The following is a 57671-nucleotide window of genomic DNA, read 5'->3' as shown; positions in this document are numbered from 1 at the left end:
CAAACAAATATTAGTGCCATCATAAAAAATCAAGTGATTGCCTTGTATTATCAAGGAGTTAGTATCGACGCTATTGCCAGACAATCGTCTCTGTCGACAAAACAGGTCCAACAACTACTGAAACCGTATATGAACCAAAAGGAGTGACGGCATGAATAAACAAACGACAAGAGCTTTCGCAGCGGGACTATTCACTGCTTCACTAGCATTATTGTTCTATTCCCAAACGACATCTCCTCTTGAAACAACAGATAAGGAGATTATTGACAAACTAGAAAAGAAAGATTATGTTGTTTTATCAAAAGAGGAATATAATCAACAGCAGAAAACCGTCGACCAACTTCAAAAAAAAGTTGATAATCTTTCTAAAGCTAAGGAAAACAGCGATCAACTTCAGAAAAAGCCGGATGACCTTTCTAAAACTAACGAAGCAAAAGAAAAAACAGTACCCAATGAAAAAAGCAACGAGCCCTATTATACGTTACAAATTACTCCTGGCATGCCCTCTTCAGACATTGGTGAGACCCTTGAAAAAGCAGGGATCATTAAAAGCGCAGAAGAGTTCAATAGCTTCCTCACTAAAAATGACTACGCTAGAAAAATTCAAGTCGGTGAATATAAACTTTACTCGTCCATGACAATGAAGCAAATAGCTATTGTCTTAACGACTAAATAAAGTAAAGCTTTAATAAAAAAGGTTAGCAGACCAATGACTGCTAACCTTTTTTCATGCTTATCCGAATCTTCCTGAAATATAATCTTCCGTACGAGCGTCTTGAGGACTATTAAAAATAATCTCTGTATCGCTAAACTCGATGACTTCACCACTTAAGAAGAATGCGGTTTTGTCAGAAATACGAGCAGCCTGTTGCATATTGTGCGTCACAATAATAATGGAGTATCGCTCTTTTAATTCTTGGATTAATTCCTCTACTTTTAATGTTGACACTGGGTCAAGAGCTGAAGTCGGCTCATCCATTAAAATAACATCTGGTTCTAGTGCTAAACAACGCGCGATACATAAACGTTGCTGCTGACCTCCAGATAACCCGTAAGCTGGATCATGAAGGCGATCTTTTACCTCATCCCATAAAGCAGCTCCACGTAAACTTTTCTCAACCGTTTCACTAACGATTTTCTTATCTGTGATACCATGAATACGCAAGCCGAAAGCGACATTTTCATAAATTGATTTCGGAAATGGGTTTGGTTTTTGGAATACCATTCCTACTCTCGTACGTAGCTCTTCTACAAGAAAATCTTTGTTAAAGATGTCACGTCCACGATATTCAATAACCCCAGTAGTTTTCACACCTGGCACAAGGTCAATCATTCGATTAAGCGTTTTAATATACGTTGATTTCCCACAACCAGAAGGTCCGATAATCGCTGTAACTTCTTTCTCATTAATGTCTAAATTAATATTTTTCAAGGCATGATGATCACCATACCAAAGATTACAATTTTTCGTACTGTACACAGCTTTGCTTTCGTTAGCTGCTTTCTGTTTACCTTTCACTACCTCTAGTGCCATTGATTTTCCCTCCAATTAGTTTTGCTTCAGTATGAGTTAATATCTTTGTTGATAACGATTTCGAATCCAAACAGCGACAGAATTCATCAAGATCAAAATGATAAGAAGAATGATAATACCAGCTGCAGCTAATAAATGGAATTCCTCTTGTGGTCTACTCGTCCAGTTATAAATTTGCATCGGTAAAGCTGTAAACTGGTCAAAAACAGACATAGGTAAAAAGGCAACAAATGTCGGAATCCCAATAACTACAAGCGGAGCTGTTTCTCCGATCGCTCTTGAAAAGGATAAGATACTTCCCGTTAAGATACCCGGAAGAGCTGATGGAAGAACCACTCGTAAAATCGTTTGCCACTTTGTAGCCCCAAGCCCAAAGGACGCTTCTTTCAACTCGTTTGGTACTGCCCGAATCGCCTCTTGTGAAGCAACAATAATTACTGGTAGAATCAACAAACTCATTGTGAATCCTGCGGCTAATATACTGTTGCCAAGGAAAAACATACGGACAAAAATCGTTAATCCTAATAAACCGAAAACAACAGATGGTACACCAGCAAGATTGGAAATGTTCATTTGAATCCATTTAGTCATTCGATTCTTCTTCGCATATTCCTCAAGATAAATAGCGGCACCTACACCTAACAAAGTAGAAACAGGAACAACGACCGCCATCATCCAAAGTGTTCCGACCAACGCTGCTTTAATTCCAGCTTGTTCTGGGCGCCTCGAAGCGAAATTCGTCATGAAATCCCATGATAGATGAGCAGCTCCTTGTGAGAAAATTCGAACAAGAAGAACGACTAAAATGATGGATGTAAAAACTGTTGCTGCAAAGAAAATTCCTTTATACAAGTTATTCTTCATAAGACGTGTAGGAATATTTCCTACCATTTCATCTGTATTAATCCCTTTTTGGACGTTTTGCATTTAATATTCCTCCCTAAAACGCTTAGAGATGCGCTGAGCTAAAACATTCATAGCCAATGTAAAAATAAATAAAGTAAAACCGACAGCATAAATACTGTAATAAATCGTTGTACCAAATCCTGCATCACCTGTGCTTACTTGAACAATGTAAGATGTCATTGTTTGTAAAGAAGCTGTCAAATCTAGTGAAGCAGTAGGAGTAGATCCTCCTGCGATGGTTACGATCATCGTTTCACCGATGGCACGAGAAATGGCTAATACAATGGAAGCAAGAATCCCTGATAAAGCAGCTGGCATTGCTACTCTCCAAGTTGTTTCCCACTTCGTTGCTCCAAGCGCTAAAGATCCTTGACGTACAGCTTGAGGAACAGATGAAAGGGCATCTTCTGAAAGAGATACAATCATCGGAATAATCATAATCCCTACAACAATCCCTGGACTAATTGCATTAAACATTTCCACTGAAGGGAAAATAGATCGCAATAAAGGAGTGACAAATGTTAGGGCAAAGAAACCATAAACAATGGTAGGTACACCTGCTAACACCTCTAAAACTGGCTTCATGATTTTTCTAACTGTGTCTGAAGCATACTCACTTAAATAAATAGCTACACCTAAACCAATCGGTACCGCTGTTAATGAAGCGATAGCTGTGATTTTTAGCGTTCCGATTACCAATGGCAAAATACCATATGTGGCTTCCGATTCAGAGAATGGATACCATTCTTTTGCAGTAAAGAACTCAACTAACGAAATGTCACGAAAAAAAGTAAATGTCTCAAAAATCAATGTAAATACAATACCAATAGTTGTTAATACAGATACAGCAGCCATAATAAATAGTACGACTGGAATAATCTTTTCACTTCTGTTCAAAAAACCGCTGTTATATTTTTTCTCAAGCAATTCTTGAACTGGGCTCATTTTCTTCTCGACTGTTTTCAAAATGAATACTCCCTTCAACCCCATAATAAGGTGGAAAGCGGAGTCGCTTTCCACCTTACGGAATAATAATCCTCTATCCGCTTAAAAAATTATTTCTTTAATCCTTCTAATGTTTCTAATGCTTTTGTATATTTTTCCTCTGGAAGCTTCACGTAACCAACTTCTTCTGATAATGCACCTGCATTTTCAAGAGTAAATTTCACGTAGTTATATACCGCTTCATCTTCCGCTACAGCTTTGTTAGATACATATGTGTATAGTGGACGAGATAATGGCGCATATTCTCCACTTTCAATTGTTTCGTTTGTCGGTTCAACCGCACCTTTACCGCCATCAACTGGAACCACTTTTAAGTTATCTTTATTTTCTAAGTAGTATGCATAACCGAAGTAACCAATCGCATTTTTATCGCCTGTTACACCTTGTACAAGTACGTTGTCATCTTCAGACAAAGTAGCTGCTTTATCGATTTGCTGTTCTTCTAAGATGACTTCATCAAAGTAATCAAATGTACCAGAATCTGTACCAGGAGAGTATAATTTGATTTCTTCTTCTGGCCATCCTTCACGGATATCAGACCATTTCTTCGCTTTGCCAGTATCTACCCACATTTTTTGTAATTCTTCGATTGTTAGGTGATCTACCCAGTCATTATCCTTGTTCACTACTATTGAAAGACCGTCAAACGCAAGCTCGAATTCAGTGAAATCAATTTTCTTCTCTTCTAAAGACGCTTTCTCTTCATCTTTAATTGGACGAGAAGCATTACTTAATTGAGTTTCTCCTGCGATAAATTTTTCAAATCCGCCGCCAGTTCCAGAGAAACCAACAGTTACTTTTACATCAGGTTGCTCCATCATAAACTCTTCAGATACAGCTTCCATGATTGGATAAACAGTAGAAGATCCGTCAACTTGAACGTTACCTTGTAGCTGCTTATCTGTTTCGCCCGCTTGCTCAGTGTTTTCTTTCTTTGGCTCTTCTCCACCTGTGCCGCCACTGTTACATGCACCTAATACTAAAGCAGATCCAAGCATAGCAGATACAGCAAGAACTTTTACTGGTTTCATTTCTAATTTCCCCCTAAAAAATGTTTGTTTTTGTTTTTTGCTACAGTACACAGATTAACGAAGGAGTATTAATTCCGTTTTAACGTAATGTTAAGCTTTTGTAAATGATCCGCTTTTCATACAAAAAAACACCCGATTTTTCCTAAAATCGGGTGTTTTTGCTATTCTTCTTCTGTATTTTTCTTATCATTTTTCAACTGTATATCTTGTTCAACGACCACATCAGCTGTTTCGTTCTTCATTCTTTCTGCTTTCAATTCGAAATATTTATCAAGAATTCTTCTACCAATCACATTATTGATCGAAGACTTTCCTTTCCCTTCATATACCCAAGGAACGACCACTGAAAAAGCGACTTCCGGGTTATCATAAGGGGCATAACCAGCAAGCGTTACATTCCATGTCATTGGCAGTTGTTGACCATTTTTTATAAATTGTTCACCTTTTGGACCATCATATACTCCTTCAGCTGTCCCTGTTTTTCCAGCAGGATTATATGGGGCAGAGGCAAAATACTTCTTCGCTGTTCCTTGTGATCCACTCATCACCATTCGAAAACCTTGTTGTACACGTTCGATCTCATTAGAAGTGACATCAAGTCGATTTAATACTTCCGGTTGAATTTCCTTCACAACTGAACCAATTTTATTTGTTTCCTTCGCTGGTTCACGAATTTCTTTCACAATATGCGACCGCATCCGGTAGCCACCATTCGCAATCGTAGCGGCATATTGCGCTAACTGTAGCGGTGTATACGTATCAAATTGTCCGATGGAGAAATCAAGTATTTTTCCAGGCTCAGAAAGGTTGATTTTCCCTTGAAATCCGACTTGCTCATTTGGTAAATCAATTCCCGTAGGCACACCGAGACCGAATTGACCAAAATGGCGTCGCATCGTTGTAAAGCCATCTTCTAAATTAAGTTTCAAACTCGAATTGGGAATATATTTACCTCCAGCAATTTCCATCGCTGTTTTAAACATGTAAACGTTAGAAGATTTCATTAATGCAGATTTTTCGTCCATCCATATTTTTCCGCCATTTCGGTTAAACCAGGAGCTTTTCTTAGGTGTAGATTTCATGATTAACGGTTCATCAGCAATAGGCTGACCTGGTTCGTTCACACCAGTCATAAACCCTGTTAACACCGTTGCCCCCTTCACAGCCGACCCCATCGCATAAGAAGTCGTCATATTACCAAGCGCAAAATCAAGCATTTCCGTCTTGCCATTATTCGTTTCAATTTTCTTTCCAGACATCGCAAGGATTTCTCCTGTATTAGGGTCCATCATCGTCACAAATGCGCGATCAAGAAAGTGGCGACCATAGCCCGCTTTCTCTCTTCTTAATTCTTCTTCAACAATTTGATCGACTGCTTGTTGCAGCTCCATATCGATCGTTAATATTAAGTCATTTCCACGTTGACCTTCACGAATAACTTCAGAATCCAATATATTTCCAGACTTATCGGTAATATTTTTCACTTTTGTTTTCTGACCGCGAAGCATATCCTCATATTGATATTCAATGTAACTTTTCCCTACACGATCATTTCGACTATAGCCTCTTGACGTATAATAGTCGACCATTTCTTTCGGCAATCCTTCCTTAGAAGAAGAAATATTACCAAGTACTGTCTTTAACGTATTATCATACACATAAGAACGTTCCCAATCTGTCGTTGTATTCACACCAGGCAAGGAGCCTAAATTCTCACTAACTACCGCATATTCCTCTTCCGTCACATCTTTATTTTTGACGATTTGTGGCGTCATTGCGTATCCAGTAGTAAACTCACGATAGATCGCCAATATTTCTAACTCTTCATCCGTCAATTCTTTTAAATCATCTTCCGTAATACGATCAATTTGCATTTGATAAATTTGCTTCTCATCAATTTCGCCTTCTTTAAGTTGGGCCCATTCCTTTTCTGTAATTTTCGCTTTTCCTTCTTCCGCATACTTCATTAACCAGAAATCTTTTTTATCACGCTCTGTCACTTGATCCGTTTCTTTCTCAATCAACTCGGCCAGTTTCATCGCTGTTTTGAGCATGTCTTCTTGCTTTGCGCCTTTCGCTCGCGTGTACGTAATCGCATTTTGTGGCACGTTATCGACAACCACTTTTCCATCTCGATCAAACATCTTCCCTCTTGGTACGCTTGCATTCACGGTTACGTCTTCTGTCCGTTCTATTTTCCTTTGATAATCTTCCCCCTGAACAATTTGTACAATTCCCAGTCTGAAAATTAATAGAGAAAAAAGCAAAAAGACAGCGAAGAACATCATGTTCATTCGCAAAGGGACATGCGTCTTCCTTTTTTTCTTTGTCTTTTTCAACTGTCACAACCCTCTCCAGATCATTCTTTTTTATACTCTTTATTTTAACGAAGTTTGTCCGTTTTTTCTACTGATAGCTACGGGAAACTTTCTTCCACATATTATGACAAGAATCAACAAAACCAAGCTGTAAAAATGCTCTCACTCATTTTTTTAATGAGTAGCGACTTTCGTTGAGTGAGAACGAACCTGTCGAATACAAAAATAGATCATGCTATGCCCTGCTCCTAAAACGACAAGGAGAATCGGAATACTTTTTTGTTGATCAAAAAAAAGAATAGCTGCAATAAAGGAGAGAATAGAGGTAATTCTGCCGGCATTAAGAAAGATTTCTCGCAAAACGATATATTCAACTCGTCGTTCAGCAGCCTTCTTCCCTTGACCGATGACATCATACGTCATTGATAAATACGGAACGAGCAGAAAAGGATATGCGATGGCGATCACAGCCGCATAAATCAACAATCTTGCATAAGTAGGCTCAGGCATGATAATAAACAAGGAAAAAAAGAGCAGCAGACCACCAGTCAAAATCACTCGCTTTCGATGCTCTTTTTTGATCACTTTTGAAGCTAATGTATAGCTGATAAACGAAATACCAGAGTACACGAGACCGTACATACCTAGAGCTAATTCACTATTGGTTGCCAAAAAGACAAACACAGAAATAATAAAAACGAATACCCCTTCTCGTAACCCTTGAAAAAAATGAGCGATAGTAATGCGACGCCAATCCGCATTCCACTTTCTTTCGTTCCAAACAGGTGAAAGGAGAAAACGTCCTTTGGCACATCTTCTTTTTAAGAAAAAACTAAAGATGACTGCGACAATAAAACCGCCTAGCGATAAACCAAATACAATGAAATATCCCGTCGTTGAAGCAAAACGACTAATAATAAAACCAGCTAGTATTGGACCAACCATTCCCCCAGCTGAAAATAATGTCCCAAAAAAGCCGTTAAAAAAATCTCTTGTCTCAGGTTCTGTAATTTCAAACGTTAATACATTAAAGGCTAACCAATAAAAGCCGTAGCCCGCACCAAGCAGAAGACCTAATAAGATCAGCCAATTAGATGCTTGTTCCCCAAACGAAAGCACCGCTAAATAAAAAAGACCAAGAATCGTAATACCAGCCCTTAACACAATAACACGGTCTACCTTTTTGGCACATTTCCCAGCAATAAAAAAGGCCACCGGCTGAATCGCTACCACTGATAAATTATAAATGGCAAGATCGATAAACCGGCCCGACTGCTTCCAAAGATATATATTAACAAACGTGTTTGATAAGGCAACGCTCAGGGAATACAAGCCACCAATAATAAGTAAAATAATTAAATCTTTCGTTACATCTAAATGACCGTACCACTTTTTGATCACCACAATATGTATCCCCCTTTCTCACTTATGTTTTGGAGAAAAGAGCTTAGTTATACAACAAAAAAAGACAAGCCATGATTACATGACTTGTCCCATTCATTTATAAAATGATTATTTTGCTTCGTTAAAACGCTTTGCTACTTCATCCCAGTTCACAACATTCCAGAACGCTTGAATGTAATCTGGACGGCGGTTTTGGTAGTTTAAGTAGTACGCATGCTCCCAAACATCAAGACCAAGAATTGGCGTTTTACCTTCCATTAATGGAGAGTCTTGATTTGGTGTGCTTGTTACTTCTAACTCGCCGTTATTTACAACAAGCCATGCCCAACCAGAACCGAAGCGACCTGCAGCTGCTGCTGCAAATTCATCTTTAAATTTATCTAAGCTACCGAATTTGCTGTTGATTGCATCAGCTAATTCAGCTGTTGGCTCACCGCCACCATTTGGAGATAAAAGCTGCCAGAATAAAGAGTGGTTTGCATGTCCACCACCATTATTGCGCACAGCTGTACGAACCGCTTCTGGAAGAGCATCAATGTCAGCAATTAGTTCTTCAACTGATTTGCTTGCAAGATCATCATGACCTTGAAGTGCTTCGTTTAATTTTGTTACATATGTGTTATGGTGCTTCGTATGATGGATATTCATTGTCTCCTTATCGATATGAGGTTCTAATGCGTCATATGCATAAGGTAATTCTGGTAATTGGAATGCCATAATAAATTCCTCCTATGTAGGTGATTTTTTTCTAGTCTTTCATTATTTAGATTACCAAAATAACGAGGCTCTTTCAATTATTAAACCCTATTGATTTAGTAAAAATCATCAAACTTTCTATAAAAAAGAGATCTAACCTTATCATCGTACGACAGATAAAGATTAGACCTCTTATTAAACAAGCTATGGATTAACCATTACAACCCTCTAATACCAAGAACTGCCTCAGCAACATTCACCGCATGATCGCCCATTCTCTCAAGGTTGCTAATAATATCAACAAACACAATGCCCGCTTGCGCCGTACAAGCGCCTTCTGTTAAGCGTAAAATGTGCTGCTTACGCAGTTTCCGCTCCATTTTATCGATTAGATCTTCATTGGCAGCAACTTCACGAGCTAGTTGTAAATTATTTTCATCAAGGGCTTGAATCGATTTGTTAACCGTATCGATCGTTAATTTAAACATTTCCTCAAGCTCAGACATTGCCTGATCAGTAATTTTCACTTTATTTGTTTGTTGATAATCAACAAGTTCTAAAATATTTTCGGAGTGGTCACCAATTCTCTCAATATCACGGACCGTGTCCATTAATAAAGAATGTCTCTCTGATTCAGCATCAGACAATGAAGCACCTGATAAATCAATTAAATAATCTGTAATTTTTTTATCTAAAGTATTTAATGAATCTTCAATTTGAGTCGCTCTGTCCGCATGCTTTTGCTGCTTTGTTTTTAAATATTCATGCGTCTCTTCCATCCCTTTAACAGCAATTTGCCCCATGTTAATCACTTCTTCCTTCGCTTGACCAAGAGCGATTGAAGGAGACTGCTCAATAAAAATAGGATCGAGATGTTTCGCCTTATATTCAAAAATAGCATCTTCACCAGGAATTAATTTCGTTACAATCATAGCTAACACGCCAACAAATGGCAATTGAATCATCGTATTCGTAACGTTAAATGTACCATGCGCAAAAGCAATCGTCATTTTCGGATCTAAATTAAGTGTAACACTTAAATACTCAATAAATTGTGTAAATAAAGGTAAAATAAGCAAGAAGATTGTCGCCCCGATTAAGTTAAATAGAACATGTGTAGCAGCTGCTCTTCTTGCCGCAACAGATGCCCCAATCGATGCTAATACAGCAGTAATCGTTGTTCCGATATTGTCCCCAAATAAAACTGGCATAGCTGCTTTTAAATCGAGCAAGTTTTCTGCAAATAAACTTTGTAAAATCCCAATCGTTGCACTAGAACTTTGGACAATAACTGTAAAGACTGTACCTACAACTACTCCTAAAACAGGATTTGTACTCATATTGACCGTCAATTCGTGGAAAGATTCCAATTCACGCAAAGGCTTCATTCCACTACTCATAAGCTCTAGTCCATAAAAGAGGGCTCCAAAGCCAAAGAAAATCATTCCAAGATTGTGGATTCGTTTACTTTTAAAGAAGAAAATAAAAATGGCTCCAAGTGCTAATATAGGTAAAGCGTATTCTCCTACGTCAATCCCGATAATGAAAGCAGTAACCGTTGTCCCGATGTTCGCTCCCATAATAACACCAATCGCTTGCTTTAACGTCATAAACCCAGCACTTACAAGTCCAACAGTAATTACGGTAGTAGCTGAACTACTTTGAATCAAAATCGTTACTAATACCCCCGCTAAAACTCCCATAAATGGGTTCGTAGTGAAACGATCCAGAATGTCTCGAAGTCGGTCTCCAGCTGATTGCTGCAGTCCGTCTCCCATTAACTTAATTCCGTACAAAAATATACCTAGTCCACCTAAAAACTGAAAGAGCATTTCCTGGACATTGATTTCCATTTCTCCAACTCCTAATTAATTTAATTCGACAAAACTTGCTAACCCTCTACAATTATTAATAAATTATAAGTGAAATGTAAATAACCTAAACTTAAAATTTACAATTCGTTAACATAAGTACAGTTTTATTACATTTATGTTACAAAAAATGAATAGTGGCTTTCTTCACTAAGTTTTCATACAATGGATTCATAAGGAGGCAACTATCTTGAATATTTTTCAACAATTCATCAAAAGCTTATATTCCCCTAAACATATTGGCTTTTTTCGTTTTCAAGGAATCGGGCAAACGATCAGCTATGTGTTTTTTGTCATGCTCATTTCTTGTTTACCCTTCATCGTTTATTTTACCCATATCGCAACAAGCGGATTAGGGGACTTGCAAATGGCTATTAAAAAGGATCTCCCTTCATTTCTCATTGAGGATGGTGTGTTAACTTCCTCTACTAAAACAAAAGTTGTTCAACGTGGCGAGACAGAAATCATTTTTGATCCTTTAAGTACTGTTTCAGCCATCGACATGCAAAACAAAGACCAAGCAGTAGGTCTTTTGAAAAATGAAATCGTCCTATCCGTTAATGGACAAACGCAATCTTTCCCTTACCTTTTCCCTACTGCTAAAAGTGTGACAAACGAGCAAATCGTTTCATACATCGACACATTGCAATCTTATTTAGTTATTTTTCTGCCGATACTATTTATTACTTATTATTTATTTGTTTCGGCTATTGGATTTATGAAAGTCTCGATCTTCGCTGCCGTAGGATCATGGATGAATAAAGGGCTGAAAAGAAAAATCGAGTATCGTCACAGCTTTCGGATAGCTTCCTATGCGATTACACCATCCATTGTCGTCATGACGATGATTGATTTCGCACACATCCAGTTTTCTTATAGCTTTTTACTAGACTGGCTACTAACGATCATCGTGATATATTTTGCGATTCGAACAATTCCGCTTCCAAAATCTAAAGCATAACGAACAATAGCTGAGGTGATTCCTAGAACAACATATGGGATCGCCTCAGTTTTTATTATGTTCATTTATTGTTAGGACAAGCATATATTGAGAATAAAGGAGGGAGAATGTGAAGAATTTTATCTTTTTTATCATTTTACTAATGGTATTAGCTGGCGCCTGGAATGATTTAACGCGAGGTTCCCTTCCGAAAAAAGACCAATCCGTTATTCATGAAAAAGAGCATTCTCCTGTAACTAACACCTCGATCCCTTCTCAAACGGTCAAAATGAAAAGCGGGGACACCGTTCTATCTATTTTAGAAGAAATACACGACGGAAAGTTGCCCGTTGACATTGCTCAAGCCGTCAACGATTTCAGTCGGTTAAACGAAGGAATCGCCCCTGAGAAAATCCAAATTGGCCAATCCTATCAATTTCCAGTTTATGAATAGACATTTTGACTAGCCATTTTCTTGTCATCTATGTTCAAGTACTGGTACAATTACTTATTGAAAAAGCTTTTTATTAGATCTTATAAAGGAGCGAATCACCCTTGAGTGAAATCACCCATCGTTCAAATACCCGTCCCGTTAAAGTTGGCGATTTAACTATTGGCGGAAGTAATGAACTATTTATTCAAAGTATGACGACAACAAAAACTCACGATGTCGAAGCCACAGTCAAAGAAATTCATCGCCTGGAAGAAGCAGGCTGTCAAATCGTTCGCGTCGCTTGCCCAGATGAACGTGCTGCTGATGCCATTGCTGATATAAAAAGACAAATTAACATTCCATTAGTGGCCGATATTCATTTTGATTATAAACTCGCCTTAAAAGCGATTGAAGGCGGCGTGGATAAAATCCGAATCAATCCGGGTAATATTGGGCGCCGAGAAAAAGTGGAAGCCGTTGTCAATGCGGCTAAAGCAAAAGGCATTCCGATTCGAATCGGTGTCAATGCCGGAAGCTTAGAGCGAAAAATTTTAGAAAAGTATGGTTACCCTACCGCAGATGGTATGGTGGAAAGCGCATTACACCATATTAAAATCTTAGAGGATCTAGACTTTCATGACATTATCGTTTCCATGAAAGCATCAGATGTAAATCTTGCCATTGAAGCGTATGAGAAAGCGGCTCGTGCATTCGATTACCCACTGCACCTCGGCATCACTGAATCCGGTACGCTATTTGCTGGTACGGTCAAAAGTGCGGCTGGTCTCGGAGCAATTTTAAGCAAAGGCATCGGAAATACATTACGTATTTCTTTAAGTGCCGACCCCGTTGAAGAAGTGAAAGTGGCAAGAGAGTTATTAAAATCGTTCGGACTATCCTCGAACGCAGCAACATTAATTTCATGTCCGACTTGTGGACGCATTGAAATTGATTTGATCAGTATTGCCAATGAAGTCGAAGAATATATCCAAAAAATTAAAGCACCGATTAAAGTAGCCGTTCTTGGATGTGCCGTAAACGGTCCAGGAGAAGCTCGTGAAGCCGATATTGGCATCGCTGGTGCAAGAGGCGAAGGATTATTATTCCGCAAAGGAAAAACAGTTCGAAAAGTACCAGAGGAAACGATGGTGGAAGAATTGAAAAAAGAAATTGACAAAATCGCCGAAGAATATTTACAAAATCAAGAAGTGAAATAAATTTCAGTGTAGAAAAGAAGCCGTCTCATAAGTAGTTGAGACGGCCCTTTTCTGCTCCTTTTTCAAACATCATCTTAGAAAAACGGAAGAACGAATAAACCAACTACAAGAGCGACAACACCGATTCCAATCGCCCATGCTCCAAGCCCTTCAGATCCCCTTCTTCTAGCCATGAAGCCTAACACGACACCGATGGCTCCAAATAAGACAGGAAGCATGAAGAGCGCAAGAATAGAGGAAATTAAGCCCGAATAACCAAGTCCGCGTCCTCCCTCCCCTTCCTGAACACCTCTGTCTACTTCTTCAGAAACGTCATTTCGTGGAAAAGGAATAGGCTCAGCCAGTTCTGCAGCAGTTTCTTCTCGCATAGGCCTCATATCTGTGTCATTCACAAAGCGATTCTTATCATTGGTTTCATCCATCACTGTTCATCCCCCACTTTCACAATTTGAAGGAGCACTGTTATTGTTTACGAGAAGTAAAAATTTATTCAAAGCTACCCGTTAATGCGGGATAACAATCCTCGTAAAAATATGTTACACTTTGAGGAACAGTGAACAAAGTAAGGAGCAAATGCAATGAAACAAAAACGTTTTGGTATCGATATTGACGGAACTGTTACGTGTCCCACTAGCTTAGTTCCATTTATTAATCAAGATTTTTCCATGAATATAACGTTAAACGATATAAAAAAATATGATTTATCAGAGGCTCTTAATATTCCTGCCGACCGCTTTCGTCACTGGTTTGACGAGCGTGAACCCGTCATTTATGAGAGCTCGCCCATTGCACCAGGCGCCAAGGAAGTACTAGATAGCTGGAAGCAACAATTTGAATTATTTTTTATTAGCGCTAGAAGAAACCATCTGCAATATATTACAGAAAAATGGTTTCAAGAACACAACCTTCAATATGATCATATCGAACTAACTGGTTCACATGACAAAATTAAAGCGGCTAAAAAATATCAAGTCGATATTTTCTTTGAAGACAAGCATGATAATGCGGTAAGTATTCATGAAGAGCTTAATATTCCCGTCATGTTATTTAACACACCTTATAATCAAGATCCTGTCCCAAAAGGAGTCATTCGGGTAGACAACTGGGCGCAGGCGCAACAATGGGTGCAAAACTGGTATAATCATTCTCTAACCTATTAAAAAAAGCTAAAAATCCTGATTCTTCCATTCAACAACGGAAGAATCAGGATTTTTGATTCTGAAGATTAGGATGCCTTGCAGTTCGGGCAAGTTCCATAAATTTCAAATTTATGTCCTGAGATATCATACTCATTCAATTCATCGATATGGTCCATCGGGCATAGATGAATCTCTTTCGTTTTCCCGCATACCATGCAGATGAAATGATGATGATGCTTCGCATGAGAGCAAGTAAAACGAAAATGACGCTCGCCAGATAGTTCCGTTTCCTCAAGAATCCCCATGCTCACAAACAAAGCCAAATTTCGATAAATTGTATCGAAGCTAAGACCTGGATAATCAACTTTCATATCCTCAAGCACATCTTTTGCGGTTAAATATTTATCTTCTCTAGCAAACAAAGAAAGCATCTCTTCTCTCTTTCCCGTCTGCTTATACCCCTTTGTCTTTAAAAGCTCCATTGCCTGAGTTAAATTCATTCTATTCACCCCATATTAAAATTGCTTGCTCAACTTTTTCAACGAAATGACTAGTAACAAAATCAATATTGAAGCGACAACAATTGTCCCTCCTGGTGCTAAATCTAAATAGTACGCACTAACAAGCCCTGACACAACCGCAATCTCTCCAAAGATAATTGAGAAGAAAATCGTCTGCTTAAACCCTCTAGCCACCCTCATACTTGCAGCTACAGGTAATGTCATTAAAGCAGATACTAATAACACTCCGACAATTCGCATCGAAGCAGCAATCACGAGCGCCACAAGCACAATAAAAACAAAATGGATCGATTTAGCAGCGATCCCCGATGCCTTGGCATGCTCTTCATCAAAGGAAAGCAAAAATAACTCCTTATACAATAAAAAGACCGTTGCAATGACAAACAGGCTAATCACAATAATAACGATTAAATCATTATGGCTAACGGCACTGACGCTTCCAAACAAATAACTGAATAAATCGGTATTAAAGCCTTCAGCAAGCGAAATGAAGATAACACCGATCCCAATTCCACCAGATAAAATAATCGGAATCGCTAATTCTTGATAATGCCTATATACTGTACGAAGTCGCTCAATTAACAAAGAACCGAATACCGAAAACACCATGCCAACATAAAGCGGATTTAACCACGTAAGAGCAAACTTTTGCCCAAAATATAAACCCGCTGCAATCCCAGCAAGCGTCACATGGCTAAGAGCATCGGCAATGAGCGACAGCCTTCTCACCACAATAAACGCGCCAAGCAAAGGAGCAATGATCCCGATAATGATTCCTGTAATAAAGGCATTTTGCAGAAATTCATATTGTAAAATAGCTTCAATCATTGACTGTCCTCCTTATGGTCATGGTCGTGATGATGCTCTAGCAAGTGAATCCCATGCCCATATAACTTAGACAGATCCGATTCATCTAAATGTTTAAATTGCGTCATGCTACCATGAAAATGAAGATATTTGTTTAAGCAAGCCACATGCGTCACTTGATCGCTAACAATCCCGATATCATGCGTCACCAGTAACAAAGTAATCCCCATCTCCTTATTTAAATACGACAGCATTTCATAGAAGGATTGAACATTTTTTGAATCAACCCCAACAGTCGGTTCATCAAGAATTAAAATTTCAGGCTTTGAGACAATCGCTCTGGCAATAAACACTCGCTGCTGCTGTCCACCGGAAAGTTCACCGATATTACGGTATAAAAACGGCTCCATTCCTACCGCTTTAACCGCTTCAAATACTTCTTGCTTTTCTTTACTACCTGCCTTACGAAACAAGCCAAGCTTTTTGGTTAAACCACTTGCTACTACTTCAAATACGGTCGCAGGAAATCCTGTGTTGAAAGAGTTCGCTTTTTGTGACACGAATCCGATCTTATCCCAGCTTTTAAACTGGCGTTGAGGCGTGCCGAAAAGAAAAATTTCCCCTTCTTTTACTTTTAACAGCCCTAAAATTAATTTTAAGAGCGTTGATTTCCCCGAACCGTTTGGACCTACTAAACCTAAAAATGCCCCTCTAGGGACAGATAATTGAATGTTTTCCAATACATTATCACGGTCATAGCTGTAGGATACGTCTTTTATTTCAATGATAGGTGATTGATTCATTGAAATTTCTCCTTTATAAGAATGATTACGATTTAAGAACAAATTGAAGTATACAGGATTTCAATGAAAAAGTAAACCGGAACCGCTTCGAAAAACGGTTCCGGCCTATTTTTAATGAATGGCTGACTTAAAACGAGCCCCATGCGTTTCTTGCGTATTCATAATCGTTAAAAAGGCATTGGGATCGATATCGGTAATGATATTTTTTAACTTCATCACTTCAAGCCTAGTGACAACGACATAAATCACATCTTTATCCGCATCCGTGAAGCCACCTTTTCCTTTCAGCTTTGTCGTTCCGCGTCCCAATCGATGCAAAATCGCATCAGACACTTCATCATAGTGGTCAGACACGATAATGCAGGCTTTCGTTTCTTCTAGCCCTTGCAACACCGTATCAATCGCTTTAAACGCAATATAATAGGTCATAACAGAATACATCGCATTTTCTGGTCCGAACACAAATGCAGCCCAAGTAAAGATGAAAATATTAATAAACATGACAAATTCACCAACCGAAAACGGCAACTTTTTCGTCATTAAAATCCCCAAAATTTCTGTTCCATCAAGCGTTCCGCCATGTCGGATGACAAGCCCTACTCCTACTCCTAAAATCAATCCACCAAATACAGAAGCTAACACCGGTTCTGTCGTAAATGGATCAAAATGATGCAACTGACTTTCGATCGCTGCAAGACAAACAATGCCAAATAGTGAAGAAAACATAAACGTTTTACCGATCTGTTTATAACCAAAATATAAGAACGGAATATTTAGTACGATAACAAATGTAGAGAAGGAAAATAAAGGATGATCAATTAAGTAACTTAAGATCAGTGAAACCCCGATAATTCCACCATCAATAATATTATTGGGGACAAGAAATAATTCGATAGAAATTGCTGCAAGTGCCGCTCCTAAAAAGACAAGTGCTAGGCGATAAATTAAATGAGTCGGTTTTTCTTTTTTGTGTTGTTTTGGCATATCATCATTCCTTTTATTATTATTTTTGTTACAAATTCACTCATCCCTTCTATTCCTCATACATTTATAAAGAAGAGAAAAGGAGTGACGGACAGTGAAACTTGTTCAGCATTTAATCAATCAAAGAGCTCAAACTATTACAGCAGATGAACTAATGAAATATGCAAGAGGGTTAAGTATTTCATTGAAGCAAGAGGAAGCAGAGAAAATTGCTGGCCAACTGCGCAGGAAAAAAATTGATTTATTTAATGATGGAGAAAGAATTCAATTATTGAAGGACATCGCTCGCATTACCAATGAACAAACAGCGCGAAAGATTAATAGACTATTTTCTATGTTTCAACCATGAGCACGACGATCCATCCGGCAGCGTCTATCGTTGATTAGGCACTGCCGGATGTTCATCGTTGTCTTACGGAGCAATGATTTTATCCCTTACTTCCGGATCGAATATTTTTGATCGTAGCATTTCAATTTCAAAGCGATAAGGTGGTTTACTCGTCTTCTTGTCTTCACCAACATAAGGTGTTTCTAATATTTTAGGAACCTCTGTTAATTGCGGATGGTGAACGATGTATTGAAGTGCATCAAATCCGATGTGCCCAAATCCAATGTTTTCATGGCGGTCTTTTCTTGCGCCTCGTTCATTTTTGCTATCGTTAATGTGAAGAACTTTTAATCGATCGAGCCCCACAGTGCGATCAAATTGATCCAACACACCATCGAAATCGTTCACGATATCATAACCAGCATCATGAGTATGGCATGTATCGAAACAAACGGACAACTTCTCATTTAAATGAACACCGTCTATGATCATCGCCAGTTCTTCAAAAGAAATCCCACACTCCGATCCTTTTCCAGCCATCGTCTCTAAAGCAATTTGTACATCGTCGTCTTTCGTTAATACTTCGTTTAATCCCTCAACAATTTTTTGAATACCAGCTTCTGTGCCAGCACCAACATGAGCGCCTGGGTGAAGAACAATTTGTTTGGCACCGAGCGCAGCCGTCCGATCGATTTCTGTGCGCAAAAAGTTGACTCCTAACTCAAATGTATCAGGATTTTTTGTATTAGCAATATTAATAATATAAGGGGCATGAACAACGATATCGACCATGCCATGCTCTTTCATATGGAACTGGCCTTTATCAATATTCAAGTCTTCTATCTTCTTTCTTCTCGTGTTTTGCGGTGCCCCCGTATAAATCATAAAAGTATTCGCTCCGTAAGAAGCTGCTTCCTCGCTGGCACCTAACAACATTTTCTTACCGCTCATCGACACATGAGAACCAATTTTCAACATACGTACCTCTCCTTTACCCTAACTTTATTGTACTAAAGATTGCATGATTTATCAGCAAAAAAGGTCTGCAAAAGCAGACCTTTCCTTTTTAAACTACTTTTTATTATTGCCTCGTTTTGATTCTAATCGGCGCTCACGCTTTTTAAATTGAGTCATTTCTCGTTGCATTTTCTTCTTATAGCCTGGCTTGACTTTCTTCGGTTTTCGAACGATCGATTTCGCTTTTTGATCAATGCTATCTTCCGTTTTTTCTCTTTTCTTTCGTTGGTTACGATCTTTCACTTCGATCCATTCGCCTTGACGAATATCAGCATGAGTAAATGTGATGCCGATTTTCTCTAGACGAACGAGCGCATCCTCATCACTCGGTGTGTAAATGGTCGCACAAATTCCTGAGAATCCTGCACGAGCTGTTCGACCAGCACGGTGAACGTAAAAGTCAAGATCGCGTGGAAGCTCGTAATTGATAACATGGCTCACGCCTTCAATATCAATTCCTCTAGCCGCTAGATCCGTCGCTACGATGTATTGATAGTCAAGCTCACGAATTTGCTTCATCACTCTTTTGCGATCTCTCGGTGACATACCGCCATGAATGCGCCCAACTTTCAAGCCTTTTTCTATGAGAGCATTCGCCACTTCATCCGCTTTTTGCTTCGTATTCGTAAATACAACAGCTAAATAAGGGTTATAAGCGGTTAACATCTCATGAAGAAGATCCATTTTTTCCCGACTTTTCTTGGATACTAATACATGATTAATATTTTCAGCTGAAATATGCTTCGGTTGAATATGAACATATTCAGGATTCTCCATGTATTTCTTTAAAAACGGCTTTAATTTCTCTGGAATCGTTGCTGAGAATACAAGTATTTGTAGCTGTTCAGGCATTCTACTTGCGACTTGGTCAACATCGACAATAAATCCCATATCGAGCATTAAATCCGCTTCATCAATCACAAGCATGGACGCACGATGGACAAATAATGCTTGCTCTTTGATCAGGTCATTAATTCGCCCTGGTGTACCAACGATAATTTGCGGTTGCGTCTTTAACTTATCAATATCGCGCTGCTTATCCGTTCCACCCATATAGCAACGAGCTGTGATCTCCTCTTCAGAAAAATTAATCATTTTCAGAATTTCTTTATAAATTTGATCAGCTAATTCTCTCGTTGGCGCTGTAATAACGGCTTGGACTTCTTTTTTTGCTGGATTGATCTTTTCAAGAATAGGCAGGATATAAGAATGCGTCTTCCCCGTTCCTGTTTGAGATTGTCCGATGGCACTTTCCCCTTTTAAAATAAGCGGGATCATTCTTTCTTGAATTTCAGTTGGCTCATAAAAACCTAATTCTTCAATTCCTTTATTTATAAACGGTCGAAAACCATATGATTCAAATCGTTGTTTTGTCAATATTGACACTCCTTTTGGCTCAAAACAAGCCTTTTTCTCCATTCTGTATCTTATACTAAAAGCGCTGATAAATCAAAGCTTTGTCAAATATTTTTTCTACCCTCTTGACTACTAAACCTTTTCTAGTTTGTCTGCATACAATATAAAAGAATAAATAATTGCAATGAAAGGACTGAAAACTATATGCCTCCGTTTCCACCTAGGCCACCACAACAGGCGCCTTTCTTTTATGGACCAATGATGAGGCCTTATCCAACTAATCGTGTTCCCCTCTCACCACAGAGAACGGGAGGAAGAGGAGGGCGAGGACTCGGGCTCCTTGGCCGCCTACTGAATCGACAAGGCCCATCTACTATGCCATTCACCGGCTTTGAACGACAGGGAATACTCAGAGCAGGATCTGCCACTGCTCAACAATTGGCGAACCCTATGAACTTTCAGCAAATGCTCTCCAATACTCAGCAAGTATTACAAACAATGCAACAGATGGGCCCGATTATCGAACAATATGGCCCATTCGTTAAAAATTTACCGACAATGTGGAAGTTATATCGCGGATTAAAATCACTTCCAGATGCTGAAGCTGAAGCTGAAAATATCGAAACAGCAAAAGAGGTCAATGAAGAGGCAATCGAGAACAAAGAAGTGGTCACTCCCGAAGATGGAGAAATACAAACAAGTGAGCAACCAAAAGATAGCACTTCGAAACCGAAACTTTACATCTAACATAGCCCTTTCCTTTTCATGATGGGCTCCCTCCTATATAATACAGTTGTAGTAGCTTTTACTCCGAAAAATATTATAGGAGGATTTTTTTCATGGATATTATTAAAATTGCCCCAAGAGGATATTGTTATGGTGTTGTCGATGCGATGGTCATCGCTCGCAACGCCGCTTTAGATAAAAGCTTGCCTCGCCCGATTTATATACTCGGAATGATCGTTCATAACCAGCATGTCACAGATGCATTTGAAGAAGAAGGAATCATCACGATCGACGGGAAGAACCGCAAAGAAATTTTAGAGAAAGTCGATAAAGGTACGGTCATCTTCACTGCACATGGCGTTTCTCCTGAAGTACGAGAACTGGCGAAGCAAAAAAACTTAGTGACCATTGACGCCACTTGCCCAGATGTCACGAAAACACATGACTTGATCCGTGACAAAAAAGCGGAAGGGTACGTCGTCATCTATATTGGGAAGAAAGGGCATCCCGAACCAGAAGGAGCCGTCGGTGTCGCTCCTGATATTGTACACTTAGTGGAAAAACCAGAAGATGTAGCAGAACTGACCATCACTAATGAAAAAATCATTGTCACTAATCAAACGACGATGAGTCAGTGGGATGTTGCAGATATTATGGACAAAATTAAAGAAAAATACCCACACGCTGAAATGCATAAAGAGATTTGTTTAGCTACTCAAGTTCGTCAAGAAGCGGTCGCCGAACAAGCGGGCGAAGCGGATTTATTACTCGTCGTGGGTGACCCTAAAAGCAATAACTCCAATCGCCTAGCCCAAGTATCAGAAGAAATCGCCGGAACGAAAGCCTTTCGGGTAGCGGATGTATCGGAAATCCAACTCGAATGGCTAAATGATGTCGAAAAAGTTGCCATCACAGCAGGCGCCTCGACACCAACACCGATCGTCAAAGAGGTCATTCAATTCCTTGAAGGCTTTGACCCAAACGACGAAAGCACATGGACACGAGAAAGAAAAGTACCTTTAAATAAAATTTTACCAAAAGTGAAACGCTCAACGTTAACTTCACGCTAACGAGTATTTGACGGCATAAAATTAAAGTCGTCCAGAAAGATATTTATCCCTCTTTCTGGACGACTTTTTTTAAACTTATAAAAATGTAAAAGGATCGGTATGAACCGAAGAAGCAATAAACTCGACGTTCAACCCTTTGCTATCCGCTAGCTCCTTCAGTTTTATCGCCGTCCCTTTCTTCATCACTTTCTCAACGTTATGCCCTGGGTCAACGACGTTCAATCCAGCTGCCATCGCATCATGAGCTGTATGATAGTAAAAGTCGCCTGTAACGTATACATCTGCGCCTTTAAATTTAGCTGATTGGAAATATTTATTCCCATCTCCACCTAGCACAGCGACTTTCTTCACTTGATCGGTTAACTCCCCGACGACACGTACCCCATTAACATCTAATTTTTCTTTGACGAATTCAGCAAATTGACGAAGAGACATTGCCTCCTTCAGCTTTCCTACTCTTCCAAGTCCTAACGTTTCGCCTTTATTTCCTAATGGATAAATGTCATAAGCGACTTCTTCATAAGGATGGGCTTTTAACATCGCTGAAAGCACCTTTTTCTCCATGCTTTCAGGATAAATCGTTTCAATCTTCACTTCGGCCACTTCTTCAAGTGTACCCGCTTGTCCGATATAAGGGGTAGCTTCAGCGCTTGGCTGAAAACGTCCCGTCCCTTGCGAGGAAAAGGAGCAATGACTATATTCACCGATAAAACCCGCTCCAGCGGCTCCTAGCGCTTCTCTCACAGCTGTTTCATGAGTTTCTGGTACAAACACCGCCAATTTCTTCAAACCGTCCTCAAACGTTGGCACAAGCACTTCTGTTCCCTCTAGCTCAAGCGCTTCCGCTAAAAGATCGTTCACTCCGCCTTTAGCAACATCTAGGTTCGTATGAGCGGCATACACAGCAATCTCGTGTTTGATTAGCTTTTCAATCATTCTTCCAGCGGGTTCACTCGTTACAATCGATTTCAACGGGCGAAAGATGATCGGGTGATGAGCAATGATTAATTGCACATCGTTAGCGATCGCTTCATCCACCACATCTTCTAACACATCAAGTGCCACAAGAACTCGTTCAACCGGTTTGTTTAATCGACCGATTTGCAAACCGATTTTATCGCCTTCCATTGCATACTTTTTCGGTGAAAATTGTTCAAATAGCTGAATGATTTCATGACCATTGGCCGTTTTCATTCAATCGCCTCCTTAATCAAATTCAATTCATGAAGAACTTGCTGCCTCTTGTTTGCAACCGCTTCTCCGTCTTCTGCCTTCTTTAAATTTTCTAAAACAAGCTCTAGCTGACTAGCTTCGCGCTGCCATTTCTTTAAAAACGCCTCATTTTTTTCTTCCATCAAAAATGGCCCTAACAATAGTTGCTGTGCTTGATTCGCTTCATAAGGCTTGAAGGGATCTCCTTTTTCTGCTGTTAACACCTCATATATCTTCCCGTCTTCTTCCATAATCATTTCAGCAATTAGTTCCCATTCATTCGCCAGTAACCATTGGCGAATATTGATCCCGCTAATATTCGGCTGAAGTACGAGACGCTTCACCCCTTCAAGCTTCGCCTTTCCCTCTTCCAAAATAGAGGCGATTAGGGTGCCTCCCATCCCGGCGATGGTGATACATTCCACTTCGCCAGGAACAATGACCTCAAGACCATTTCCTTTTCGAACATCGATCCATTGTTCTAGCCCTGCCTCCTGCACTTGCTGTTTCGCCGCCTGAAAAGGACCTTCTACGACTTCTCCCGCCACTGCTTTCGTGACAATTCCTGTTTTTACTGCATAACAAGGTAAGTACGCATGATCCGATCCAATATCCGCTAAAGTTGATTGATTTGGAATTTGATTCACTACAGTTGTTAATCGTTTCGATAGTTGATTGATATTCATTATGTCACCACTTTGCTTTTCTTTTCGTATCTAGTGTAAACAACTTCAGTTGATAAAAAAAGTTCTTTGCACTAGGCAAAGAACTTTCCTTAAATTATTTAATTTCGCTAAGCCAATCAGCCATTGCATCAGCATTTTCAGCCGGAACAAGTCCTGGTGGCATTGCACCACGGCCATTAACTAAAACATCTTTAAGTTCATCTTTTGATAGCTTTTCGCCAACACCTGTTAGTGCTGGACCAGCTCCACCTTCATAGTTGCCACCGTGACAGCCCACACATGATTGCTTGTAATGGCTTTCAGCATCGAACTCTCCACCAGCAGTTTCTTCGGTTTTCTCTCCGCCTTCTTTTTCTTTTGCCATCTCTTTAGAACTACTAAGTCCTTCTAGTGACAAGAAGAAAACTAGACCTAATCCAAATACCATAATTAATAAAAATGGAATAACCGGATTACGATTCATTTCTTACCCTCCCTTATGTATACGTATAACAAATAGAAAGTACAAACACCTTTTATTTTACTTTAAAAACAGAATGACGGAAAGCCCTTATCATCAAGTTTTTTCATTTTTGTCGTAATTTAGACACATTTTGTTCTTTAATGATTAGAACAAATAAAAACATCCCTTTACAGCTAAATTTCTATATTTTTTATATTATATAAATATAAAAATAATTAACACGACAAAACCTAACCAAGCAGAGATCGTAAAATAAATTAACTGTAACTTTCTCCCTGCTATCCACCATAATAAACAGTTGATAAAAAGAAGATAGTTAAGAGAAAAGAAACCTTTCCCTTTCATTATTTCATGAAGTTCGACTGAATATACAAGCAATAAAATGGCAGCCCCAACATAAAACATCGGAAATAGTAAACCTTTTTTAGAAAAATAAAAACCTAAACTTAAAAGCACTACGACAAAAAATACCAAAATCGCTGTTTGCAAAGGGAAAGACATTTCAGTAAAATATAGGACAAATAGCGAAATCATTAAAATGGATAAAGACACCAATATACTTTTAAGCGGGAAGTTTTTGCTTTGTTTTGTTTGGATTAAAGACTCATCCCACTCTTCCCCTTGACTGTATAAGGAAAGCAAATAATCACAATATTGTTCAGGAAGCATGTGATTTTCTTTCCACAATAATATTTCTTTCATAATGATCTTTTGTTTATCATCCAACTGTTGTCACATCCTGCTCGAGACTTAGTTTGTCACAAACACATCTTCTCAAAAAATAAAGTGCCAGACACCTCCAATAGTATTGATCATTTGAAAAATACTATATATTTGGAGAGACTAGGCACTTGTAGATCAGCTTGTTAACCTATTATTCAAGAAAATCCTTTAGGCGTTTACTTCTGCTTGGATGACGAAGCTTACGAAGTGCCTTCGCTTCAATTTGACGAATACGTTCACGAGTGACACCGAAAACCTTTCCTACTTCTTCAAGTGTGCGTGTACGACCATCATCTAAGCCGAAGCGAAGACGAAGCACATTTTCTTCACGATCTGTTAATGTGTCTAGTACATCTTCTAGCTGCTCTTTCAATAGCTCATACGCAGCATGTTCAGACGGTGAAGTAGCCTCTTGATCTTCAATGAAATCGCCTAAGTGAGAATCATCTTCTTCACCAATTGGTGTTTCAAGTGAGACCGGCTCCTGTGCGATTTTAAGGATCTCTCTTACTTTTTCAGGTGTTAAATCCATTTCTTCAGCAATTTCTTCCGGAGACGGTTCACGACCTAAATCTTGAAGTAGCTGTCTCTGAACACGAATCAGCTTATTGATCGTTTCTACCATATGAACAGGAATTCGAATCGTTCTTGCTTGGTCGGCAATCGCACGAGTAATCGCTTGACGAATCCACCATGTCGCATACGTACTGAATTTAAAGCCTTTACGATAATCAAATTTCTCAACCGCTTTAATGAGACCCATATTCCCTTCTTGAATTAAGTCAAGGAATAGCATTCCACGTCCGACATAGCGCTTGGCAATACTAACAACTAGTCGTAAGTTAGCTTCAGCTAGGCGACGTTTCGCCTCTTCGTCCCCTTCTTCAATGCGAGTAGCAAGTTGAATCTCTTCATCTGCTGAAAGAAGGTCGACACGACCAATTTCTTTTAAATACATACGCACTGGATCATTAATTTTCACACCAGGAGGAACACTTAAGTCATTTAAATCAAACTCTTCACTTTCTTTTTCAAGCTCATGAATGTTTGGATCTTCCTCTTCATCTTCATCATTGGTGATGTCGATCCCTTGCTCGCCAAGATGCTCATAGAATTCGTCCATTTGGTCAGATTCTACTTCAAATGGTGACAATTTATCAGCTACATAGTCATAGGATAGCTTTCCGCGCTTTTTCCCTATTTCTATAATTTGCTCTTTTGCTCTTTCTAATGTGACTTCAGTTTCTTTGGAACGTGTTGACTTTTCAGCCATGTGTCCCCCTCCTTCCAACATCCTTACCTCATACTACTTACACTTTTAACTCTTTTTTCAACTTTACTATTTCCATCGCAAGTTGAGCGGCTGTTTGATAATCATTTGCTTTTTCCGCTGCTATTTGCTGTTGTTTCTTTGCTTTGATGACTAGCTTTTTGCGGTACTTAAATACTTCTTTTATATAATCATGCACTTCCTCGTCATTTACATACTCACTGACCATCATCATTTCAATATCGGAAACGAGTCGGCGCAAGTTGGCATCTGGAAGAAAGTTAATAAAGATGCTGGAATCTGGTCCATGTCCTTCTTCGTAAAAGCCAAGTAAATACGTGAAAATAGCTTGATGTTCATCGATATTAAACGCTTCACTCCCCATTAACTCCTTCACTTTATAGGCGATATCCGCGTCTTTCAACATATGAGCGATTAGCCTTCGCTCAGCTGTTTGATAGGCTGGATAGAGCTTTTGGGTCGTCTGAGGGATCACCGGTAACGTCAACGTCTGTTGATGAGCCGGTTGTTTTTTCCTCTCTTTAAAAAACACCTGTTTCTCTTGCTGTTTTAATGCATCTAGAGAAAGAGAAAACTGATCAGCTATTTGGCGCAAATAATAATCACGCTCAACCGCTTTTTGCAGTTTCGCAATTTCTTTTAACACTTCTTCGATATAGGTAAGCTTTTGTCCTTCATCTTGAAGGTTTTTTCCTTGCTTAAAATATTCCATTTTAAACGCCATTAGCGTCAAGGCAGTCCCTATTATATTGTCACGGAACTTCTCAGCTCCATGTTTCTTAATATAGTCATCAGGATCCATCTTGTCAGGAATCATCGCCACTTTCACCTGACAGCCGCTTTCATTTAGCATTTCTGATGCGCGATAGGCCGCTTGAATACCAGCTGAATCGCCGTCATAGCAAATGACCACTTGATCAGTGATCCGTTTCATCTGTTGGATATGAGCATCGGTCAATGACGTACCCATTGTGGCAATACCAGCTTCTACCCCTGCTGATGCTGCCGCAATGACATCAGCAAACCCTTCAAAAAGAACGGCACCATGCTGTTTACGAATGGCTGATCTTGCTCGGTGAAAATTGTATAACAGGCGACTTTTATTGAAAATAGCGGTTTCTGGACTGTTTAAATACTTCGGCTTCTCTTCATATAGCGCTCGACCTGAAAAAGCAACAACCTTCCCCTTGTCATCATGAAGTGGAAACATAATCCTTCCCCGAAACCGATCAAAGTAAGAACCATCTTCTTTTTGAATAATCAGCCCTGCTCTTTCTAATTCCTCGACCGAAAAACCACGCTTTTGCAAAAAAGTGGTCGTGAAATCCCACTGAGGGAGTGACCAACCGATTTGAAAAGCCTCTATTTCATTTTTAGTAAAGCCGCGTTCTTGCAAATACTCTAACGCTTCCTGACCTTCCTTTGTATTTACCAGCAAATGGTGGTAAAATTTCGTTAGGAGTTCATGAGCTTCAAGCATCCGATCCTCTTCTTTTGAAACAGCTCGATCAGGATGTTCACCCGGAATTTGAATGTCAACAGCCACACCCGCACGATCGGCAAGCTTACTGACAGCTTCTCGAAAAGAAACATTCTCTATTTCCGTGATAAAGGTAAACATGTTTCCCCCGGCTCCGCATCCAAAACAATGATAGATCTGTTTATCAGGTGAGACGGAAAATGAAGGAGAATTCTCTCCGTGAAAAGGACATAGCCCAAAGTAATTTCGACCTTGCTTTTTCAACTGAACGTAATCGCCTATGATCTCAGTAATATCAAGCGATTGCTTAATCTGTTGAATCGTTTCTTCAGGAATCTTTCCTGCCACTTAAACATCACCAGCTATGCTATTAATCGATAACCACCTATTATTTTCTGCAACAGATAGAATAGTTATCGACAAATACCTTCATTTTTTTCTTTCTTTCCTATGCTTTATTATTCTACAAGCTTGTTTAGAATCCTTCTTATATACGAAATAACATAAAAAATTTACGAACATTCCTCACTCTAAACTTCCCTTGGAGGATGGCTAAAGCACATAAATAGTTTATTCCTTTATTCAGACCTCTAAACCTGTTTTAAATACATTTTTATCACAATTTTTTATTATAGTATATGTTCTGCAAAAAGACTATTGTTTTTTTCTAACTTTCAAAAGAAAGTGAAAGAGGCTGCCCTCTTATCACGAAGCTTCTCTTTTAACGGCAAAATATAGTATGTTCACACTATAAATGGCGCGAAAGAAGCCGTAGCTTTAGGACACCCTCTATGTTCTGTTTCTAAATTTACTCATAATAATATTGGCCGTTTCTTCTACTGCTTTATTAGTGACATCGATGATTTCACAACCAATTTTGCTCGTGATCTTTTCAAAGTAAGCCATTTCTGTTTTAATCCGCTCAACATCCGCATAGCTAGCCTGGTCGTTTAGTCCAAGTGAAATCAATCGTTCCCGTCTAATTTGGTTCAGTTTTTCTGGACTTATTTTCAAACCGTAACATTTTTCTGGTGGAATCGTGAATAATTCTTCTGGAGGATCCACCTCAGGTACAAGTGGTACATTCGCCACTTTTAGTCGCTTATGCGCCAAATACTGAGATAAAGGTGTTTTAGATGTTCTAGACACACCAATTAATACAATATCTGCTTTAAGTAGCCCTCTAGGGTCTCGACCATCATCGTACTTGACTGCGAATTCAATAGCTTCTACCTTCTTAAAGTATTCCTCATCTAATTTACGAACAAGCCCCGGTTCAAGAAGTGGTGCCTTTCCATACATTGATTGCAATTGATCCATTAATGGGCCTATCAAATCAAAAATAACAATGTTTTCTTCAAGCGCTCTCTCTTGCATATATTTTCTAATTTCAGGCTTCACTAACGTATAAACGATAATGCCGCGCTCTCCTTTGGCCAAATCGATGACTTCATCAATATGAAACGGATCTTCCACATAAGGGAAGCGTTTAATTATCGCGTGAGATCCGTTAAACTGGCTGACTGCAGCTTTCGTTACTAGTTCAGCCGTTTCTCCTACCGAATCGGAAACAATATAAATAATTGGGTCGTTTACCAACAATCAGCAACCTCCTTTTATTTCAGCACTCAATCGTCATCAGCGAGTGATACGAAGGCTTTCGCAATGTTTGTCTTTGTAATTCGTCCGGTCACTTCATAGCCTAAGTCTGTCTTTTTGACAACAGGAACGGAATCGATTTGTTTATCGATCAGATTCTTTGCCACATCAAGCAGTAAATCATCCTTCTGACAAACCGCAATATTAGGCATTCTCGTCATAATAATATTCACGGGAATCGCACTTAAATCCTGTTTTCCAATACTTGCTCGCAACAAATCCTTTCTTGATAGCACACCCGCTAAACAAGAATGTTCATCCACAACAAACAACGTGCCAACATCTTCTAAAAACATAGTGACGACTGCATCATACACAGATACATTTTCTCTGACCACAACTGGGATTGCTTGATAATCGCGCACATAAATTTTCATTAAATTTTCCGTAAGTAGCTGTGTACCAGTTTTCCCCGTATAAAAATAGCCAACTCTTGGTCTTGCATCTAAAAAGCCCGCCATCGTTAAGATCGCTAAGTCAGGCCTTAAAGTCGCTCTCGTTAAATTTAAGCGCTCAGCAATACTTTCACCAGTAATAGGGCCATTCTCTTTCACAATTTGCAATATTTGATCTTGCCGCTTATTTAGTTCCAATGTCTTCACCACCTAACACGCATTAAAGGCACCACATGTTTAGTTGCAAGAACTTATGCTCCCATCGTAAAGGAGATCAATATTGTTCGAACAACTAAACACGGATGCTTGAATGAACTAAAAGTGTTATACCATATAAGAAATATTATATACTATTTAACAAAAATGAACAGCATAGTTTATCCTTGTTTTTGTTTAAGACGGTCCTTTCAGTCGTCATTCATGAGGGGTGTCACTGAATAATCGATCATCAATAGAGCAAATCCATACGCATATTACACTAGTACTCACTTGACTAAAATCGCGTTGAAATCAGCAAATTCCGTAATTATATGAGCAAGTGTTTTCATTTGTTGTAATCGGTTTGCTTTAATATTAGCCTCTTGTGCCATGACCATCGTATGTTCAAAATAGCTTTCAATCACTGGTTGAAGACTAGCAAGTAACTGATACTTTTCTTCTGAAGATTCCGTTGTTTGCAATGCTTCTTGTATGCGAGTTGTAGCTTGATACAATGCTTTCTCTTCATCATTAGCGAACAAGCTTGGGTCGACAACACTTGTTCCTTCCGCTTTTTTCGCTATATTTAACACGCGGCTAAGTGCTTCCATCACTTCTTTAAAGTTGGCATCCTCTTTATGAGTCATTAGTATGCTAGCTTTTTCAAATAGCGCTGGTAATACGCCAACGTGACCTGCAAGAACGGCATCGATGATATCATGACGCACCCTTTGTTCTTGGAGATTATATTTAACCCGCATCTTAAAGAAGGTCATTAGCTCTTCTAATAAAGTGTCCGCGTCTTTCTCGCCGATCTGATCCGCTTTTACAATCGCGATCGCTGCTTCTACTACTTGTTCTAACGAAACATTCCATTTTTTATCCGCTAAAATATGGACGATGCCCGCCGCTTGTCTTCTTAACGCATAAGGATCTTGAGAGCCTGTCGGAATAATATCGACAGCAAAGCAAGAAACGATCGTATCTAACTTATCCGCCAAGCTTACGAGTGCCCCTGTTAGTGTAGCTGGTGTATCATCTTCTGCATGGCGCGGCTGATAATGTTCATTGATTGCTCGAGCGACTTCTTGATCTTCCCCTTTTTGCAACGCATATTTCTCTCCCATGATTCCTTGAAGCTCAGGAAATTCATATACCATTTGCGTCACTAGGTCAAATTTGCAAATTTGTGCCGCACGATCTGCCTTGCTCTTCGTTTCATTGTTGGCACCTGTTAATTCAGCCAATGTCACCGCTGCTTTACGAATGCGTGCCACTTTTTCTGCCAACGTGCCGATTTTTTCATGATAAACAATCGTTGTTAGCTTATTTAAAAACGTATCGATCGCTGTTTTTTGGTCTTCTTTATAGAAGAAGTCTGCATCCGCTAGACGAGCACGAAGAACTTTTTCATTTCCATGAGCCACTTTATCTAAAGCACGGCTGTCTCCATTACGAACGGTAATAAAGTAAGGAAGAAGTGTCCCATCTTGATCTTTTACTGGGAAATAACGTTGATGCTCTTTCATCGAAGTGATTAACACTTCTTCTGGTAATTCAAGAAACTCTTGATTAAATGAGCCGTAAAGCGCGGTTGGGAACTCGACTAGATTGTTGACTTCTTCTAACAGCGCTTCATCTACAGGGATCATCCATGATTGACCCTTTTCAATCGCTGTTAATTGCTCACGAATCATCGCTTTTCTTTTTTCCGGTTCAGCGATCACATATTGTCCCTCTAAACGTTGGACATAAGTCGAAGCGTCTGTTATTTCTACTTGTTCTCCAAGGAAACGGTGTCCCATTGTTTGATTGCTTGTAGACACATTCGTGATGCTAAACGGAATCACGTCTTGACCAAATAAAGCGATGATCCACTTAATTGGACGTATATAACGCAAGTCATTATCAGCCCAGCGCATATTTTTGCCGAAGTGTAAGCTCGTGATCACTTCGCGAAGTGCTGGTAGTAATTCTATCGCTGGTTGACCTTTCACAAACTTATTGACGTGGGCATATTCAATCCCTTTGATTTCTTTAAAATAAATATCCTCTACCGTCATTCCTTGACCGCGAGTAAATCCGATCGCTGCTTTCGACCACTCTCCATCTTCTGAAAGAGCAATTTTCTTCGCTGGTCCTTTCGCCTCTTCTTCCACATCTTGTTGAGCTTCCGCTACATCTTTAACGATGACCGCTAGACGGCGAGGAGTCGAAAATACTTGAACCTCTCCATGCGCAATGTTTTGTTCTGTTAGAAATGCTTCTACTTTTTGACCGAGCTGATTCATCGATTCAGTGACGAAACGAGCAGGCATTTCTTCTAAACCAATCTCTAGTAGTAAATCTTTTTTATTCATGTTCTGGCTCCCCTTTCCCCTTTAAAATTGGGAATCCTAATTTTTCACGTTCCTCATAAAATGTCTTCGCAATTTGTCTCGCTAAACCGCGCATACGACCTAAATAAGCCGTTCTTTCCGTGACAGAAATTGCTCCCTTGGCATCTAACACGTTAAAAACGTGAGAGCATTTCAATACGTAATCATAGGCTGGATGAACAAGTCCCTCGTCCATTTGACGCTTTGCTTCTTTTTCATAAATCGTAAATAAATTAAATAGCATATCGGCATCACTAGTTTCAAACGTATATTTAGAGTGTTCAAACTCCGGTTGATAAAAAATATCTCTGACCGTAAATCCATCTGTCCATTCTAAGTCAAACACATTTTCTTTCTCTTGAATATACGAAGCAAGACGCTCGATTCCGTATGTAATTTCCACTGAAACAGGTTTACATTCTAAACCACCAACTTGTTGGAAGTACGTAAATTGCGTAATTTCCATACCATCAAGCCACACTTCCCAACCAAGACCTGCACAGCCGAGGGAAGGATTTTCCCAGTTATCCTCTACAAAGCGAATATCATGTTCTAACGGATCGATCCCAAGAGCCTTTAATGAATCTAAGTACATTTCTTGAATATTATCTGGAGATGGCTTCATAATTACTTGAAATTGATGATGCTGATACAAGCGATTTGGGTTTTCTCCATAGCGTCCATCTGCTGGACGACGGCTCGGTTCGACATAGGCTACATTCCAAGGCTCTGGACCAATCGCCCGTAAAAATGTATAAGGGCTCATCGTACCTGCTCCTTTTTCGACATCATAGGCTTGCATTAAAATACAGCCATGTTCAGACCAATGCTTTTGCAATGTTAAAATCATGTTTTGAATATTCATTGTTTAGCCTCTCTTTCTCCTTATGTTAAAAATAAAAAACTCTCGTCCCTATGCACAAAATTGTACATAGGGACGAGAGTTATACCCGCGGTTCCACCCTACTTGCTATAGAAGATCTATAGCCTCTTTTCAATTAGCTGCTCCAGACTGCCTTTCCTTGACGCTCTCTCCCCGGCTCGCACCATCCCGGGTTCGCTTAAAGTAGAGGGAAATCAAGTACTCTATTCCTTCACTGCAACTTTTTATTATCGATTAAGTATATAAAATTTAATCGATAATAGCCGTTTTGTCAATCCTCTTGCTTGCGTTCCGTAAAGATCGCTTCCATTTTTTCTAATTGATCAATGAATCTTCGCGATTTTAAAAACAAACCAGAATATTCATCGTAATACAGGGAAATCGCAGCTCTCAGCTCTTTTTTCGTCTCCACCTTCACGTTGATCGTCCCGAGACGCTCTAAATCAATGTAGTAAAATAATCGCAACAACCTGATCGCGGGTTGTGAAAGCGGCAATCGGTGAGGGTCTATATCAAAGCAGCGATGACAAAGCAACCCATTTTCACGAATCGAAAAAGCGAAGTGACCTTCACAGCTTTGACAATGGACACAGCTTGACAGTTCTAGACGCAAACCAATGACTTGCAACATTTTCATTTCAAAAATGTTTGTCAAAATTTCCGCGTCATACCCTTCATTTAAATAATACAGCGACTGCTTTAAAAATTCGTATAAGTACGGATTCACCTGCTGATCCTCCGTACTTTTGTCTAATAGCTCTACCATATAAGCAGCATAAGCTGTTATCATTAAATCTTCGCGAATATGCCGCATCGAGGTAAGAATTTCTCCTTGCTGTAGCGTCCCGAGACCGCTACCTAGCTGCACAAGAAATTGTCCATGCGTTAACAGCTGAGTAATGGCTGAAAGTCGACTATTTGGCTTCCTCGCCCCTCTAGCCATAAAAGCTATCTTGCCTTTTTCTCTAGAAAATATTGTTACAATTTTATTTGTTTCACCATAATTGGTGGTGCGAATAATGATTCCTTCAACTTTCTGAAGCATGAGAAGGCCATCCTTCCATCCTCCTCAAGTGGTCATCCCAGTCATCGGGAAATCTAATTCCGCCAGCCTGTGCTCTTGTTCAAACGGGGATCCTTCGTTGTCATTTTTAATTTCCTTATACAAAAGGTATGCATCTACACTTCCTGTCTCCGAAAAGACTTTCCAGGTAAAATCCAACATGTTTTTCCCGCCTTTCTTAAAATTGAAACTGGCATTTATTTATGGCTTCTTGTCTTAGCTTCACCGATTCCTTATTGATTATGAGGAGCAAAAATTTCTAGTGTTTTCATTAATAATCGTCTTCACGAAATCCGAAGTCGCGAAGATTGGATTGTTTGTTGCGCCAATCCTTTTGCACCTTTACCCATAGCTCTAAAAACACTTGAGACCCGAGCAGGTTTTCAATATCGATCCGTGAACGCTTTCCGACCTCTTTCAATAAACTTCCGCGTTTACCAATAACGATTCCTTTTTGCGAATCCCGTTCCACAACGATCGTAGCCATCACATTAATAATCTCTTTGTCTTCTCTGCGCTCCATCTTATCAATCACAACCGCAATTGAATGAGGGACCTCTTCTCTCGTTAAATGAAGGACCTTTTCACGAATAAGCTCAGACACAATAAATCGCTCTGGATGATCGGTCACTTGGTCCGCTGGGTAATATTGAGGACCTTCTGGCAAAATCCCCTCGATTTGAGTCAGCAACCGATCCACATTATTGCCTTCAAGAGCAGAAATCGGAACAATCTCTTTAAACGGATATAAATCCTTATACTGCTCAATCAGCTCCATTAACTGATCGGGGTGAATTCGATCGATTTTATTGAGAACAAGAAACACAGGCGTTTGGATGCCTTGCAGCTTGTCGATAATGAATTCATCTCCGCGTCCATAGCCTTCCTCCGCATTAATCATAAACAGCACAAGGTCTACTTCTTTCAATGTGTTGACGGCTACTTTCATCATAAAGTCCCCAAGCTTATGCTTCGGCTTATGAATCCCAGGTGTATCAATAAAGATCATTTGTGCGTCTTCTTTCGTATAGACACCTTGCACTTTATTTCTTGTCGTTTGCGGCTTGTCGCTCATAATGGCGATCTTTTGTCCGATCACTCGATTTAAAAACGTGGATTTGCCGACATTCGGGCGGCCAATGATCGAAATAAAACCTGATTTGTATCTTGTATTCGTTTGATTATTCATGTAAGTCCTCCGGTGAAAATGCTCCTGGTAATAATTGTTTAACTGTATGTTCTTCTATATCCCCTTGAAGGTTCGTTAAAATAACTTTCATGTCAGGTGGACAAAGCTCGGAAATCACTTGGCGACAGGCCCCACATGGAGGTACAGGACGCTTCGTATCCGCTACGACCGCTAAGGCCGCATACTTAGTTGCTCCTTCCGACCACGCTTTAAATAAAGCGGTCCTCTCTGCACAATTGCACATACTGTAGGCAGCATTTTCAATATTGCACCCTTGAAAGACCTTTCCATCCGTGGTCAAAAGCGCCGCTCCTACTTTAAATTGAGAATAAGGAACATAGGCACGTTCTCTCGCCGCTTTGGCTTCTTGAATTAATTGATGAATATCCACATTCATGCTCCTTTGCTTTCTATTTTAATACAAAATCACTTATTTGTAATCCTTTATCAGTAAAAAAACTGAAAAATCTAAATTTTCGAAAATAATTCTGTTAACTTAGGTACAAATAGGATCAACCCTACAATAACAGAAAGAACCGCATATAACAAAACAGCCCCCGCAGCTAGATCCTTCGCCTGTTTCGCTAACGGGTGATACTCTTCTGTCACTAAGTCAACTGTTTTTTCAATTGCTGTATTGATAATTTCTAACACAAACATGCCAAAGACTAAAAACAACACAACCACCCATTCCATTTTCGCAAGCGACAGCCACATACCCATGCCAATAGCTACAACCGCTGCCGCCATATGAAAGCGAAAATTCGGTTCATCCATCGCTAATCGAATGCCTTCTAATGCAAACCGATGAGAAGCGAGCAATCGTTTCCAATGAAAGGTTCGTTTATCTTTCGAGGCCATATTCGTCCAAAATCTCTCTTTGTTTTGCAAACATCACTTTCTCTTCTTCCTCTGTCATATGGTCATAGCCAAGCAAATGAAGCAGGCCATGTACGACAAGAAAGCCTAATTCTCGTTCAAAGCTATGACCATACTCCTCCGCTTGTTCCTTCGCCCGAGGAATGGAAATAATAATATCACCAAGAACGCGTGGAAGATCGTCTGCTCCAGTGATCGCAACCTCTTCCTCACCCATTTCTTCTAGTGCAAAGGAAATCACATCCGTCGGCTGATCTTTGTCACGATAGTCGCGGTTAATTTCTTGAATTCTTTCATTGTCCGTCAGTGTAATAGACACTTCACTCCCAGCATTGACTCCTTCTTTTTTTGCGGTGAAGTTCAATATGTCTATAATCAACTGATGTGTTTGTTCTTTCAATTCTTCTGTCTCATCGATAATATCGATTACTAAATCCATGTTATACCCTCCAATGATTCAACTTTGCTGAGTAGGAGCAACTTCCTCTGCTCCCGGATATTTAATTCGGGAATGAAAGATTCCACTTAACGATTCACATAATGTTTTTTTAACGATTTGTAATTCTTTTAACGAAATGTCACATTCATCAAATTGACCATCATTGAGCCGATCGGAAACGATTTGATCAACAAGCGCTCCAATTTGTTCCGCCGTCGGATGGTCCATCGATCGAACAGCCGCCTCGACACTATCAGCAATATTAATGACGGCTAACTCTTTCGTTTGCGGCTTGGGCCCTAAATAGCGAAAATCACTTTCTTTTATATCAGGATTGGTTTTCTTCGCTTGATAATAAAAATATTTAACGAGTGTTGTTCCATGATGCTGCTCAGCCACATCAATAATTTCTTGTGGGAGTTTATGCTCCTTTAACATCTTCACCCCATCTGTCACGTGAGCGATAATAATATCCTTACTAACTTCAGGTGGAAGCTGATCGTGAGGGTTTCCTAACCCCCCTTGATTTTCGATATAAAACTGTGGATGTTTCGTTTTTCCAATGTCATGATAATAACAACCAACTCTCGCTAACAACCCATTAGCTCCAATTGCTTCACAGGCCGCCTCTGATAAATTAGCGACCATGACACTGTGATGGTACGTACCAGGAGTTTCTGTTAATAGCTTTTTTAGTAACGGCTGATTAGGACTCGATAATTCAATCAGCTTCATTTTTGACAATATGCCAAATGCCGCTTCAAAAAACGGCAACGTCCCCATCGTCAAAACAGCTGATAACAAGCCCGATAAAAACGAAAATAACGTAAAATACAAAAACTCTGTCTGCGTATACTGACCGCTGACAAGTAATTTCAAAAATAAAATAACAAAGACATTTACAAGAGAAACGAGCATCCCGGCACGCAGTAAATTAATATTTTTACTGCCCATTAAAAATAAGATCCCTGCCAAGCCACTAAATAAAATATATAGCCCCATTTCAACATTTAATGCTCCATTTAAATGCTCATTAAAAATCATGGTGCCACAGGTAGATAAAGCAATGGTAACCATAATAGCAAGCCGCTCATTAACAAGAACAGTTAACAACATCGCCGCCAGTGCAGCTGGATAAGCATACGTAAGCTCATAAAAATCGCTATAAGTTAGTATATCGGCAAGCTTCATTAGAAATAAGGAAGACAGAAAGACAACACTTGATAGCACTAAAGCAGATGTTTTTTTCTCTTCCTCTAGAAGTGAATAGTGAAAATAATAGTAAAACAAAAATAAAATAACCGCAATAAAAATGAACAATCCGATCACAGGCTTATAAGACGGATCGTCCTTTAATAAACCTAATAGTTCTAACTGGCGATACGTCTCTCGATCAATTAAGTATCCTTCCTGCACAATGACTTGCCCTTGAAGAATACGAACCGGCTCTACATTGTCCATCGCCTGTTGTTTTCTTTTCTGCGTTAACTCCTTATCATACACGACCGTGGGTACGATGGCGTAGCGAGCAATAGCCGTTGACGCCGCTTGAAGTGGGTCTGGAATCGAAGACACTTGAATTTGATTCGCAACTTCCGCTTTCGTAGCAGCTATTTCTTCTGCGCGAATTCTATTTTCTAAAGAAGACTCGACGAAGTCTTTCGTCTTTTTTTTCACTGAGGCGAGCTCTTTTGGTTCAGCCGCAAGCAAAGAGGACAATTCCTCATCACTAATCACCTTCGCTACATCTTCCGCTTCATTAGTAAAGCTTTTCTTTAAAAATAATAACTGCTCTTTCTCATCGTCAGGATATTTCGTTTTCGCCTCAAGAACAAAATCAAATAACGAGCCGACTAGTAACAATCGATTATTGACGATGTCACTTTTATAAACATAAGCCTCGTCAACTTCCAGAGCCGCTCTATTTTTCTCTTCCTCCGTTTTCTGTTCATCTACTATTGTGACTTGCGATCGAATCGTCCGATCTGAAACCGAAAAGAGTTCAATTTGATACGTTTCCGGTTTCACGTGAGTATACAAGAGCACAAACATCAATATCGCCAATAAAAAAAACACAATCAACGCAAGCACCCGATCACTCACATAGGTACGAATCCGGCAAACCATAGATTGTATGTCCATTACACCCTCCTGCTTATACTCTAGTTTCACTTTTATGGCATATGTAAAATGATAACAGCTTTTTTAAAAAAATTCATGTATCGTCTTGCTCAGTATGTGATTCTCATATGATCATGTTCAATCTTGAACGAAAAAAGACGGCTCATCAGCCGCCTTTTATTCTTCCGCTTCCTCATATGCTTGAATAATTTTGGCAACAAGCGGGTGACGAACGACGTCACTTTGCTCTAAATAAATAAATGAAGCGGAAGCCACATTTTTTAATATATGCTCAGCCGAGACAAGTCCTGACTGCGCTCCTCTAGGCAAGTCAATTTGTGTTCTGTCGCCCGTAATGACCATTTTTGAGCCAAAGCCAAGACGAGTTAAAAACATTTTCATTTGTGCTTTCGTTGTATTTTGCGCTTCATCTAAAATAACGAACGCATCATCAAGTGTTCTCCCTCTCATATAAGCAAGCGGAGCGATCTCAATCGTCCCTCGTTCAATTAGCCTTTGCGTATGTTCTGTTCCTAACACATCATTTAAGGCATCATAAAGCGGACGTAAATAGGGATCTACTTTCTCTTTTAGATCACCAGGAAGAAAGCCCAAGCTCTCCCCTGCTTCCACCGCTGGACGCGTTAAAATAATTCGCTTGACTTGTCCTTTTTTCAGTGCATGAACAGCCATCACGACCGCTAAATATGTCTTACCTGTCCCCGCCGGACCGATCCCAAATACAAGATCTTTATGGCGAATCGCACTGACATACTGCTGCTGACCTAACGTTTTAATACGAATCGATTTCCCTTGGGCATTTTTCGTAATTTCCTGCTCATATAGTTCTTCAAGGTATTCAATCGTCCCACGCTTAGCCATTTGTACCGCATTAATGATATCACGCTCACTAATTTGAATCCCTTTGCGAATGACCATCAACAAACGGTAAATAATTTCTTTCACTAACACCGTTGTCTCTTCCACTCCAGCAATATGAATCGTCTCGCCTCTTGTAATGATCGAAACGTTAAATTCTTCTTCTAATATGGTTAAGTTTTTATCTGACACCCCTAATAAAGCTTGGGCTTCATTTGGGTTATCAAGTTGAAGGTTCATTATGTTTTTTTCTTCTGGCATTCTCTATATCTCCTTGAGTAATTGATTGACCTACTGCGATATTTTCTAGCACTTGGAAGTGAACAATTAACTTAACTTTACCATTCTTAATCTGATTGTGTAAAACCTTTTCTCCCGTAATTTTTGCTTTTTCAGATAATTTCTCTTGTAAATCTTTTCTAGCCGCTTGTAAAGCTTGTACCTTCCCTTGCTCTTCTGTGTACACTCGCTGAATTTTCTCACTTTCATAATAACTTTTCTCAATGTAATGAATCGGGAGCTCTACCCCTAAAAAAGAAATCGGGTGCTCCTTGTTCTCTAATTGAGCATTCGCAAACGCAGGATCTTTAAATCCCCACACTTGAAGTTTCATACGGTCCACCTGTATATAGTATTTTCTTACATTTCGCCCTGTTAACGTGTTGAAATTAGTCGTTAACGGTAGCTCTACCACTGTTTTATACCATGTTTCGCCATACACCTTGCCGGCTGCGGATACTTTTTTAGCATGTTCCTCATCCCCTATATACCCAGAAACTAATAGCTGCCCTTTTCGAACAAATTGATTTCTTTTCACAACAGCTTGTCCTTTCTCTACGAACATACGAACGATGACTGCATCTTTTTTTGCCACTAAGTGTTGCGATTCATTTGTTTGTTTTTCTTCTGGAGTAGTTTTTTCTACAACTCGAAAATGATAGGTACTTCCCCTCAATTCTACTCCAATCCATGTTAATCCATCCACCTCATGAAATAGTTTTTTCTGTACCGTCTCCGGATCATCTAATGAAAAGATTAACCGACCTTTCTGAATCCCTATTTGGTCTAGTTCTTTACGAATTTTATGCTCCATTTCGGGACTTGCTCCGTTAATATCAATCCGCCAGACGACATTTGATAATAACAGCACCAATACCAAAAACGCGACCATTCCCAGGATAAACCCAGAACTTTTGATCATCCTTTTCATCAAGAAAGGCAAGCCTTCTCCTTTTAAAAAAAAGACCTTTCCTTCAAAATCACGAGCGCACTTTCTTAAGTCTTGAACATGATGAAGAGAGAGCGCAAATGTAATCGTCCCCATTTCTTGCCGCTTCACTTGCCAAAGAGGGATACGGGAACGAATCAGCTGATTGAGAAATCGTTCAGCTCCTGGCCCTGTAATTTTGACATGGACCACTCCTCTAAAAAAAACAAGCCACTGATTGTTCAACCCTTCTCCCTCCTATCCTTCTAAATACATCAACTTGACGATTTTCCCTTCGAGCAAGATCTCCTCCGGTAAAATCGTTTTAATCGTAAAAGAATGTCCTTGGATTAATAACTGACCTTTTTTGAGTAACAACCGAACTTCCTTATCTGAAAAAGCAAGTAGACCTCTATGGTTTTCGATATAAATATGCAGCTGGCCGATGATTGTGATGCGCGGAAGGTCCATCATGACATCTTCGGGTAAGTTCATTGAATTTGCCAGCCAATTTTTCATTTGTTGGCCCCACTTTTTCGCCATAAAAAAGAACCCTCCTTTCCTTTCAAATGTATGAAAAGAAAAGAGGGTTCATGTCAGTTTATTTGTTGCGGCGTGCCTTAGGCGGACTAAGCACTTGTGAAAAAATAACTCCTCTTAATAGATCGTCTTCTTCTATTTGATGCGAAGAGGGCTTTTCTTCTTTCACTTTCAATCGTTCTTGTCTGACGCTGCCGATTCTTTGCTCTAACTGTCTTGGAGATGGAGTTATTTCTACTTTCACTTCCTCGACAGCTTGCTTTAACTCACTAACTGTTTTTTTCTTTTGCGTTTCAGGTAGACGAGCCACTGGTCCTGGTGATTTTTTGTCTTTTTCATTGTCGCTAAATCGGTTGAAAATGTTCACAATAATCCCAATCACAATCGCTACAATAATGGATTCAATCGCAAAGACCTCCCTTCAAGCCAAGACAGACGAGTTATTTCTCGTCGTCTTTTCTATCCTTTTTTCCACCAGCCATTTTGCCAATTGAACCACGCATATCTGTGTCAGCATCAATATTTTTATAATTCATATAATCCATTACACCAATGTTGCCACTGCGTAACGCCTCAGCCATCGCTAAAGGTACGTCAGCTTCTGCTTCTACCACTTTCGCATGCATCTCTTGTACGCGCGCTTTCATTTCCTGCTCCGTAGCCACAGCCATCGCACGACGCTCTTCCGCTTTCGCCTGTGCAATATTTTTATCCGCTTCTGCTTGCTCTGTTTGCAATTCAGCACCGATGTTTTTACCGATATCTACATCGGCAATATCAATCGATAAAATTTCAAACGCTGTTCCGGCATCTAATCCTTTAGACAGAACCGTTTGCGAAATCATATCTGGGTTTTCAAGTACTTTTTTGTGATTATCACTAGAACCGATTGTACTAACAATTCCCTCACCGACACGAGCAACGACGGTTTCTTCACCGGCACCCCCGACAAGGCGATCAATATTGGCACGTACCGTAATACGAGCTTTCGCTTTCACTTCAATTCCATCCATCGCGACCCCGGCAATAAACGGCGTTTCAATCACCTTTGGATTAACGCTCATTTGTACCGCTTCAAGCACGTCACGACCAGCAAGATCAATCGCTGCACAGCGCTCAAACGTTAATTCAATATTGGCACGATGCGCGGCAATCAAAGCATTGACGACACGGTCGACATTTCCTCCTGCTAAGTAATGACTCTCTAATTGGTTCGTTGATACGTTAATTCCTGCTTTTAACGCTTTAATCAGTGGGTTAATGACTCGACTCGGAATAACGCGACGAAGCCTCATCCCAATCAATGTCAAAATGCTCACCTTTACTCCAGCAGCTAACGCTGAAATCCATAGCATGACCGGTACAAACGTCAATAAAATTGATAACAAAATAATGCCGATGACAACGGCCACACCTACCATAATTAAACCAGTGTCCATTATATTTCCTCCTTTATTCTTCCAATTCTCTTACAACAATGCGTGAGCCCTCTACCTTGATGATTTTCACTGACTTTTCGGCATTAATAAAACCGCCTTCAGTGACCGCATCAACCCGCTCTCCATCAACCATCACTGTACCCGCTGGTCGAAATGGCGTTTTCGTGATCCCTATTTTTCCGATTAGTTCCGAACGATTGATGTTAGATACGTAGCCACTTTCTGTACTAGTCGAATCCTTTAAAATCATTTTCTTGAAAAATTTCATCTTTTTACCAAACACCTTTACCATTAAAGTCATGCCAAGGGTCGCAATAGCCATGGCAATTAATAACGAAATACCCATCCATTTGACATTATCACCAGCAAGTAAAATACTACCGGTGACGGCTGAGATTCCAAGAAAACCAGCAATACCACCCGGCAAAAACAACTCGGCTACAATTAATATGACACCGATGACAAACAACAATACCGACTCATATCCAGCTAAACCAGCAACAAGATGTCCATAGAAAAATAACAATAAAGAGGATAATCCGACCGAACCCGGCACACCAAACCCTGGAGAATACAACTCTAAAATGAGACCGAGGCTAGCAAGCGACAATAAAATAGGTACAACAATAGGGTTTGTCACAAATCGAGCGATTTTATCCGCCCAACTCTCTTCCACTTGTTTAACCGGCGATTGCTCAACCTTTTCTTCCTTTAATACATCCGCTAACTGATCTACTGTGGCCTTTGAATAACCAGTTTCTAGCGCTTGCTTAGAAGTGAATGTTAACAATTCTCCTTTAGGTGCATCGTATTGTGGCACGTCGATGTTAGGATCGGCCATAGCGATCGCATACTTAGGATCAAGCCCACGTTGTTCAGCCACACTTTTCATCGCTGAACGCCAATAGCTTTGCGCTTTTTTATCAGCCATATTCCCTTGCTGATCAATAACGGCTGCTGCTCCCATTTGCGCATTAGGCACCATATAGATCGCATCGGCATGAAGAGAAATATACGCTCCAGCTGACAATGCTTGATTGTTAATAAAGGCGACTGTCCGAATATCCGTTTCATCTAACAATTTTCCAATATCCCCTGCCGCGTTAACAAGTCCACCAGGAGTGTGAACTTCAAGCACAATTAACTGAGCCCCCTGCTCCTTTGCCTCCTCTATCCCACGCTTCATAAATCCATATAAGCCTTTCTCGACCTCATGATGGACCGGAATCACATAAACAGGCTTATCCTCAGCTTGCGAAACTGTCGGCAAACATATCCCCACAATCAATAATACCAAACTAAACAAAAAAAGCCTGTAACTTTTCACCAAACTCACCACCTCACCTTCCTACTATACGAACAACCCTACAAAAAAGTTTCAATTAAAACGAAATGCGGAAAGCGCTGCCCAGCGGCGGATGAACTGACAAGTATAAAAAAGAGATGGCAACAATCGCCATCTCTTTTTTATGATAATTTTGTCTGAACTAGCTTATTCACCGTTCCGCCGTCAGCTTTACCTTTTACTTTCGGCATGAGCGCACTCATTACTTTACCCATATCAGCTTTAGAGGAAGCATTTACTTCTACAATTGTTTCCTGAACAATCGCTTCTAATTCTTCTTCTGAAAGTTGCTCCGGCATGTATATGTTCACGTAAGTTAGTTCAGTTTGAATTTTTGAAACCAGATCTTCACGTCCTGCTTTCTCAAACTCATGGAGGGAGTCTTTGCGTTGTTTCACTTCGCGAGAAAGTACGGCTAATTCGTCATCTTCTGCCAACTCTTTGCCTGCTTTAATCGCTTCGTTTTGCAAGGAAGCTTTAAGCATGCGAATGACAGTCAATTTGTCTTTTTCTTTGTTTTTCATCGCTTGCTTCATATCATTATTTAAACGCTCGAGAAGACTCATTCTTACACCCTCTCTCTCTTTACCACTTACGTTTTCTAGCCGCTTCAGATTTCTTTTTACGCTTCACACTTGGCTTTTCGTAGAATTCACGCTTTCTAAATTCTTGTAAAGTTCCAGTTTTGGAAACAGAGCGTTTGAAACGACGTAGAGCCTCTTCAAGTGATTCGTTTTTACGAACAACTGTTCTTGACATTTCTCTTTCCCTCCCTCCGAACACTTACGATTACATGTTCCGTTATGGAAATTCCATGTACTAAATAATTATAATACAAGCAATTATAGCCGTCAAGAAATTTTCTTTACAAAACATCAGCTAATTAATAATCAGTGTCCGATTGAAGTCCTTGAACAATCTTTACACCAGAACTAGCCCCAATTCTTGTTGCACCGGCTTTGATCATATTTTCCGCATCTTCTTTACTACGAACGCCACCAGACGCTTTCACACCGATATCAGGCCCAACCGTTTGGCACATTAGCGTGATATCCGCAACCGTCGCACCACCTGTCGAAAAGCCTGTCGATGTTTTCACATAGTCTGTTCCTGCTTTGACAGCGAGCTCACAAGCTTTTTGTTTCTCTTCATCTGTTAATAGGCAAGTTTCAATGATCACCTTCGTTAACGCTTTACCTTTAGCCGCAGATGTAACCGCTTGAATGTCTTTCAATACCGTCTCGTAATCTCCGTCTTTTAAGGCACCGATATTGATCACCATGTCCACTTCTTCAGCACCGTTTTCAATGGCATTCTTCGTTTCAAATGCCTTCACTTCAGATGTCATGGCTCCTAGAGGAAAACCAATCACTGTGCATACTTTTACCGGCGTTCCTTTTAACTGCTCACTTGCATAAGACACCCATGTTGGATTAATACAAACAGAAGCAAATTCATATGTCTTTGCTTCTTCACAAAGTTTACTTACTTCCTCTTTTGTTGCATCTGCTTTTAATAATGTATGGTCAATCATTTTTGCCACTTGTTCAAATTGATTTGTCATAAACGATTATCTCCCTTCAGACAAGTTGTCCGTACATCTCTATCTTACCATCGTCACTATAAAATTGCGAGAATGCACGATATTGTTTTTTATTCTTCTAATAGAAAATAAAAGCCTTTCATGCAATTAGTTATTGCACAAAAGGCGATAGATTAATTCACTGTATTTAATTCTTCTTCTAACACTCGAACAAATTGACCTTTATTGTATGGGTAGCCAGCTTGCGTGATTTTCACTTTCACGATTTGACCGACCATTTCCTCCGTTGCTTCAAATACTACTTTTAAATAGTTATCTGTATAGCCGACATATAAATCTTCTTTGTCTCCTTCTTTAAAAGACTCTTCCGGAATCACTTCAAGCACTTCTCCTTCAAAACGAGAAGCATATTCCTTTGCTAATTGATCAGAAAGAGTGATTAATCGATGAACACGTTCGTTTTTCACTTCCTCATCCACTTGATCATCCATTCTGGCAGCTGGTGTACCTGTACGTTTGGAATAAGGGAAAACATGAAGTTCAGAAAACTTATGCTCTTTAATAAAATTATACGTTTCCATAAATTCTTCTTCTGTTTCACCAGGGAAACCGACAATCACATCAGAGGTTACAGCTAAGCCTGGTAACGCCTGCTTCAAACGGTTCAAACGATCAGCGAAATGCTCCATCGTGTATTTACGACGCATTCTTTTCAACACAGTGTTTGAGCCAGATTGCAACGGAATATGCAAATGTCTCACTACAATGTTCGAACGATCAATCACTTCAATCACTTCATCTGTCAATTGACTCGCTTCAATCGAAGAAATACGGATGCGCTTTAAGCCTTTTACCTTTTCTAAATCAGCCAAAAGCATCGCTAAGTTATAATCCTTCATGTCCGAACCGTATCCACCTGTATGAATGCCCGTTAACACGATTTCCTTATAACCTGCATCTACAAGCTGTTGTGCTTGACGAAGTACTTCTTGCGGATCACGAGAACGCATTAAGCCACGTGCCCATGGAATAATACAGAACGTACAAAAGTTATTACAGCCCTCTTGAATTTTTAAAGAAGCACGTGTACGATCCGTGAAAGCTGGTACGTCTAATTCTTCGTACACGCGGTTTTTCATAATGTTGCCGACGCCATTAATCGGTTGACGCTCTTGTTTAAACTGCTCAATATAGTCAAGCATTTTCGTTCGGTCTTGTGTTCCGACCACAACGTCGACTCCTGGAATCGCCATAATTTCAGCTGGTGATGTTTGTGCATAACAACCAGTGACGCAAATGACCGCGTCTGGATTTTTACGAACCGCTCGACGAATGACTTGACGACTTTTCTTGTCTCCAGTATTTGTCACGGTACATGTATTGATGACATACACATCTGCTGTTGCTTCAAAATCAACTCTCTCGTAATTCTGGCTTTTAAACAGCTGCCAGATCGCTTCTGTTTCATAATGGTTTACTTTACATCCAAGTGTTTGGAATGCCACTGTTGGCATTATCATCACCTCATTAGTTCAAAATGGTAGGAAATTGCAGATAAAGCATATAGCGGAGCAGTCTCGGTTCGTAAAATTCTCGGGCCTAATCCGCATGGAATATAGCCATGGCTCCGTAATTTTTCCGCTTCCTTCTCTGAAATTCCACCTTCAGGTCCAAAGACAATGAACAGTCGATCACCCGGCTGCATCTCGGCTAGCACTTGATGAAACGCCTGCTTCTCCCCTTGCTTCGCTTCTTCTTCATAAGCATATAATTTAAACGGATAGTCTTGTCCGATTTCAATCAATTGATTTATATTCACCGGCTTCATCACGTCTGGCACACGGTTACGATGAGATTGTTCAGCGGCTTCTTTGGCTATTTTCGACCAGCGTTCCGTCTTTTTCTCACCCTTTTTCTCATCCCATTTCACAATGGAGCGATCCGCATGAAAAGGGACAAACAAGCTAGCTCCTAGTTCTGTTCCCTTTTGAATGACGAGTTCCAATTTATCCCCTTTCGGCAGACCGCTCGCAATGGCGATATCAACCGGCAGCTCTTTCTTATCATGAATCCATTCCACGAGAAAGGCAAGTGCATAATCATTAGCAAGGTGCTCAATTTCTACCTCTGCTGTTTCTCCATTAGGAAATACAGCATAGACATGATCCCCGACTTCCATCCTCATCACTCGTGACAAATGATGAAAATCCTCTCCCTCGATTTTGATTGACTTGCCATCCTCTAATTGTTCATTTACAAAGTAGCGCTGCACGATTGTCACCCCGTCTATTTCATTTTCTTTGAAGCTGTCTCACAGACCTCTGAGACAGCTGTTAACTCATTATTTTTTCTTTGCAATAATAGCAACCCAGTCTTCCATTAACACCGTTTCTTCAATATCAAAGCCGGCCGCAATGACAGCCTCTTTCACGTCATCACGCTTTTGACTAATGATCCCTGAAGAAATAAAGTAGCCTCCTGGCTTCACGACTTGAGCTACTTCATCTGTGAAGGACATAATGACTTCCGCTAAAATATTAGCTACCACGACATCAACTTGTTCGTCAATGCCATCTAATAGATTATTTTTTGACACATTCACCGTTTCTTCGACATGATTAAGACAAACATTTTCTTTCGCTGACTCAACAGCAACTTCGTCTAAGTCTAGGGCGGTTACTTTTTTCGCACCAAGCAATGCTGCACCAATACTTAGCACTCCTGAACCTGTGCCAACATCCACGACATGATCGTCTGATTGGACGTATCGTTCTAACGCTTGCAAACACATGACCGTTGTCGGGTGTGTACCTGTTCCGAAAGCCATACCTGGGTCCAGTTCAATGATTAACTCATCTGTACTGACAGGTGTATAGTCTTCCCACGTAGGAACAATCGTAAATTTTTCAGAGATTTTCACCGGGTTATAATATTGCTTCCATGCTGTCGCCCAATCTTCCTCATTCACTTCCATCAATGTCATCACATTTTGACCGATGTCAATATTATATTCGACAAGATTCTTAATCGATTGTGCAATCCCTTCAGCGGTTTCAGCTAGAAAGCTGTTTACAGGTAAATATGCTTTAACGATTACACCCTCTTCAGGATAGTCATCGGGATTTAGCTGATAGATTTCACCAAATTGATCCTCACGCTCTCTCTTTAATTCAAAAGGATCTTCAATAACAACGCCACTTGCACCCGCTTCGTGCAAAATATTAGAAATAGCTTCTACTGCTTCATTTGTTGTTTGAATGCTAATCTCCGACCACTTCATCTGTTGCCAGCTCCATTCTTTATTAGTCACGCTTTAGCGCGCGTTTTACTTTATCAAAAAAGCCCGCTTGTTGTTCATCTAGCATTTCACCGCTTACTTCCGCAAATTCTCGAAGCAAGTTTTTCTGCTTTTCATTTAATTTCGTTGGAGTAACGACTTTCACTCGAATATGCTGATCTCCTGTACCATAACCACGAACATTTGGTACACCTTTTCCGCGCAGACGGAATTTCGTACCCGTTTGTGTTCCTGCTGGTACCTTCAATTTAATTTTTCCATGAATGGTCGGTACTTCGATTTCATCACCAAGTGAAGCTTGAACAAATGTGATAGGAATTTCACAATAAATATCGTCGCCATCTCGTTCAAATAATTCGTGTGGAAGAACGCGGAATACGATAAATAAATCGCCAGCAGGGCCGCCATTTACACCCGGCTCTCCTTGTCCAGATACGCGCAGCTGTTGACCATCATCAATTCCAGCTGGTATTTTCACATGAATTTTCTTCATTTTCGTTACCGTTCCATCGCCGCCGCACGTCGAGCATTTTTCTTTAATCATCTTACCTGTACCGCTACAATATGGGCAAGTACGACGATTCACAATTCGACCAAATGGCGTGTTTTGCTCGACATTTAACTGACCTGCACCGTGACAATGCGAACAAGTTTCTGGATCGGTACCAGGCTTTGCTCCCGTACCTGTACAAGTACCACAAGTTTCCTCTTTCGGAATTTCAATGTCTGTCTCTTTTCCAAACACCGCTTCTTCAAACTTGATCGTCATTGTATATTGTAAGTCGGCTCCTTGGCGCGGAGCATTTGGATCTCTTCTGCGACCGCCACCGCCACCAAAGAAGGTGCTAAAAATATCTTCAAATCCTCCGAACCCACCGAAATCAGCTCCACCAAACCCTTGATTTGGATCAGCATGACCAAATTGGTCATATTGTGCCCGTTTTTGCTCATCACTTAACACTTCATAAGCTTCTTTGACTTCTTTAAATTTCTCGTCGGCTCCCGCTTCTTTATTAATATCTGGGTGATATTTTTTTGAGAGCTTGCGATACGCTTTTTTGATTTCCTCTTTAGAAGCGCTTTTTTCGACACCAAGTACGTCATAATAATCTCGTTTACTCATCACGTTCCACTCCCCGATTCCTTTCACATAAGGGCTATTTTAACATAGTTGCTCCTTAATAGTGAATAGTTAATACTAATCGATTGTTTCAGCTCATCATGAAAAAAGTCAAAGTCAAGGAACCCCCTGACTTTGACTTTAGCTGCCTAGCGAAAAGGCTCAAGCTTGCGATTATTTATCGTCTTTTACTTCTTCAAATTCAGCATCGACGACGTCATCATCTTTTTGTCCACCTTGCGCCTGTCCTTCTTGTTGCTGAGCTTGCTTAGCTGCTTCTTCATACAGTTTCATGGACAAGTTTTGCACAATTTCAGATAGCTCATCTTTTTTCGCACGAATATCTTCAAGTTCATTTTTCTCAATCGCTGCTTTCAACGCTTCTTTCGCATCTTCTGCTTTTTTCACTTCTTCAGCGTCTACTTTGCCTTCAAGTTCTTTTAATGTTTTTTCTGTTGTGAAGACTAATTGATCGGCTTCATTACGAAGTTCTACTTCTTCTTTTAGCTTTTTATCTGCTTCAGCATTTTCTTCTGCTTCTTGCACCATACGATCAATCTCTTCATCAGAAAGACCTGAGGATGATTTAATCGTGATGTTTTGTTGTTTACCTGTACCCATATCTTTCGCACTAACATTCACGATACCATTTTTGTCGATATCAAATGTTACTTCGATTTGTGGAATTCCACGTGGTGCTGGTGGGATATCCGCTAATTGGAAGCGACCTAATGTTTTGTTGGCCGCCGCCATTGAGCGCTCCCCTTGAAGCACATGAATATCAACAGCTGTTTGACTGTCAGCCGCTGTTGAGAACACTTGTGACTTAGAAGTTGGAATCGTTGTGTTACGATCGATTAACTTCGTAAATACGCCACCCATCGTTTCGATACCTAAAGAAAGTGGAGTTACGTCTAAAAGAACAACGTCTTTCACGTCACCTGTTAATACTCCACCTTGAACAGCAGCTCCCATCGCTACTACTTCATCTGGATTTACTCCTTTATGAGGCTCTTTACCCGTTGCTTTGCGAATCGCTTCTTGAACAGCTGGAATACGAGTCGATCCACCAACTAAGATGACTTTATCAAGCTCAGAAGCAGACATGTCTGCATCTTGAAGTGCTTGACGTACTGGTCCCATTGTACGCTCAACAAGGTTCGCTGATAGCTCGTCAAACTTCGCACGGCTTAATGTTAATTCTAAGTGAAGCGGTCCAGCTTCTCCTGCTGTAATGAACGGTAAAGAAATTTGTGTAGAAGTCACACCTGAAAGATCTTTCTTCGCTTTTTCAGCTGCATCTTTTAAACGTTGCATCGCCATTTTATCTTGAGATAAATCGATGCCGTTTTCTTTTTTGAATTCTTGTACTAAATAATCGATGATCACTTGGTCAAAGTCGTCTCCACCTAAGCGATTATCACCAGCTGTAGAACGAACTTCGAATACACCATCGCCAAGTTCTAAGATCGATACGTCAAATGTACCACCGCCAAGGTCATATACAAGAATCGTTTGATCCTCATCCATTTTATCCATACCGTATGCAAGCGCTGCAGCTGTCGGTTCGTTAATGATACGCTCTACTTCAAGGCCAGCAATTTTACCAGCATCTTTAGTTGCTTGACGCTCAGCATCATTAAAGTAAGCAGGAACAGTAACAACTGCTTTCTCTACTTTTTCTCCTAAGTATTCTTCCGCATAAGATTTCAAATGTTGAAGAATCATCGCTGAAATTTCTTGAGGAGAATACTCTTTTCCTTCAATTGTTTCCTTATGTGCTGTACCCATATGACGCTTAACAGACATAATTGTGTTAGGGTTCGTGATCGCTTGACGTTTAGCCACTTCCCCTACTTGACGCTCACCATTTTTAAATGCAACTACAGATGGTGTTGTACGATTACCTTCTGGATTAGGAATAACTTTCGCTTCCCCACCTTCAAGAACTGCCACACATGAGTTCGTTGTACCTAAGTCGATACCGATAATTTTGCTCATTTGTCTTACCTCCCTGAAAAATATATGTAATAATTTATTGATTAACTTTGACCATTGATGGGCGAATGACACGGTCTTTTAGTTTATAACCCTTTTGAAATTCTTCCACCACGATATTTGATCCATAGCTCTCATCACTATCTGTCATAACCGCTTGATGAATGTGCGGATCAAACTCATTGCCAACAGCTTCGATCGCTTCAACACCTTCATTTTCTAGCGCTGTGAGCAATCCTTTATAAACCATCTCCATCCCTTGAAGAACGGATTCCGTTTGCTCGTTTGCTGCTTCGATTTTCAGTGCACGCTCGAAATTGTCTAGCAATGGAAGCAAGTCAGAAATTAAATTTTGTGCGCGATATTTATCTGCCGCTTCACGCTCGATTTGCGTGCGACGACGGAAGTTATCAAAGTCAGCTCGTAAACGCAAATAAGAACTTTCTGCTTCCTCTAATTTTTGCTCTAATTCATTTATTTTGTCAAAAGAAGCCTCTTCCTCAACAGTTTCTGTTTGTTCTGCTGCTTCTTCTGTTACTGGCTGTTCGTCAGTTTGTTCAAGTGGTTCTTCATGCAGTTGCTTCTCTTCTGCCATTGGTTTCACCTCCTTCAAATTTTCTCCTAATCATTCAACCTTTATATTATACACAGAAAGAGACGGAAGTCAGCAACAACTTCCACGCTCTTACCATACTGACTTTATCTAGCTTTCATACAGCTTCGTCAACGCTTTTGTCATATCGTGACTCAAAAAATCGACGAGGCTAATCACCCGCGAGTATTCCATTCGCGTCGGCCCAAGTATCGCAATTGTTCCCACTTGTTCTTCTCCAACCGAGTAGGAAGCTGTAATTAAGCTACAATGCTCCATCGCTTCATTATTGTTTTCTTTGCCGATCTTGACTTGAATACCAGTTGGGATGCCGCTAATTAATTTATAGATGCCTTCTTCCTGTTCAATCATATTCATCACTTGACGAATTTTCACAATATCATGGAACTCAGGCTGATTGAGCATATTCGTTTTTCCACCGAAAAACAACTTTTCTGTTGCTGGCACATCAACGGCATCAGCAAACATTGTTAACATCGCTTCGTAATTATGAATATGTTGACGCATAAGCACAACAATTTCTTTATACAACTTATCGTGTAGATTAGAAAGCGGAATGCCGACCAATCGTTCATTCAAAATGTTCACCATTTTTTCAATATCGGAAGCATCGACACTTTGAGGGAGTTTGAACGTTCGGTTCTCAACATGCCCCGTATCTGTCACGATAATAGCGATCGCTGTATCTTTACTTAGAGGAACAATTTGTAGCCTCTTTACTTTATTATCCTTAATTTCAGGTCCTAATACGATCGCTGTGTAATTCGTTAATTCTGATAAAATTTTTGCTGACTTTTGCACCACTTTTTCTAACTCATACATGCGGTCAGAAAAGATGGAATGAATCGTCTGCACTTCTTTTCGATTGAGCTGTTCAGGATGCAACAGATGGTCGACATAATAACGATATCCTTTTTCTGAAGGCACTCTACCTGAGGAGGTATGAGTTTTCTCTAAATAACCAAGTTCCTCAAGCTCAGCCATCTCATTGCGAATCGTCGCTGAACTGTAAGCAACTTTTTCTTTCTCAACCAAGCTTCGCGAGCCAACCGGCTGTGCAGATTGAATAAAGTCATCAATGATTACTTGTAAGATGAAAAGCTGACGATCTGTTAACAACGTTCATCACCTCTGTTAGCACTCTATCTTTATGAGTGCTAAATCTATAAATAAATTATCAAAATCAATGCTTATTGTCAACGGACATGCTCATGTTATTGCGGATCATTCGATCGATAATAAAAATGACTGGAATACTTCGTTGCCAAGCAATTTCCCTTCATCAGTCAAGCGAATCGTTTCATTGTTTTCAATCATTAGAAGCCCTCTTGCTGTCATATCTGCAAGCGGTTGTTTGAATAATTCAAGCGGGGAACACTGATATTTTTGATGAAATTGCGCAACAGATACTCCTGCCATTTTTCGAAGACCAAGAAACATTTCTTCTTCCATCTGTTCATTTTTCGATACTTGATGAGACGATAAAAGCGCGAGCTGTCCGTCCATTAACGGCTCGATATATTTTTTCAACGGGCCATGATTAGCTGTTCGCACACCATTTACATATCCATGCGCGCCAGCTCCTAGGCCATAATACTGCTCGTTATTCCAATATACAAGATTATGACGACTTTCAAATCCTGGCTTGGCAAAGTTGCTGATTTCATATTGCGTTAGTCCGCGGGCTGACATTTGTTCCATCAACTCTCGATACATAGCCGCCTCTGTTTCCACTTTTGGAAGTGGTAAGCGATCTTTTCTCATTAAATTATAAAAGACCGTCTTCGGTTCAATAATGAGCGAATAGCCTGAATAATGAGGAAGACCTAAGCTTAACGCAGTGTGCAATGTGTCGCGAAAATTCTCAAGCGTCTGATTAGGTAAGGCATAAATTAAATCGATGCTAATATTTTCAAACCCAATGGCTTGCGCACGTTCAATCGTTGTAAATACATCGCGACTTTTATGCGTGCGCCCGATGGATGCTAATAATTCGTCATCAAAGGATTGAACACCGATACTTAAACGATTAACTCCATACTCTTTTAACACTTTCAACTTTTCCTCTGTTAAATCTCCTGGATTGGCTTCAAAGGTGAACTCTCCCTCTGTAAATGGGAGAATTTCTCGAATCGATCGACAAAGTGTCGCTAGCTGCTCAGCACTTAGAGCAGTTGGGGTACCGCCACCAACAAAAATCGTATCTAAACAAGCGGTCGGGTTTGATTCCTGCATCAGTTTCATTTCAGTAGCAAGTGCAGCTAAATACTCCTCCACCGGCTGATTCTTCATAAACACTTTATTAAAGTCGCAATAATGACAAATTTGATGACAAAAAGGGATATGGATATAAGCGGAACGTATCATTCAAAAACTCCTCTAACATAACGAGAAAAAGGGTCAGCTGTTACGCTTTCCCTTTCCCGTTAAAAATTATTTAGTCGAATCGTCTATCTTCAGAACAGCCATAAACGCTTCTTGAGGGACTTCAACGGATCCAACTTGCTTCATCCGTTTCTTTCCTTCTTTCTGCTTTTCAAGCAACTTACGCTTACGAGAAATATCTCCACCGTAACATTTCGCCAATACATTTTTACCCATTGACTTGATCGTTGAGCGGGCGACAATTTTTTGACCGATCGCCGCTTGAACAGGTACTTCAAACTGCTGTCTAGGAATTAATTCTTTCAGCTTTTCTACGATGACTTTTCCGCGCTCATAAGCGAAGTCACGGTGAACGATAAAGCTTAACGCATCGACTTTTTCACTATTTAATAAAATGTCCATTTTCACAAGCTTCGACGGCTTATAGCCAATCAGCTCATAATCAAATGAAGCATAGCCTTTTGTATTAGACTTCAATTGATCAAAGAAATCATAGACAATTTCTGATAACGGAATTTCATAAATGACATTAACACGAATATCGTCCATGTATTGCATATCGATGAAGATTCCCCGTTTTCCTTGCGCTAACTCCATAACTGCTCCAACATAATCATTTGGCACCATAATGGACGCTTTAACATAAGGCTCTTCTACGCTATCAATTTTTTGTGGATCTGGCATATTCGACGGGTTATCGACACTCACTTCTTCACCATTTGTCATTCTCACGTTATAAATAACACTTGGCGCTGTCGTAATTAAATCAATTTTAAACTCACGCTCGATACGTTCTTGAATGATTTCCATATGAAGTAAGCCTAGGAAGCCACAACGGAAACCAAAACCTAAAGCTTGAGACGTTTCTGGCTCAAATTGTAGAGCAGAATCGTTTAACTCAAGTTTTTCAAGTGCTTCTCTCAAGTCGTTAAATTTTGATGAGTCGATTGGGTACAATCCACAGTATACCATCGGGTTGAGCTTTCGGTACCCAGGTAGTGCTTCATCAGCAGGATTTTTGGCTAAAGTGATCGTATCCCCGACACTTGTATCGCCGACATTTTTAATCGCCGCTGTTAAAAAGCCAACGTCGCCAACTGTTAGTTCATCACGAGGGGTTGTTTTCGGCGTAAACACTCCAACCTCTGTGACGTCAAATTCTTTTCCAGTTGACATCATTTTAATGCGATCGCCTACTTTGACCGTTCCATCGACAATACGAATGTAGGCAACGACTCCGCGATACGCATCAAACATTGAGTCAAAAATAAGCGCTTTTAATGGCGCAGATGGGTCACCTTGTGGCGCTGGAACTTTCTCCACAATTTGCTCCAAGATTTCTTCAATCCCGATACCTGCTTTCGCAGAAGCAAGCACAGCCTCTGAAGCATCTAGACCAATGACGTCCTCAACTTCTTGACGTACTCGCTCTGGCTCCGCTGCTGGCAAATCGATTTTATTAATGACTGGAAGGATCTCCAAATCATTATCTAAAGCAAGATACACATTCGCTAACGTTTGCGCTTCAATTCCTTGAGCAGCATCAACAACTAAAATCGCCCCTTCACAAGCGGCTAAGCTTCGAGATACTTCATACGTAAAGTCGACGTGTCCCGGTGTATCGATCAAATGAAAAATATACTCTTCTCCATCTTTCGCCTTATATGTTAACTGAACAGCATTTAATTTAATCGTAATGCCGCGCTCTCTCTCCAAATCCATCGAATCAAGCAGCTGGCTCTTCATTTCACGAGCAGTCAACGCCTGAGTTTTCTCTAAAATTCGGTCTGCTAACGTAGACTTCCCATGATCAATATGAGCAATAATCGAGAAATTTCGAATATGCTCCTGTCTCTTTACTCTCTCTTCATGATTCATACTTTCACCTTCTCCTGTTAATCGGCACAATTACACTAGCATTGATTATATCAGCCAAAAAAGCAAATGACAACGAAAAGCGGAAGGCGCTGGTCAGCGACGTATGGACTGGAGCGATCCGATCGAGATAAAGGAAACACGATGAACGCCAGTGAATCGATGTTGACTTATCGCAAGGAGGAGCGTGGAAGTCCACTAGTCGCTAGCGTCTGGAGCTAGACAATACGAAAAGCGGAGCCGACTGTTCAGACACGACAAGCA

Annotated in this window: 60 protein-coding genes and 1 other annotated feature (1 of these 61 running past the window's edge); of the genes, 10 read left to right on the top strand and 50 right to left on the bottom strand. The window is 40.1% G+C overall.

What is annotated here, in order from left to right; genetic code table 11:
• Together CEF22_RS07330 and CEF22_RS18830 are read left to right on the top strand one after the other, a co-directional pair.
• On the top strand, nt 1-147 hold the end of the coding sequence (locus tag CEF22_RS07330) for a hypothetical protein (protein WP_100402339.1). 219 nt of this gene lie to the left of the window's left edge; only the last 147 of its 366 coding nucleotides appear in the window; its start codon lies off the left edge, out of view; the stop codon is at nt 145-147.
• A 4-nt stretch (nt 148-151) separates the two neighbouring features.
• A complete protein-coding gene (locus CEF22_RS18830) occupies nt 152-676 on the top strand; it encodes an endolytic transglycosylase MltG (RefSeq protein ID WP_100402338.1) in 525 nt (174 codons plus the stop codon).
• Nucleotides 677-733: 57 nt separating this feature from the next.
• Here the strand turns inward: CEF22_RS18830 and pstB are convergent, their stop codons facing one another.
• From pstB to CEF22_RS07285, 8 genes are all read right to left on the bottom strand, one after another.
• Nucleotides 734-1534, bottom strand: a complete 801-nt coding sequence (gene pstB, locus CEF22_RS07320; RefSeq protein ID WP_100402337.1) for a phosphate ABC transporter ATP-binding protein PstB — start codon at nt 1532-1534, stop codon at nt 734-736.
• Between the two features lie 36 nt (nt 1535-1570).
• Nucleotides 1571-2425: a phosphate ABC transporter permease PstA gene (gene pstA / locus CEF22_RS07315; RefSeq protein WP_442857398.1), complete on the bottom strand. Its 855-nt coding sequence runs from the start codon at nt 2423-2425 to the stop codon at nt 1571-1573.
• A gap of 36 nt (nt 2426-2461) precedes the next feature.
• A complete protein-coding gene (gene pstC, locus CEF22_RS07310; RefSeq protein WP_100402335.1) occupies nt 2462-3430 on the bottom strand; it encodes a phosphate ABC transporter permease subunit PstC in 969 nt (322 codons plus the stop codon).
• Nucleotides 3431-3495: 65 nt separating this feature from the next.
• On the bottom strand, nt 3496-4476 hold the full coding sequence (locus CEF22_RS07305) for a PstS family phosphate ABC transporter substrate-binding protein (protein ID WP_100402334.1): 981 nt from the start codon (nt 4474-4476) through the stop codon (nt 3496-3498).
• Between the two features lie 161 nt (nt 4477-4637).
• The gene (locus tag CEF22_RS07300; protein WP_100403938.1) at nt 4638-6770 is read right to left on the bottom strand and encodes a peptidoglycan D,D-transpeptidase FtsI family protein; all 2133 of its coding nucleotides are present in this window, start codon (nt 6768-6770) and stop codon (nt 4638-4640) included.
• Between the two features lie 198 nt (nt 6771-6968).
• Nucleotides 6969-8201, bottom strand: coding sequence for an MFS transporter (locus CEF22_RS07295; RefSeq protein WP_442857397.1), 1233 nt, complete (start codon nt 8199-8201; stop codon nt 6969-6971).
• Nucleotides 8202-8306: 105 nt separating this feature from the next.
• The gene (gene sodA, locus CEF22_RS07290) at nt 8307-8915 is read right to left on the bottom strand and encodes a superoxide dismutase SodA (protein ID WP_095480735.1); all 609 of its coding nucleotides are present in this window, start codon (nt 8913-8915) and stop codon (nt 8307-8309) included.
• A 197-nt stretch (nt 8916-9112) separates the two neighbouring features.
• The gene (locus CEF22_RS07285) at nt 9113-10747 is read right to left on the bottom strand and encodes a Na/Pi cotransporter family protein (protein ID WP_100402333.1); all 1635 of its coding nucleotides are present in this window, start codon (nt 10745-10747) and stop codon (nt 9113-9115) included.
• A 208-nt stretch (nt 10748-10955) separates the two neighbouring features.
• On the opposite strand from CEF22_RS07285, the gene CEF22_RS07280 reads away from it, so the two are divergent.
• The 3 genes from CEF22_RS07280 (at nt 10956) to ispG (ending at nt 13355) form a co-directional block, all read left to right on the top strand.
• Complete coding sequence (locus CEF22_RS07280; RefSeq protein WP_157843191.1) at nt 10956-11726, top strand: DUF1189 domain-containing protein; 771 nt, start codon at nt 10956-10958, stop codon at nt 11724-11726.
• A gap of 109 nt (nt 11727-11835) precedes the next feature.
• The gene (locus tag CEF22_RS07275; protein WP_100402331.1) at nt 11836-12159 is read left to right on the top strand and encodes a hypothetical protein; all 324 of its coding nucleotides are present in this window, start codon (nt 11836-11838) and stop codon (nt 12157-12159) included.
• A 110-nt stretch (nt 12160-12269) separates the two neighbouring features.
• Nucleotides 12270-13355: a flavodoxin-dependent (E)-4-hydroxy-3-methylbut-2-enyl-diphosphate synthase gene (gene ispG, locus CEF22_RS07270; RefSeq protein WP_198508099.1), complete on the top strand. Its 1086-nt coding sequence runs from the start codon at nt 12270-12272 to the stop codon at nt 13353-13355.
• A 74-nt stretch (nt 13356-13429) separates the two neighbouring features.
• Here ispG and CEF22_RS07265 read toward each other — a convergent pair whose 3' ends face one another.
• A complete protein-coding gene (locus CEF22_RS07265; RefSeq protein ID WP_095480730.1) occupies nt 13430-13777 on the bottom strand; it encodes a DUF4190 domain-containing protein in 348 nt (115 codons plus the stop codon).
• Nucleotides 13778-13933: 156 nt separating this feature from the next.
• Between CEF22_RS07265 and CEF22_RS07260 the strand changes: the two genes are divergently transcribed.
• Nucleotides 13934-14515, top strand: coding sequence for a 5' nucleotidase, NT5C type (locus tag CEF22_RS07260; protein ID WP_100402329.1), 582 nt, complete (start codon nt 13934-13936; stop codon nt 14513-14515).
• 65 nt (nt 14516-14580) lie between these two features.
• Here CEF22_RS07260 and CEF22_RS07255 read toward each other — a convergent pair whose 3' ends face one another.
• From CEF22_RS07255 to CEF22_RS07240, 4 genes are all read right to left on the bottom strand, one after another.
• Nucleotides 14581-14994 (bottom strand): Fur family transcriptional regulator, encoded by a 414-nt coding sequence (locus CEF22_RS07255; protein ID WP_100402328.1) that lies wholly within the window; start codon nt 14992-14994, stop codon nt 14581-14583.
• 15 nt (nt 14995-15009) lie between these two features.
• Nucleotides 15010-15843, bottom strand: coding sequence for a metal ABC transporter permease (locus CEF22_RS07250; RefSeq protein WP_100402327.1), 834 nt, complete (start codon nt 15841-15843; stop codon nt 15010-15012).
• Entirely contained in the window at nt 15840-16625 is a 786-nt protein-coding gene (locus CEF22_RS07245) for a metal ABC transporter ATP-binding protein (RefSeq protein ID WP_095480726.1), read from the bottom strand. The genes CEF22_RS07250 and CEF22_RS07245 overlap by 4 nt, the downstream gene beginning before the upstream one ends.
• 111 nt (nt 16626-16736) lie before the next feature.
• Entirely contained in the window at nt 16737-17609 is an 873-nt protein-coding gene (locus tag CEF22_RS07240) for a YitT family protein (protein WP_094834065.1), read from the bottom strand.
• Between the two features lie 94 nt (nt 17610-17703).
• On the opposite strand from CEF22_RS07240, the gene CEF22_RS07235 reads away from it, so the two are divergent.
• Nucleotides 17704-17958 (top strand): DUF2624 domain-containing protein, encoded by a 255-nt coding sequence (locus tag CEF22_RS07235; protein ID WP_094834064.1) that lies wholly within the window; start codon nt 17704-17706, stop codon nt 17956-17958.
• A 63-nt stretch (nt 17959-18021) separates the two neighbouring features.
• On the opposite strand, the gene CEF22_RS07230 is transcribed toward CEF22_RS07235, so the two are convergent.
• Nucleotides 18022-18915 (bottom strand): deoxyribonuclease IV, encoded by an 894-nt coding sequence (locus CEF22_RS07230; protein WP_100402326.1) that lies wholly within the window; start codon nt 18913-18915, stop codon nt 18022-18024.
• A 93-nt stretch (nt 18916-19008) separates the two neighbouring features.
• The gene (locus CEF22_RS07225; RefSeq protein WP_100402325.1) at nt 19009-20331 is read right to left on the bottom strand and encodes a DEAD/DEAH box helicase; all 1323 of its coding nucleotides are present in this window, start codon (nt 20329-20331) and stop codon (nt 19009-19011) included.
• 183 nt (nt 20332-20514) lie between these two features.
• On the opposite strand from CEF22_RS07225, the gene vrrA reads away from it, so the two are divergent.
• Together vrrA and CEF22_RS07215 are read left to right on the top strand one after the other, a co-directional pair.
• A complete protein-coding gene (gene vrrA, locus CEF22_RS18825) occupies nt 20515-21057 on the top strand; it encodes a VrrA/YqfQ family protein (RefSeq protein ID WP_100402324.1) in 543 nt (180 codons plus the stop codon).
• A gap of 92 nt (nt 21058-21149) precedes the next feature.
• Nucleotides 21150-22106 carry a 4-hydroxy-3-methylbut-2-enyl diphosphate reductase gene (locus CEF22_RS07215; RefSeq protein WP_100402323.1) on the top strand — a complete coding sequence of 319 codons (957 nt, stop codon included), beginning with the start codon at nt 21150-21152 and terminating at the stop codon, nt 22104-22106.
• A 75-nt stretch (nt 22107-22181) separates the two neighbouring features.
• On the opposite strand, the gene CEF22_RS07210 is transcribed toward CEF22_RS07215, so the two are convergent.
• The 35 genes from CEF22_RS07210 to lepA all read right to left on the bottom strand — a co-directional run bounded on the left by CEF22_RS07210 (nt 22182) and on the right by lepA (nt 57410).
• Nucleotides 22182-23300, bottom strand: a complete 1119-nt coding sequence (locus CEF22_RS07210) for a Nif3-like dinuclear metal center hexameric protein (protein ID WP_100402322.1) — start codon at nt 23298-23300, stop codon at nt 22182-22184.
• Entirely contained in the window at nt 23297-24004 is a 708-nt protein-coding gene (locus CEF22_RS07205; protein WP_100402321.1) for a tRNA (adenine(22)-N(1))-methyltransferase, read from the bottom strand. The genes CEF22_RS07210 and CEF22_RS07205 overlap by 4 nt, the downstream gene beginning before the upstream one ends.
• 94 nt (nt 24005-24098) lie before the next feature.
• Nucleotides 24099-24467: a cytochrome c550 gene (gene cccA, locus CEF22_RS07200; protein ID WP_100402320.1), complete on the bottom strand. Its 369-nt coding sequence runs from the start codon at nt 24465-24467 to the stop codon at nt 24099-24101.
• Nucleotides 24468-24662: 195 nt separating this feature from the next.
• On the bottom strand, nt 24663-25193 hold the full coding sequence (locus tag CEF22_RS07195) for a hypothetical protein (RefSeq protein ID WP_232726078.1): 531 nt from the start codon (nt 25191-25193) through the stop codon (nt 24663-24665).
• Between the two features lie 148 nt (nt 25194-25341).
• Nucleotides 25342-26463: an RNA polymerase sigma factor RpoD gene (gene rpoD, locus CEF22_RS07190; protein WP_094835746.1), complete on the bottom strand. Its 1122-nt coding sequence runs from the start codon at nt 26461-26463 to the stop codon at nt 25342-25344.
• 37 nt (nt 26464-26500) lie between these two features.
• The gene (gene dnaG, locus CEF22_RS07185; protein WP_100402319.1) at nt 26501-28309 is read right to left on the bottom strand and encodes a DNA primase; all 1809 of its coding nucleotides are present in this window, start codon (nt 28307-28309) and stop codon (nt 26501-26503) included.
• 441 nt (nt 28310-28750) lie between these two features.
• On the bottom strand, nt 28751-29560 hold the full coding sequence (locus tag CEF22_RS07180) for a pyruvate, water dikinase regulatory protein (protein ID WP_100403935.1): 810 nt from the start codon (nt 29558-29560) through the stop codon (nt 28751-28753).
• A gap of 29 nt (nt 29561-29589) precedes the next feature.
• Nucleotides 29590-30222: a helix-turn-helix transcriptional regulator gene (locus CEF22_RS07175; protein ID WP_198508037.1), complete on the bottom strand. Its 633-nt coding sequence runs from the start codon at nt 30220-30222 to the stop codon at nt 29590-29592.
• Nucleotides 30223-30500: 278 nt separating this feature from the next.
• Nucleotides 30501-32573, bottom strand: coding sequence for a glycine--tRNA ligase subunit beta (gene glyS / locus CEF22_RS07170; RefSeq protein ID WP_100402317.1), 2073 nt, complete (start codon nt 32571-32573; stop codon nt 30501-30503).
• Nucleotides 32566-33456 (bottom strand): glycine--tRNA ligase subunit alpha, encoded by an 891-nt coding sequence (gene glyQ / locus CEF22_RS07165; RefSeq protein ID WP_094835750.1) that lies wholly within the window; start codon nt 33454-33456, stop codon nt 32566-32568. The genes glyS and glyQ overlap by 8 nt, the downstream gene beginning before the upstream one ends.
• Before the next feature lie 65 nt (nt 33457-33521).
• Nucleotides 33522-33698: a binding site (T-box leader), on the bottom strand.
• 47 nt (nt 33699-33745) lie between these two features.
• Nucleotides 33746-34519 (bottom strand): DNA repair protein RecO, encoded by a 774-nt coding sequence (gene recO, locus CEF22_RS07160; RefSeq protein ID WP_100402316.1) that lies wholly within the window; start codon nt 34517-34519, stop codon nt 33746-33748.
• 24 nt (nt 34520-34543) lie between these two features.
• Nucleotides 34544-34699, bottom strand: coding sequence for a YqzL family protein (locus CEF22_RS07155; protein WP_095480740.1), 156 nt, complete (start codon nt 34697-34699; stop codon nt 34544-34546).
• Nucleotides 34700-34808: 109 nt separating this feature from the next.
• Nucleotides 34809-35726: a GTPase Era gene (gene era / locus CEF22_RS07150; RefSeq protein ID WP_100402315.1), complete on the bottom strand. Its 918-nt coding sequence runs from the start codon at nt 35724-35726 to the stop codon at nt 34809-34811.
• On the bottom strand, nt 35719-36117 hold the full coding sequence (locus tag CEF22_RS07145) for a cytidine deaminase (protein ID WP_095480712.1): 399 nt from the start codon (nt 36115-36117) through the stop codon (nt 35719-35721). The genes era and CEF22_RS07145 overlap by 8 nt, the downstream gene beginning before the upstream one ends.
• 77 nt (nt 36118-36194) lie before the next feature.
• Nucleotides 36195-36587, bottom strand: coding sequence for a diacylglycerol kinase family protein (locus CEF22_RS07140; protein ID WP_100402314.1), 393 nt, complete (start codon nt 36585-36587; stop codon nt 36195-36197).
• Nucleotides 36571-37044: an rRNA maturation RNase YbeY gene (ybeY, locus tag CEF22_RS07135; protein ID WP_095480710.1), complete on the bottom strand. Its 474-nt coding sequence runs from the start codon at nt 37042-37044 to the stop codon at nt 36571-36573. Before ybeY ends, CEF22_RS07140 begins: the two co-directional genes overlap by 17 nt.
• Before the next feature lie 18 nt (nt 37045-37062).
• Nucleotides 37063-39186, bottom strand: a complete 2124-nt coding sequence (locus CEF22_RS07130; RefSeq protein WP_100402313.1) for an HD family phosphohydrolase — start codon at nt 39184-39186, stop codon at nt 37063-37065.
• Nucleotides 39187-39342: 156 nt separating this feature from the next.
• Entirely contained in the window at nt 39343-40305 is a 963-nt protein-coding gene (locus tag CEF22_RS07125) for a PhoH family protein (protein ID WP_100402312.1), read from the bottom strand.
• On the bottom strand, nt 40268-41497 hold the full coding sequence (gene yqfD / locus CEF22_RS07120; RefSeq protein WP_100402311.1) for a sporulation protein YqfD: 1230 nt from the start codon (nt 41495-41497) through the stop codon (nt 40268-40270). Before yqfD ends, CEF22_RS07125 begins: the two co-directional genes overlap by 38 nt.
• Before the next feature lie 12 nt (nt 41498-41509).
• Nucleotides 41510-41794 carry a sporulation protein YqfC gene (yqfC, locus tag CEF22_RS07115; protein WP_095477756.1) on the bottom strand — a complete coding sequence of 95 codons (285 nt, stop codon included), beginning with the start codon at nt 41792-41794 and terminating at the stop codon, nt 41510-41512.
• A 58-nt stretch (nt 41795-41852) separates the two neighbouring features.
• Nucleotides 41853-42158 carry a hypothetical protein gene (locus CEF22_RS07110; protein WP_157843190.1) on the bottom strand — a complete coding sequence of 102 codons (306 nt, stop codon included), beginning with the start codon at nt 42156-42158 and terminating at the stop codon, nt 41853-41855.
• Between the two features lie 73 nt (nt 42159-42231).
• Complete coding sequence (gene floA / locus CEF22_RS07105; RefSeq protein ID WP_442857396.1) at nt 42232-43212, bottom strand: flotillin-like protein FloA; 981 nt, start codon at nt 43210-43212, stop codon at nt 42232-42234.
• 31 nt (nt 43213-43243) lie between these two features.
• Nucleotides 43244-44557 carry an NfeD family protein gene (locus tag CEF22_RS07100; protein ID WP_100402309.1) on the bottom strand — a complete coding sequence of 438 codons (1314 nt, stop codon included), beginning with the start codon at nt 44555-44557 and terminating at the stop codon, nt 43244-43246.
• Between the two features lie 140 nt (nt 44558-44697).
• Complete coding sequence (locus tag CEF22_RS07095) at nt 44698-45141, bottom strand: GatB/YqeY domain-containing protein (protein WP_094836918.1); 444 nt, start codon at nt 45139-45141, stop codon at nt 44698-44700.
• 19 nt (nt 45142-45160) lie between these two features.
• On the bottom strand, nt 45161-45334 hold the full coding sequence (gene rpsU, locus CEF22_RS07090; protein ID WP_094836917.1) for a 30S ribosomal protein S21: 174 nt from the start codon (nt 45332-45334) through the stop codon (nt 45161-45163).
• A 124-nt stretch (nt 45335-45458) separates the two neighbouring features.
• Nucleotides 45459-46139, bottom strand: a complete 681-nt coding sequence (deoC, locus tag CEF22_RS07085; RefSeq protein ID WP_100402308.1) for a deoxyribose-phosphate aldolase — start codon at nt 46137-46139, stop codon at nt 45459-45461.
• 152 nt (nt 46140-46291) lie between these two features.
• Entirely contained in the window at nt 46292-47632 is a 1341-nt protein-coding gene (mtaB, locus tag CEF22_RS07080) for a tRNA (N(6)-L-threonylcarbamoyladenosine(37)-C(2))-methylthiotransferase MtaB (protein WP_100402307.1), read from the bottom strand.
• A 5-nt stretch (nt 47633-47637) separates the two neighbouring features.
• Complete coding sequence (locus CEF22_RS07075) at nt 47638-48390, bottom strand: 16S rRNA (uracil(1498)-N(3))-methyltransferase (protein ID WP_100402306.1); 753 nt, start codon at nt 48388-48390, stop codon at nt 47638-47640.
• Nucleotides 48391-48459: 69 nt separating this feature from the next.
• Nucleotides 48460-49398 carry a 50S ribosomal protein L11 methyltransferase gene (gene prmA, locus CEF22_RS07070; protein WP_100402305.1) on the bottom strand — a complete coding sequence of 313 codons (939 nt, stop codon included), beginning with the start codon at nt 49396-49398 and terminating at the stop codon, nt 48460-48462.
• A gap of 22 nt (nt 49399-49420) precedes the next feature.
• A complete protein-coding gene (gene dnaJ, locus CEF22_RS07065; protein WP_095477761.1) occupies nt 49421-50539 on the bottom strand; it encodes a molecular chaperone DnaJ in 1119 nt (372 codons plus the stop codon).
• Nucleotides 50540-50710: 171 nt separating this feature from the next.
• The gene (gene dnaK, locus CEF22_RS07060) at nt 50711-52537 is read right to left on the bottom strand and encodes a molecular chaperone DnaK (protein WP_100402304.1); all 1827 of its coding nucleotides are present in this window, start codon (nt 52535-52537) and stop codon (nt 50711-50713) included.
• A gap of 34 nt (nt 52538-52571) precedes the next feature.
• Complete coding sequence (gene grpE / locus CEF22_RS07055) at nt 52572-53129, bottom strand: nucleotide exchange factor GrpE (protein WP_100402303.1); 558 nt, start codon at nt 53127-53129, stop codon at nt 52572-52574.
• 108 nt (nt 53130-53237) lie between these two features.
• A complete protein-coding gene (gene hrcA / locus CEF22_RS07050; RefSeq protein ID WP_100402302.1) occupies nt 53238-54266 on the bottom strand; it encodes a heat-inducible transcriptional repressor HrcA in 1029 nt (342 codons plus the stop codon).
• A 105-nt stretch (nt 54267-54371) separates the two neighbouring features.
• Nucleotides 54372-55514 carry a radical SAM family heme chaperone HemW gene (gene hemW / locus CEF22_RS07045; protein ID WP_100402301.1) on the bottom strand — a complete coding sequence of 381 codons (1143 nt, stop codon included), beginning with the start codon at nt 55512-55514 and terminating at the stop codon, nt 54372-54374.
• 66 nt (nt 55515-55580) lie between these two features.
• Nucleotides 55581-57410, bottom strand: coding sequence for a translation elongation factor 4 (gene lepA / locus CEF22_RS07040; protein ID WP_095477731.1), 1830 nt, complete (start codon nt 57408-57410; stop codon nt 55581-55583).
• A gap of 66 nt (nt 57411-57476) precedes the next feature.
• Here lepA and CEF22_RS18485 point away from each other — a divergent pair, with 66 nt between their 5' ends.
• The gene (locus tag CEF22_RS18485; protein ID WP_157843189.1) at nt 57477-57629 is read left to right on the top strand and encodes a hypothetical protein; all 153 of its coding nucleotides are present in this window, start codon (nt 57477-57479) and stop codon (nt 57627-57629) included.
• Nucleotides 57630-57671: the final 42 nt, after the last annotated feature.

The sequence above is a fragment of the Bacillus sp. FJAT-42315 genome, from assembly GCF_002797375.1.
GTDB lineage: Bacteria > Bacillota > Bacilli > Bacillales > Domibacillaceae > Bacillus_CE.
This window is presented reverse-complemented; position numbering and strand designations above follow the sequence as displayed.

Coding starts and splice junctions, on each gene's coding strand:
- dnaJ (WP_095477761.1), bottom strand. CDS start 50,539: ATGAGTAAACGAGATTATTATGACGTACTTGGTGTCGAAAAAAGCGCT.
- rpsU (WP_094836917.1), bottom strand. CDS start 45,334: ATGTCAAGAACAGTTGTTCGTAAAAACGAATCACTTGAAGAGGCTCTA.
- grpE (WP_100402303.1), bottom strand. CDS start 53,129: ATGGCAGAAGAGAAGCAACTGCATGAAGAACCACTTGAACAAACTGAC.
- CEF22_RS07305 (WP_100402334.1), bottom strand. CDS start 4,476: ATGAAACCAGTAAAAGTTCTTGCTGTATCTGCTATGCTTGGATCTGCT.
- pstB (WP_100402337.1), bottom strand. CDS start 1,534: ATGGCACTAGAGGTAGTGAAAGGTAAACAGAAAGCAGCTAACGAAAGC.
- hemW (WP_100402301.1), bottom strand. CDS start 55,514: ATGATACGTTCCGCTTATATCCATATCCCTTTTTGTCATCAAATTTGT.
- recO (WP_100402316.1), bottom strand. CDS start 34,519: ATGCTTCAGAAAGTTGAAGGAATCATTATTCGCACCACCAATTATGGT.
- ybeY (WP_095480710.1), bottom strand. CDS start 37,044: ATGGATTTAGTAATCGATATTATCGATGAGACAGAAGAATTGAAAGAA.
- CEF22_RS07230 (WP_100402326.1), bottom strand. CDS start 18,915: ATGTTGAAAATTGGTTCTCATGTGTCGATGAGCGGTAAGAAAATGTTG.
- CEF22_RS07255 (WP_100402328.1), bottom strand. CDS start 14,994: ATGAATTTAACTCAGGCAATGGAGCTTTTAAAGACAAAGGGGTATAAG.
- prmA (WP_100402305.1), bottom strand. CDS start 49,398: ATGAAGTGGTCGGAGATTAGCATTCAAACAACAAATGAAGCAGTAGAA.
- pstC (WP_100402335.1), bottom strand. CDS start 3,430: ATGGGGTTGAAGGGAGTATTCATTTTGAAAACAGTCGAGAAGAAAATG.
- CEF22_RS07285 (WP_100402333.1), bottom strand. CDS start 10,747: ATGGAAATCAATGTCCAGGAAATGCTCTTTCAGTTTTTAGGTGGACTA.
- CEF22_RS18485 (WP_157843189.1), top strand. CDS start 57,477: ATGACAACGAAAAGCGGAAGGCGCTGGTCAGCGACGTATGGACTGGAG.
- lepA (WP_095477731.1), bottom strand. CDS start 57,410: ATGAATCATGAAGAGAGAGTAAAGAGACAGGAGCATATTCGAAATTTC.
- CEF22_RS07130 (WP_100402313.1), bottom strand. CDS start 39,186: ATGGACATACAATCTATGGTTTGCCGGATTCGTACCTATGTGAGTGAT.
- rpoD (WP_094835746.1), bottom strand. CDS start 26,463: ATGGCTGAAAAGTCAACACGTTCCAAAGAAACTGAAGTCACATTAGAA.
- CEF22_RS07265 (WP_095480730.1), bottom strand. CDS start 13,777: ATGGATGAAACCAATGATAAGAATCGCTTTGTGAATGACACAGATATG.
- era (WP_100402315.1), bottom strand. CDS start 35,726: ATGAATAATCAAACGAATACAAGATACAAATCAGGTTTTATTTCGATC.
- CEF22_RS07205 (WP_100402321.1), bottom strand. CDS start 24,004: ATGAATATCAATCAACTATCGAAACGATTAACAACTGTAGTGAATCAA.
- CEF22_RS18830 (WP_100402338.1), top strand. CDS start 152: ATGAATAAACAAACGACAAGAGCTTTCGCAGCGGGACTATTCACTGCT.
- CEF22_RS07155 (WP_095480740.1), bottom strand. CDS start 34,699: ATGTTGGATTTTACCTGGAAAGTCTTTTCGGAGACAGGAAGTGTAGAT.
- CEF22_RS07095 (WP_094836918.1), bottom strand. CDS start 45,141: ATGAGTCTTCTCGAGCGTTTAAATAATGATATGAAGCAAGCGATGAAA.
- CEF22_RS07300 (WP_100403938.1), bottom strand. CDS start 6,770: ATGAACATGATGTTCTTCGCTGTCTTTTTGCTTTTTTCTCTATTAATT.
- yqfC (WP_095477756.1), bottom strand. CDS start 41,794: ATGGCGAAAAAGTGGGGCCAACAAATGAAAAATTGGCTGGCAAATTCA.
- sodA (WP_095480735.1), bottom strand. CDS start 8,915: ATGGCATTCCAATTACCAGAATTACCTTATGCATATGACGCATTAGAA.
- CEF22_RS07260 (WP_100402329.1), top strand. CDS start 13,934: ATGAAACAAAAACGTTTTGGTATCGATATTGACGGAACTGTTACGTGT.
- CEF22_RS07240 (WP_094834065.1), bottom strand. CDS start 17,609: ATGCCAAAACAACACAAAAAAGAAAAACCGACTCATTTAATTTATCGC.
- floA (WP_442857396.1), bottom strand. CDS start 43,212: ATGGTAGGTGTGGCCGTTGTCATCGGCATTATTTTGTTATCAATTTTA.
- mtaB (WP_100402307.1), bottom strand. CDS start 47,632: ATGCCAACAGTGGCATTCCAAACACTTGGATGTAAAGTAAACCATTAT.
- deoC (WP_100402308.1), bottom strand. CDS start 46,139: ATGACAAATCAATTTGAACAAGTGGCAAAAATGATTGACCATACATTA.
- glyQ (WP_094835750.1), bottom strand. CDS start 33,456: ATGAATATTCAAAACATGATTTTAACATTGCAAAAGCATTGGTCTGAA.
- CEF22_RS07245 (WP_095480726.1), bottom strand. CDS start 16,625: ATGAATCAATCACCTATCATTGAAATAAAAGACGTATCCTACAGCTAT.
- CEF22_RS07125 (WP_100402312.1), bottom strand. CDS start 40,305: ATGCCAGAAGAAAAAAACATAATGAACCTTCAACTTGATAACCCAAAT.
- dnaK (WP_100402304.1), bottom strand. CDS start 52,537: ATGAGCAAAATTATCGGTATCGACTTAGGTACAACGAACTCATGTGTG.
- glyS (WP_100402317.1), bottom strand. CDS start 32,573: ATGAATAAAAAAGATTTACTACTAGAGATTGGTTTAGAAGAAATGCCT.
- CEF22_RS07210 (WP_100402322.1), bottom strand. CDS start 23,300: ATGAAAACGGCCAATGGTCATGAAATCATTCAGCTATTTGAACAATTT.
- CEF22_RS07140 (WP_100402314.1), bottom strand. CDS start 36,587: ATGGCCTCGAAAGATAAACGAACCTTTCATTGGAAACGATTGCTCGCT.
- pstA (WP_442857398.1), bottom strand. CDS start 2,425: ATGGTAGGAAATATTCCTACACGTCTTATGAAGAATAACTTGTATAAA.
- vrrA (WP_100402324.1), top strand. CDS start 20,515: ATGCCTCCGTTTCCACCTAGGCCACCACAACAGGCGCCTTTCTTTTAT.
- cccA (WP_100402320.1), bottom strand. CDS start 24,467: ATGAATCGTAATCCGGTTATTCCATTTTTATTAATTATGGTATTTGGA.
- CEF22_RS07250 (WP_100402327.1), bottom strand. CDS start 15,843: ATGATTGAAGCTATTTTACAATATGAATTTCTGCAAAATGCCTTTATT.
- CEF22_RS07215 (WP_100402323.1), top strand. CDS start 21,150: ATGGATATTATTAAAATTGCCCCAAGAGGATATTGTTATGGTGTTGTC.